Origin of the sequence: Paenibacillus sp. FSL R7-0210 (assembly GCF_038009085.1) — a bacterium.
Classification (GTDB): domain Bacteria; phylum Bacillota; class Bacilli; order Paenibacillales; family Paenibacillaceae; genus Paenibacillus_AQ; species Paenibacillus_AQ silagei.
Window position 1 is genome coordinate 3,574,775 of the sequence record NZ_JBBPAR010000001.1, and the last position, 57,671, is coordinate 3,632,445.

The following is a 57,671-nucleotide window of genomic DNA, read 5'->3' on the forward strand; positions in this document are numbered from 1 at the left end:
AGCCCTTGAAGCGAATCCAGGAACGTACCGGAGAACTCTGCAAGCTGCGCATATTTCTCTTCGGATTTGTTCTTCGTTTGCAGTCCCACCAAAATCATAAACAGCGGGATGAACGGTGCCGTAAACAGCAGAATGAAGCCGGTATTCGCATGTAAAACAAACGTAACCGCCAGAATCAGAACCGGGATGATCGCTGCTTCGGCCATCCGCGGCATGTAGTGACTGAAATAGCTGTCCGCCTCGTCCACTGCATCCAGAGCCACACTGACCTTCCCCCCTGTCTGCCCCCGCAGCGTTGAAGGCATGGAGGCACGGGTAAGCTTCTGCAGCACGGATGAACGCATATTTGCCTTAGCGGCGGCTGCCATAGCCAAGCCTATTCTTCCATTTCCGTATAACAGCAAAGTGCGGATCGCCATCACTGACAGCAGAAGAGCGAGCAGCAGAGCAACCGAGGATAAGGAAGCCTTCTCCACGAACACCCGCTGGACCGCTTCCGCCAGCAGCCCGGCCTGACTTACAATCGCAATGCCGAGCATGAGCGACAGGAGGGTCAGCATAACCAGCCGTTTTCGTTGCCCCGACATTTGCTCAGCGATCAGACTTGTTTTGCTCTTCATTTATTTCTTTCCTTTCACATAGTCTGCGTCAAAGAGGAACAGCTTGAACACCAGAATCAGGGAAGGAATGAGCAAGCACATACCCCCGATGAACACAATGACCAGCGCCAGACCCATAGCCGGTGAAGTGATGCTGTTCTCAAGCGTAATGAACGGGTCCAGAATATAAGGATATTGCCCGATTCCGTAAGCGAAGAAGGCGCATAGGAATTGCAGCATGATGCTTATGAACGCCAACCCGTAACGGCGTCCGCTGTACAGCAGCCACATGGCAAGCATGAAGAAAGCAACAGACAGCGCAAGCAGCCACCATAAATCCATCATATTTTGAAAATGCCGCTCATTGTGCTGGCCCAGATAAATAAAGGCCGTCAGCGCGATAACAATGGTCGGCGTGCTCCAGAACAGCGCATAAGTACGCATAAGCTTCAGCGCGGGTTGATCCTCTGCCCGGGAAGCATAAAAGGCCAAAAAGGAGGCGCTGATGAACAACACAGATACAATCGCCAAGCCTACAATGCTCCATGATAAGGGGTTAGTGAACAAGGCCCAGTAATCCAGAGACACGGTCTCTCCCCGCTTAAAGATAAAGCCGCCTTCCGACAGGGTAAGTGCCACTGACAAGGACGCGGGAATCAGCAGGCCCGAAGCGCCGTACAGGAACAGATATACGATGTTATTTTTGGAGCCGTAATTCTCGAACGCATAGAACGAACCGCGGATCGCGATCAGGATAAGCGCAATGCTTCCCGGAACAAGCAGCGCCGAGCCGTAATAATAAGCGGTATCCGGGAAGAAGCCGACAAGTCCAATGTAAAAAAAGACGAAAAAGACATTCGTAATCTCCCAGACAGGCGATAAGTAGCGGGAGATCAAACGGTTAATCAGATGATCCTGCTTCGTCAGCCGGGCATAAAAGGCAAAGAACCCGGCTCCAAAATCAATAGAGGCCACAATTAAATAGCCGAATAAAAACAGCCAGAGCACTGAAATTCCAATCAGCTCATAACTCATTTTGCATGCTCACCCCTTACTGTTGATTTGCCGCCGGGATGCTGATTCCACTTCTCCATCTCGGTTTCCGCCGGATTGTCCTTGAACATGCGCCGCAGCACAATCACACATACCGTGCCTAACAGGATGTACAGCAACAGGAATACGAAAAACAGGATTCTTACGCTCGGTGATGTCGTAGCCCCCTCTTCTACACGCATGTATCCCCTTAAGATCCAGGGCTGCCGCCCAATTTCAGCGTAGAACCAGCCTAGCTCGACTCCCACAAAAGCAAGCGGTGCGCCTAACGCGATCACGCGAAGCAGCCATTTGTTATGCTCATTGCGTTTTTTCCAGAAGACAAACAGGAAGTACAGGAATGAAATGCCTAATAGGGCAAACCCGACACCGACCATCAGATCGAATAAATAGTGAACCAGGAGCGGCGGCTGCTCATCCGCAGGGAATTCATTCAGACCGGTCACCTCTGCATTGAAATCGCCAAAGGCGAGGAAGCTGAGAAATTTGGGAATATGCAGTGCGCCCAGCACCTCGTGCTCGGCGTTAAGCCACCCCAGCAGAATCAGATCGGCTCCGCTTTCCGTTTCAAAATGCCACTCTGCCGCAGCCAGCTTCTCCGGCTGATGCTCAGCCAAAAATTTCGCCGACGTATCTCCAGCCAGAGCGTTCAGCAATCCAAACACCATCACCACAGCCATCATCAGCTTCAGCGCTTTTTTATGGTATTCCGAGACTCCCTTTCTGAGGAGTGCAAACGCGGCGATACCCGCCAGCAGTGCGGCTCCGGTCAGATAGGCAGAGCTTAAGACATGGAACACCTTGGAGAACGTCGCTGTATTCAGCATCGCCTCCACCGGATTCACCGCTGTGAATTGCCCTCCGGCCATAGCAAAGCCCTCAGGCTGATTCATGAACCCGTTTACGGTCGTGATAAAAACAGCGGACATCCCGGCACCGGCAACAATCGGGATCGTAAGAAGCCAGTGGATATACGGCTTCTTGAACCGGTCCCAGGTGTAGAGGTAAATGCCCAGGAAGATCGCCTCAAAAAAGAAAGCAAACACTTCCATAAATAACGGGAGCGCAATCACGTTACCGGCCAGCTTCATGAAATTAGGCCAGATCAAGGCCAGCTGCAACGAAATCGCCGTACCGGTCACCACGCCCACGGCCACAGAAATGACAAACCCGCGGGCCCATCTCTTGGCCATCAGTGTATAGTGAGGGTCTTTTTTGCGTATGCCCATGAATTCAGCAATGGCGATCATCAGCGGAACCCCAACGCCAATTGTTGCGAAAATAACGTGGAATCCCAGTGTCAAGCCTGTCACCAGTCTGCTCCACAGCACGGTATCGATGCCCATTACGTTAGTGCCTCCTTATAAAAATCGTAGATATTTTGAATTATTATATCTTTAATTTTAACTAAATCGGCTCCGGTCACCTTTTTGCCTTCAAACGTTCATGAAAGCATCAACTCTTTATTACATCTTGGTGAATACAGCCGAAACTACTCTATCGGGCTATTGTTTGATAGAGAATAACATGCTACGGGACTGTCCAGTAATAAAAACAGCGGCAATCTAAGACTCAATAAATAAAGTCTTAAACTGCCGCTGATCCTATCAAGAGCAGAATCCCCTCAGACCGGACTGCCAGTCTTCTTGAAGTACTGCTGCACCAGAAAATTCATGATCTCGCCGGGTTGTTCTCTGGAGAACTCCGCCTTGTCAGCGAACAGCATCCCGTAAGGCACTTCCGGGGTATACGGCTCCCAGCGCGGCAATTCTTCGCCGGTGGAATCCGCGCCGTTCGGATCTCCGGTACGGATGAAATGCGCGGTATAATTGCACATCTGGCGGGCCAGATCATAATGCTTGCCGACAAACGGCCGCCAGCACTTGGCCAGCGTCTCGAAGAAGAACCACAGATCCACCGAGTGGAAGGTGCCCGGGTTATCCCATCCCGGAATCTCCGCATCGAAATTATAGTAATAGAGCGGGGTTTCGCTTCTGGTATCCGCATTCGCCTGCCCGGCGATCCGGATGGCGTATTCGATCCCGCTTACCGCTGCCCGCTCCACCGCTTCCTGAACAGCATCCGGCCTTGCGCCGCTAAGCTTCAGGAAGGTCTCCGCATCCTCCCCGAACATGTCCGCCGCAAGCTGCTTGAGCTCCCCGTAGGACTGCACCTTCGGAGTGCTGAAGAACTCCGAGGAGGTATGGCCGAGCATAACCGGCACCTTCAAGCGTCTATTCTGCACGAACAGATCGAACGGATTCCCCACCTGGAACTTCTGGTCCGCAACGGTGCCCCAGAACCCGCCAAGCGCCACTGCCTTGTCCCGCAGATAGACCGCATCCAGCTTCCGCGCTTCCGCAAGTGTGGATACACCCAGGTACTTGAAGAACTCGATGCCATTCTGCTCTGCCTCCTGCAGTGTCCCCCGGAGCGGCGGCAGCAGGGTTCCCGGATACAGGTCCGTGAAGATTCCGCTTTCAACAATCGCCCGCTGAAACAATCCTTCGTTCTGCGGAGAGGTAAGCTGGCTCATGACACTGCCGCCGCCCGCTGACTGCCCGCCGATGGTGATGTTGTCGGGGTCACCGCCGAACGCAGCAATGTTGCGCTTCACCCAGCGGGTAGCGGCCTGCTGGTCAAGGTTGCCGAAGTTGGCAGGCGCCTCCGGTGATTCCGCGGTAATCTCGGGATGGCAGAGGAAGCCGAAGATATTCAGCCGGTAGTTAATCGTCACCACCACAATCCCTCTGCGGGCAATCCGTTCTCCGTCGAACTCCATCTCTGCCGGATGGCCCACCTGCAGCCCGCCGCCGAAATACCATACATAGACGGGTAGCTTCTCGTCCGTCTGTTTGGCCGGGGTCCATACGTTCAGGTACAGGCAATCCTCGCTCATCGCAATGTCAGGCTCCACCGCCCACTCACGGGTATAGATATTGTTATCATCCAGCTCCTGTCTGACCTGCATGGAGACCGGTGCGAACTCGTGGGCCTGAAGTACACCCTCCCAGTCTTCGGCAGGCTGCGGTGCCCGCCAGCGGTTCTCCCCTACAGGCGGTGCTGCAAACGGTATTCCCTTGAAGCTCGTAATCCGGGGATCGGCTGCGGGTAAGCCTTTTACCGTGCCATTCTCCACATTGACCATTCTAAGCATATTACCGTCTCCTTTACATCCACATCGTTGCTTACCCCCAAATTCTAATAGACCCCTTGCCCCAAAACAATGATCTAAGCAGGGCCATAATTGATCTATTCTAACATGCTTGTGCTCCACACCGCCGAGAACGAGCCCATAATTATAATATAAAAAAAGGATTGAGAGTAATGCTTACCCGGTCATAGATTAACTGCGACATCTAATTCTGATACAATTTTTTTATACTCGCGTCCATCCTCCTTACCTTGAATCGGGTTCCACACTTGGGCAAAGAACGGTTCCCGCTTCGCACGCTCTTTGTAATTCCAGCTCTCCTGTTCGCACTGCGGGCAGAAATGTCCGCCCTCTAGGACCAGCTTGGGACTGGCGCTGAAGGTATGTCCAAACGCACATTTGAAATCAAGCTGCCCCGTCCAATCTCCCGTTGTCATGTCCGTAGAGAGACATTCACCACCGCGGAATTCCGCTGCCCCCCTCATATCTTCAATATTTAATTGCGAAGCCGGCTGATCCTCATCGTAACCATGGTCAAGCTTGATGGCTTGGTCCCACTGGGAGAAGCCCTTCATTTCAGACAGCTTGGCAGGGATAGCCTCCCAGTTCTGTTTGCTGCCCCAAAAAGCGTCAATTTCCTCAATGGCATTGTCTTCAATAAAACGCAGAGTTCCGCGCTTCTTCAAAGCCTGCTTTTTCATCGTCCGCTTAATCATTGCCCCCATGAATTTTTGCCCTCCGGGCAGCTTTGTGATGACCTTCGCAACGGGTACAAGTGCGCCAAGATTATCGAGGTAGCATTGATAGAAATACTCCATGGAGTCACGGCGGAAGTGCAAATAATTCTCCAGCTTATCGGAGTCCAGATAGTATTGTCCGTGAAAGTTCCTCGTTGCATACCATTTAGGGTCGATCACATGATCGAGATTCGTTATACCAAGCTTGCCATAGAGCACCCGGTACATGTCCAGTGTACTGACCCGGCAACTTTCACCCCCGCCAATGTTGTAAATATGCTGCCAGAAGCCTTGAGCCAATTCTCCGTCAATATCCTGAATGCACAGATTCCGCATTAAGCGTCCTGAATCCCGGTCAGACACGTATTCCAGTACATTGTCCAGACAATTATGGAACATAATCGGATCTTGAATCTTGCTCATCTTCGGACCCATAATCCCTGTCTGCCGGAGACTCACCCAATAGCTTAGTCCTGATTCAATGACCATACGCTCGGCAGCAATCTTCGATACCGCATAGTAATCATAGACACTTGGCTTAAGCGGGTCTCCCACACGCCCCCAATGAATTGGCGGCATACGGTCACCTGTTTGTGCAACTGTACCTATACTTACCAAGCGGGTGATCCCGGCACGGCCGCTTTGCTTAATGGCATCGATGATGTTTCTCGTTGAACCATAATTTATCCGCATAGCCCGTTCGGGGAATTCGTCAGCCGCTGGAGATACAAAAGCAGCAATGTGGAGTACAATATCTGCTTCCTTTACACATTCGTAGACCAGGTCCCTATCGAGTAAATCACCGTAGACAACCTTAACACCTTGTATTCCCTCATATGCTTTCAGGTTCTGACGGCTGTTAGGATGATCTAAATCGAAGAGTATTAACTCGCATTTTCCCAAATCGTTTATCAGCAGCTTCAGCGTTTCATTCCCCATGTTACCCGCTGCACCTGTGATCATGACCCGTTTTTTCTCCATCCTCATTCACCTTCATCATCATTGTATTGACAATTCATTCGTCTACCTTCAGAATACAGACACAGTGTCTATTTAACAACCATCAGTCTATCGTCAATTTGCTGTAATCTGGACACTTGCGTGGATTGTGTCTATTGTCATAAATAAATTTTTCATGGAGGCGATACCGCAATGAATCAACGGGAACGATTAACCAAGTTGCTCTTGAAGCAAAGTCTGATTCGCCTGCTACAAGACAAAGAGATAAGTCAGATCAGTGTGAAGGAATTATGCACTTCTGCGGGCATCAATCGGTCCACCTTCTATTTGCATTATGCTAATGCATACGAGTTGCTTGATAATCTAGAGCAAGAGATTATTGACAACACTAATGAGTACCTGATCAAAATAGAAGCCAGTGAAAGTGCAGTCACATATATTTTAGCTTTTCTAGATTACATCAAAAGAAATGAAGAACTCTTCACCGTTATGCTGTTCAAAACAAATGATGATGTGTTCTTCCCAAAGCGTTTGCTTAATGAAATACTTATGAGCATTGACAATCACCTTCAGCTTAAGATTCCTGAAGATATGAAGCCTTTTACTTACGCTTATTTAGTGAATGGAAGCTTAGCCATCATTAAGGAATGGATACGGACAAAATTCACAGTATCAAGCCATGAGCTGGCTCAGCTCATTTGCGCTTTGGATGATCATGCTTTAATGGCCTTTAAGGCTTCTGATAAGAAGTGATGATTGGGAAGCTTCCAACACAGCTCTTGCAGCCGCGCCTTAGCCGTTATATTTAACGCGGCATCCTTCTGTATACGCCGTGCTTCCATCCTTGGCCGCTGAAAACAGGCTGTCAGGATTCAGTTCCCCTTTCAAGTCCAGATAAACTGTATACACCTCTTCCTCGATACGATATAACGGGATGAATTTTACCGGATGGCCAAGTAGGTCAACCACCTCAAATTCCAGCAGCTCACTTGGAAGTCTGGTGAATTTACTATTCATAGTAACCGCTGAAAGGTCCTGCAAATGCGCAGCTTGACCCATCTGAGCGAGCAAGATGCTGCCATACATCACTGCCGCACGATTCTCAGAGCCTTTTAGCGGAACTAAATGCAGGGAGGCATTGATGTCAATTTCAATCGTATCCTGATCATAGAATACACGCTCAATAATGAAGTAGTTATTCTCCTTCTTAGGGGAGCAGAGAACCGAGTTGATTTTAACAGCTTTGACTGCATGCTCCTTGAATATCATCCGAAATTCAACAGGTTCGGCAACTTGAATGGTAATTGTCGAGGTTGACCCATCAGGGAAAGCAGTTTGCTGAGTAATTGCAGCATTCTTTTCCTTCCAGATTACACTTGAAGAGATAAAAGCATTCAGCAGCAAGGCATCCCCGTTTTTAAACCAAATATTTCTTTGGAGCTCACTCATAGCTTCAATTCCAGATGCCGTACAGCACCAGAAGGAATCGTACGGCGTGCTGAAATTTTTGACGGCGGAGCTCCCCATTGGCTGATGATACTGGGATAACCCGGTTTGGCTGCTCGAGCTGTTTAGGATCGCGTTATATTTCAGCGATTCCAGATGATCCAGATATTCTATGGAAGCAGACCACTTCAACAACTGTTCCAGGATCCTTTCGGTATTGTGTGCACAGCAGCTCTCGCTTTCGCCGCCGGTCAACGCATCTTCCAGCTTGTTATATTCCCCCCAGTGTTCTGACTTCTCCGATACTTTATCTTTGATAAAAGCCGTAGCTTTCGAGCTGTTATTGCCATTCGCAAATGTTCTTCCCTTCAAAAAATCATAGAAATTCAAAGAAGCCGACTTGTACTTCTCCTCCCCCATAAGGTTATAACGGTGCATCGCAGCAAGAACCATGGGTAAGTGAGTGTTGGCATGCAGGTTATCAAGTACATCCTCACCGGCTGCCAGGGGCTCCAGGAAATAATCCCGGTCGAACAGCTTGGCCAGCTCAAGGAGCTGGGGATCTCCTGTGATCTCATGCAGGGTGTACAAGGCGTCGCCAATCCCCCCGAATTCGTTCACCGGATTCAGCTTCGTACAACGGAGTATCCCGTCAATTTTCCAGAAGGATAACTTCTCGAATCGTCTGCGTATATAATGCGCCAGGTTCAGGGCCAGGGTCATGGCTTTGGAGCTGCCGAGACAGATGTGACAGTCCACCAGTCCCTGTATGATTTTGTGCAGAGTATAATAGGGCGCCCATACATTCCTGTTCTCTTCGAACTCCAGAATATCGAGTGTATCTTCTTCGAAGGCACTCAAATACCCGTTTGGCTTCGCACATAACTCCATAATATCAATAATCTCAAGTGCTTTTGCCTTCAAAACCTCATCCCGGTCCCCAAATCCGAATTTGGCACAAGCCGACAGAAAATGTCCGGCTAAATGTCCCCGGAGGCCAACCTCCACGGCTTCCCATCCGCCCAGGGGCTCTGCAGAAGACCCCATTCCCGCATTGATTCTAAATGTGTGCATAAGCCGGTTCGTATCAAACTCAGTAATATACTTTTTAACAAGCGCTCTGCGGCACGCAAAATCCCCGTCAGTCAGCCTTACTTCATCCAGACCAAAGTTAGCATACAAGCTCGGACACCTCAGTTTCTATAAAATAATAGTGCAGCGTAGAACTCCTGCATCTATATTTTATAATGCCGGACATCTATAATTGAATTCATCACCTTTGGTTAACCTATACTATTTTCAGATTTTGTATCTGTTTATGTAAGGAGGATAAGGCATGCACAACAACGTGATATTACACTTCGATAAAGTATTGAACGTACAAGATTTGGGTTCCCATAGGACTGAAAGCTTATATACGCATCCTGACAGGAGGCTGGAGTGGGAAGTTTTCCTCTATTTGGCCGATGGGCAAATGGAGGTCTGGGAGGAAGAAACGGAGTATCTCATCCGCAAGGGAGAATTTCTGTTCCTGAAAAGCGGTCTGCATCACTGGGGAGAACCCCGCACACCTGCGGGCACTTCATGGTACTGGATTCATTTCTTCTGTAATTCCGAGGGAGAAGCGGAGCAGAACGGTAATCCATTAAAAGGAAAACCATTATTAGAAGAATTCCGTAAGTGCATTACACTTCCCAAGCACGGAAGGATCTCACACCCCGAGAAGCTGGAGAAGCAGCTGAAAGCCGCCGTTCAACTGTACAATACAACAGATCCGCTCCGCACCATCACGCTATGCCTGCAAACGATGGAGCTGTTCATCACTCTCTTCAGGCAGTCTCTTCACCAGTCCCCGCTGAGCAAGTCGGACCGGACGGTAAGCAGAATTATCGGATTTCTTGAACAAAAGGACAGCTACACCCTCAATTCACAGGAGCTTTCCGCTTCTCTGGAGATGAATTACAGTTACTTGTGTGAAGTCTTCAAACATAAAACAGGGAGCACCATCCAAATGTACAATGCCCAATTCTTCATGGACAAAGCAGCAGGAATGATGCGCAACACAAATCTGAATGTCTCCGAGATCAGCGAGCGGCTCGGCTTCAACTCCCCCTTTTACTTTAGCCGGGTATTCCGCAAAGTGAAGGGCTGCTCCCCCTCAGAGTATATGAGCAGGATTTATTGAGAAATTGTATGGAGGGCTTGTTGTGTCTATTACACGCGGCTTTTCGAACGAACCCTGGAAATTGAACTCCGCGTCCTCCTTAGAGATACAGCCGGGAAGCCCCGGCTGTATCTCTGTCTTATTCACCTGTATAGCGAATTGCTTGATGCGCTCGCCCACTTGATCACGAACCCGCACCATTCTTTATCCTTTAACAATCCCATAATTGTAAGTCTGGTTTTGTCACCCAGTACCTTTAATTTCTCTGCCATTTCGATGTTGAACATATGCACTGTCCTCTTAGAATTCTTAAATACGTGGTACATAATTATGTACTTATATATTAGATACCATGTCTCAAAAGCAAATATTAATTCCTGCTTCCTTCCAATCGGACCCTGCATTTTATACAATACTTGCAAAATGCAATCAAATTATTTATAACTAGGTTATGAGATAAAAACATCTTCAACCCAATAAACAAAAGAAGATAGCACAATAACGTTGAAAATCATTAGAATTAGCGCAGCTCAGTAAACTTTACCCGATAAGCAGCTTATCCTCCGGATACCGATATTTTTGCTTCACATTTTTTTGTGCCAGTGCTAAAGCTAAAGTCAAAGGCCCTAGTCTCCCGATGTACATTGTAATTATGATGATGCATTTTCCCAGTGGCGAAAGTTCTGATGTTATTCCCATAGACATTCCTACAGTTCCAAATGCAGAGGTTGCTTCAAAGAGAAGCGCCAGGAAATCTTTAGGATGAGCATATTCTGTAATGGATAGAAGAAAGGTGGCTGTAAGAACTACACCCAGGGATATGGTCATTACTGCCAGTGCCCTGAATATGATATCCTGGGAGATGCGTTTTTTAAGCAGTTGCACATCTGTTTTCCCCTTAATCGTTGAGACGATACTTAACATAAGTACAGCAAATGTGGTCGTTTTTATACCTCCTCCAGTCGATCCGGACGAAGCCCCAACAAACATCAGGAAAATCATAAAAAATTGTGAGGCCGGGAGCATTGCTCCAATATCGATGGAATTAAAGCCGGCTGTCCGGGTAACAACACCCTGAAAATATGCCGCCCAAGTTCTTTCACTCCAAGAGAGAGTACTGAATGTTTTTGTGTTAAAAAGTTCAATCGCAAAAATCACCAAAAACCCTGCCATACAAAGGAGTCCAGAAGTAATTAAAACTATTTTTGTATGAAAGGAAAGATCTCTCCATCTTCTTTTCCGGTACAGATCCAGAATCACCGTGAACCCAATCCCGCCGATGATAAACAAAAAAGAGATAACAATATTAACTAACGGGTCACCCACATAGCGGCTCAGACTGTCTGGCCATAATCCAAATCCGGCGTTATTGAAGGCAGACACTGAATGGAATATTCCATAATAAATGGACCTTGTTGTTCCTAGTTCATTTGCCCATCGAAGGGCCAACACTATAGCTCCAGTTGTCTCCACGATAAATGAAATGAGAAAGATACTGAGTGATAACCGCACGACTCCTTGTGTTGTTACAGAATTAGATGATTGCTGGATAAGCAGACGTTCTTTTAATCCAATCTTTTTCCCCAAGATCACGGCGATCAAAACACTGAATGTCATAAATCCCAAACCGCCAATTTGAATCAGAAGTAGGATAATGACCTGTCCAAAATGAGAAAAATCGGTACCGGTATCAAGTACAACGAGGCCCGTTACACATACGGCTGAAGTCGAAGTAAACAGTGCTGCCAGCCACCCTATACTAAGTCCGCTGGACGAAGATATCGGCAAGGCCAGCAGCACTGTACCAAGAAATATAGGGACTGCAAAACCGAGTAAAATGATTCTGGATGAGGTCAGTCTGAGATTTGTGATGAAGGATGAGATTTTGTTAAAGAACATATCATTGGCTCCCATTATAATTCAAGTTAGTTGCCAGCTGCCGCCCGCTGAAAACTATGCTGTTCCCTAAGATAATCCAGTAATATACGGTTGAAGAGCTGGGGCTGACACAGATGAGTCGGATACATCGCATCCTCAAGGATCGCCAGACGGGCAGACGGATACTTGCTGGCTGTTCTTTTCACCTGCTCCAGCGCCCATTCATTCTGATTCCCGGATACAACAAGAACAGGAATCTGCAGCCGTAATGCGAACCCGTAGCTGTCCGTTTGTCTAAGTGCCAGCCGCTGCTTAATTAATTCCGTTGTCCGTTCATGCACAAGCTCTTTCCTGAGAATATGATAAGCCGAGAGCCACTTATTGTAGGTGATGCGCAAGGAACGGACGAACATTTCGGCAGGAAGATAATGGGCCGCCCATGCGCAGACCTCAAAGATTCCTTTCATTTTACTGCCTCTCGCCGTGTAATCCTCCTGAAAATAACTGTCCACCAATACCATATTTATTATCCGTTCAGGGTACAGATAGGCGAATTTCTGGGCGAGCACAGCACCACTGGAACAAGCTACGATAACAGCCTTCTCTACAGATAAAGCGTCCAATAACAGCTTCAAATCTTCACATTGTGTGTCTACGATCCGGCTGATCTCCACATCCATTTTACCCGATTGCCCGTTCCCTCTCAAATCGAATACGATCACTTTGGCACGCTTGCTGAAATAATCCGCTTGCGGCTCAAACAGATGATGAGAGGTCGAATAATCATGAATAAAAACAATAGGCAGACCGCTGCCCGACATCTCATAATACAGCGACGTTCCATTCACTTCAATATGCGGCATATACAGTGCATCCTCTCATGAACGCTTGCGGGGTTAGCTGCCGGATTCGGGCCTGAAAGTAGCCCTACTCGTTTTTCCCGAGATTCACCCCATGTAACCTGGTTCCCCCGCTTCCTATAAGGAATTCAGCGATTAACTATTATTTTACAGACGTTTCCTTGCTTTCTTCCCCCAGCACCTTCAGGTCATCCTGAACGCTTCCCTTCCATAAGGGCACTCCGGAACGGTAGGCAGCCCGGCCATTTAAGTGACCTGCTACCGGTGAAGTGATGAATACAAATACAATCGCCAGCAGAAGCTTGACATTAACCGTTCCGTCTTTGAACCAAAAGTACAGGAAACCTCCTGTCAGCAAACACAATACCCCGAAGGTTGCACTTTTGGTAGCCGCATGTGAACGCAGATAGACATCGGGCAGCCGGACTAAGCCGAAGGCACTTAAGCCGCAGAAGACTGCACCCATTACCACAAGAATAGAGCTAATCAGTTCACCTGTCATTGGGGTTCCCTCCATCCTCTATAACGGCTCCCCGTTCAATATATCTGGCCAGTGCCGTAGTACCAATAAACGTCAGAATCCCGATAACCAGAATGACTTCTATAAAATCCTGGGTATCCAGCAGCATACTGAAGACGGTTATCATAGCGAGTACATGAATGCCGATCGTATCGAGTGCGGCAACCCTGTCGGAGCGGGTTGGCCCTTTCAGGAGACGGAACAGGCAGGCCAGCATCGCCAGAGCCAGAATGATCATGGCCACGGTTAGCATAACTGGGATCATTAACGGGTCACCTCCCTGATCGCTCGTTCGAAAGTGCCTCTAATCTGCGTGACCATCAGCTGTGCATCTTTAATATCAATAGCATGAATGTACAGCGTCTTGCCATCCTTGGACACATCAAGAGTCAGGGTTCCCGGTGTCAGACAAATCAGGCACGAGAGCAGTGTGACCTCCCAGGGTGTGGCCAAGGCAGTCTCATAAGCAAAGATACCGGGACGTATAGCCAGTTTTGGACGGATGATATGGCCAATGACCACGAAATTCGAGACCGTAAGTTCACGGGCAAAGATCAGCAGAAGCTTCAGTACAGCCCATATACGTATGAGATAGAAGGTCCGGGGCTGGGACCTGGATTTCCTAAATAACAGTAAAAGTCCGATGCCCAGCAGATAACCTACTAAGAAGCTTGAGCCAGAGCCATTGTTATTTATCGCCATCCACAGAAAGGCAATCAACAGATTAAACAGGAATTGTAAGGCCATATTCACTACTCCTTCATTATGGCTTCAATATATAGCGCAGGTGAAGCCAGAACCTCGCCAGCCTGCGATACATAAGTATACACATACTCCGCTCCGATCCCCATTGCAATCACAAGCAGCAGCAGGCCGGCAGCCACAGCCGAAGCAACCTTCAAGCTCACCTTAGGCTGCTCTTCCTTGGGTTCATTTCCCCAGAAGGCCAGCCTGAACACCTTCATCAGGGAGAACAGCACCAGAAAGCTTGATCCCAGACCAATGAGGGACAGCGTCAGCATCCCCTCGGACAACGCTCCACGGAGGATCATAATTTTGCCGGCAAAACCGCTAAGCGGCGGAATCCCCACCAGGGCGAGCGCCAGAATAAAAAACATCCAGCCGAGGAGCGGATACTTTCTGATCATCCCGCCCATACTGCCTAGCCGGTCAGTTCCGGCTGCGGATATAATCATCCCGCCCAGAATAAACATAAGTCCCTTGGCCAGCATATCGTGCAGCAGATAGAAGACTGCCCCATTCATTGAATCTGCAGTCCCTGCAGCAAGCCCAAAGGCTACAAATCCAACGCTGATAATGACGTTATAATTCAGAATCCGCGGGATATCCCTATAAGCCACTGCCCCCAGGCTGCCCAGGATCATGGTAGCAGCAGCCATCCAGGCGATCCAGTCATGAGTGAAGCCGGGATCGTTCACGAACAACAACGTGAAGGTGCGGATGATTGCATAGAGTCCTACTTTGGTCAGCAGGGCACCGAACAACGCTCTGACAGCCGCCGGAGGTGCACTGTAGGACCCTGGAAGCCAGAAGAACAGGAATAGTCCTGCCTTCAGGGAGAATACAATCAAGAACAAAACAGCAATCACATTAAGCACGCCGCCTTGTCCCGCTTCAGCGATACGCTGGGACAGGTGCGCCATGTTGAGCGTTCCTACCGCTGCATAGAGATAAGCTACCGCAGCTACGAACAGTGTCGAGGATACGATATTAATAAGCAGGTATTTCGACGTTTCTCTTAGCTGAAGCTTGGTCCCACCGAGTGAGATGAGCGCATAAGAAGAAATCAGCATGACCTCAAAAAAGACAAACAGGTTGAAAATATCCCCCGTAAGAAACGAGCCGTATACCCCGACCAGCAAAAACTGAAAGAACGTATAGTAATAGAACCGCTCCCGCTGCTCTCCAATACTGCTGAAGGAGTAGCACAGAATCGCAAAACTGACGATCGAAGCCATCGTTACCAGCAATACAGCAAACATATCACCTACAAATACAATGCCATACGGAGGAGCCCAGCCCCCCATCTGCAGGGTCAGTATGCCCTCGGAGTGGACACGTGTAACCAGCAGCACCGCAATCAGAATGTTAAGCAGACCGCTGAGCGCACTAATCACGCGCTGAAGCCGGATCTTCTCTTTGAGAAAAATCAGGATGACAGCCGTAGCCAGCGGAATGAGAATCGGGAGCACCAATAGATTACTCATTCGTTGTCCTCCTTAATGCTGTCCATTTCATCAGTACCCCGCGTCTGATAAGACCGGTATGCGAGTACGAAAAAGAAAGCTGTGACCCCAAAGCTGATGACAATGGAGGTTAGAATCAGCGCCTGCGGCAGCGGATCAACATAGGTATCCGCCTTGCCTAGTACAGGGGCTGCCCCCCTTTTGAGCCCGGCCATCGTGAGCAGCAGCAGATGGACTCCATGCGTCAGCAAGGAGGTTCCCAGCACAATGCGCAGCAGGCTTTTGGAGAGAATCAGGTAAACACCGATCATGAACAGAATTCCGACCGCTACCGCCATTACGAGTTCCATTTCTTCTCCCCTCCGATCGATAAAATGATGGTCATCGTCACGCCGACTACAGCCAGGAATACACCAAGGTCAAACAGGACGGCAGTCGCCAGCTCCGTATCGCCAAGTACTGGCAGATGGAAGTGGCCGAACGTGTGACTTAGAAAAGGAGCGTCAAACAGGAATGAACCTGACGCTGTCAGAATAGCCAGCATGAGCCCGGAAGCTGTAAGCAGCCGGTAATTCACAGGGAGCACCTTACGTACCTGATCCATTCCAAATGCGATTGCAATGAGCATAAGCGCAGCAGAAGCCATCAAAGCCCCGATAAAACCTCCCCCGGGATGATTATGCCCGGCAAAGAACAGATACAGGGAGAATATCAGAATGACAAGGACAATCCCCTTGGAGATCGTCTGTAGAATCACATCATTGCTGCGCAGCGGCAATAGTTCTGTCTTGGAGGGCTCCAGCGGCGGCAATTCCGTCTCCATTCTCAGATGAATCAGACCATAAATGGCCAGTGAGGCGATGCCAAGCACCATGATTTCAAACAAAGTATCAAACCCGCGGAAATCTACCAGGATGACGTTGACCACATTCTTGCCGCCAGCCCGGTTGTAGCTTTCCTTCAAGAAAAACTCGGAGATCGGTTCAAAAGGACTGGTACCCATAGCCGCCAGAGCAATCAACGTCATCGTGATACCAGCTCCAGCCGCAATAATCAGATTGGGCAGCTTAAAGCGCAGAGGCTCCTTCTGCTTCTTCAGCTTCGGTAAATACCGGAAACAAAGAAGGAACAGAATGACCGATACGGTCTCTATAATCATCTGTGTGAGTGCAAGATCCGGTGCCCGGAAAAGAACGAAGAGCAGCGTCACCATATACCCCACACCACCGGTGAAAAGAATCGCGTTGACACGTGACTTGGCAAATGGAACTGCAAAGGCAGCCAGCAGCATGGCTGCTACAACAGCCAATTCATAAAAAGACAATGAGGCATACTGATCCATACCAAAGCTAATGCCCTGCTGCCGTAGCAGAACTGTGAGTAAGGAAATGATGAAAAAGCTGAAAATATAGAGCAGGTAATGGCGACCCGAACCAGTCATATAAACATCGGTTAAGCGTCTTGAACCATTCTCGAGCAGTCTTAACGAGAAGTCATACATACGGCTCAGTGCATTGGTTCCGCCGGCTTCACGGTCTAGAACACGTAACCGGGTATAGATTCTAAACAACAGCGTACCTGCTGCTATAACACCGAGGGTCATGAAGATTTCTGGTGTCCATCCATGCCAGAAATGAATAGAAACCTCAAAGGCTTCTTCCGGTGCGAGCAGCCCCGTATGAATGGAAGACATTGCCGGTTCAATCAGCGTGGCAGAGACCAGATCAGGGAAGAAAGCGAACACTACTGCAAGTGAAATCAGAATCACGGGTGACAGTAAGAGACCCAGTGGAGCTTCATGCGGAACTTTATCCAGTTTGTCCTCCCTCAGCTTGCCGCGGAAGGTCTTGAAGACAAAGATCATGCTGTATACAAAGGTAAATACACTGGCAATCCAGGCAATCACCGGAAAGAGCTGTGTCCAGTATCCTGAACTCAGGATGTCAAACTCCCGGATATTGAGTACAGAAGTGAAGAACATTTCTTTACTAAGGAATCCGCTGAATGGCGGCAATCCAGCCATAGAGAATGTCCCGATCAATGCGATAGAGAAGGTGACCGGCATGAGAGACATAAGCCCTCCAAGCTTGCGCAGATCACGGGTACCCGTCTCATGGTCAATGATGCCCACAACCATAAACAGACTGCCTTTAAATACAGCATGGTTAATGAGATGAAAGAGCGCAGCTGTAGTAGCCATCGTATAGAAAACCGCATCCCCCGTACCGGTAAAGAAGGCTGCCGCCGACCCGAGTCCAAGCAAAGACATGATCAAGCCGAGTTGACTGATCGTGGAGTATGCAAGTAAGGCCTTGAGATCGGTTTGCCGGATGGCTTTGAACGACCCATAGATCAGAGTTACCAGTCCTGTGACAGAAACCAGCCAGAACCACTCGGATTGTCCGGCATACAGCGGGGTGAGCCGCGCTACCAGATAGATCCCCGCCTTAACCATGGTCGCCGAGTGAAGATACGCACTGACCGGAGTCGGCGCTTCCATGGCATCAGGCAGCCAGATATGGAACGGAAATTGGGCGGACTTCGTAAAGGCTCCCAGGAGAATAAGCAGTATGGACGGGATAAACATTCCACTTTCTGTTAAGGTCCCTGCCTGTGCAATAATCTCGCGGATACTATAGGTGCCGGTCATTACATATAGCAGATTGAATCCGGCAAGCATCGCCAGACCGCCGAACACCGTGATCAGCATGGACTTCATTGCTCCATAGGAGGATCTTTCCCGGCGGTGCCAGAAGGCAATAAGCAGGAACGAAGATATGCTCGTCAGTTCCCAGAACCCATACAGCACCATCAGATTATCTGACAGCACCACTCCTAACATGGCTCCCATAAACAGGAGCAGGTATATATAAAACTGGCGGATCCCCTCCATGAGCTTATCCAGATAATAAATCGAATAAAGCACAACCAGGGCACCCATTCCGGTAATCAGCAGGACAAAGAGCAAGCTGAGCCCATCCAGCACGAGCGAAATATTTACCCCAAAGGACGGCATCCAGGTGATACTGTTCACAATAGGCTCTCCTGCCCGGATGGCTGGAATTCTCGTCAGGAAATAAATAAAGAGAGCTGCGGGAAGGGGCAGAGCGATCCAGCCCAAGTGAAACCGTTTATTTTGCTTCAGCAGCAGCATTAGCGCAGCAAGCAAAAACGGAAGCAGGATAATCATATGCAGCAAGGCTTAAGCCCCCTTTCTAGTTTTGGTATAATCCTCTTAACGGGGCTTCACCCATTCGTTCTGTACAATTCTCAAATATTGCGCTTCACCGTTGCTGACGATTTTGAACAGGCCGGTATTGAAATCTGTATCAAGCTCACGAAAGAAAACCCCCTTCATGGCATCATTCCCATCCGGTTCATCCATAAGGATATGGCGGTCGCCCTCTTTGACCAGATAAGCAGAGAACCCTTGCTCATGGGACTGCTCGAGCAGCTCCGGATACCGCTGGACCGCAACGATATGAAGATCAATCGGACCCATCCGCTCCAGCAGCTCATTAATGAAGCTTCCCCGTGTAATCTCCTGCCACAGCGTTTGGCTTGACTGTCCGAGTACAATTTGTGTAATTTTGTTATCCTTTGCAGTCTCCACAATCACATCAACCGTTTTTTTGCCGTTACATTTGCGGATCACAAATTGTCCGCCAGCCTCCTTGGTCTGATTCTCCCAGCCAGACAAGTACTGCTGCTTCTCCCTGTTATATTCATTGTCCCCGGATGCATCTACAGTGAGTACCATCAGCGGGGCATTGAGCAATCTGGCCAATTGTCCTCCCCGCTGTATCAACCGCTGCCCGTGCGGCCCATAATGCACACACACCATGATGCTCTCATTGTTCATTTCCATTTCCATTTCAAACCCTCCACATCAGTAAATTTATTCCAGGTAAAAAACACAAAAAGAGCCCGCTTTTGGCAGGCTCCTCCGGTAACTCCGTATACAATTATTGCAATTATATAGTCACCCAAGGAGAAAGTAAAGGCAATTTGCGGTGAATAATCATGGAAGCCTCAGGGGAGCCTGTGTAAAAAGGAGGAATTCCCCATTAGCTACTGCTTCATTTTTATTTCTTCCCTTTGATTATCCCCGGTATAAATTCGCAATATGCACCCCCTAGCACGAATGGGTGCAGCACATAAGGAAATAACTATGAAAAGGGGATCTTTTCGGTTCAAGAATTTGATCGAGGGGGACTTATGATTATAAATATTTACTTTTATATTTTGATTGCATTCATATTACCTTGGATTATTAGCATCCATTATCTAAAAAGAAAACCTTCGCCTTTTATCACTTATGTACCCGTTGTATCTAGCATTGCGATGTTAATGAATATAATCGGTTTTCACTTCGATTTTTGGAAAATCGAACCTTACGATATCGCTTCCCTTCCGTTTGATTTTGGAATTTATCCTGTATTGAGCTGTTTTATGATAAATAGTATCGATTCAAAAAAGTATTCAACACTAACTTTTTTAGTCTTCTATAGCCTATTGACCACAATAATGGAGTACGGGGCTTTTTCAGTAGGGATAGTCGATTATGGAAACGGATGGAACATTGGTTGGAGTCTAGTTTCTTATTTGGTGGCTTATACAATAGTAATCATCTATAGAAAATTGATAAGCGCATTTGTTTAAATGATGTTCCGAGCTGATAACGAAAACTCATAAAAATAAAAACAGTCCCGATGAAAATAAAAGTCTCATCGGAACTGAACATTAATTACTCAGAACTTAAATAAGTTGTATAAATATACAGATTGTGATTTTTCATTTTAAATGAGAATTCACAGTTAAAAAACCCTTATATCACAAGGGGAACTGTTTCATTTCAGATGAGAAAAGTCAGTCCAACTAGCCGGGCCCTCTCTAATATTTCATTTTAAACGAGAAAACGCACTTTTATGGTTTATGCATCATTTATGAATATTATGCATCATTCTAAATACAAAACAACTTAGGTCGATTTGAGACTTATAATTAATCATCATTTTTGAAATTCGAGTGCAAATAAATTAAAATGTAACAGAATTTATTATAAAATTTTTTTCGACAGTTTGTATGAATATACATTTTTTAAAATATTGATTCATTGATAATTGTTAGTAATTTAAACTGCTTAATACCGGATAAAAAACTTCTTGAATGTCTGTAATAAACGCCGTAATTACGAAAAAAAAACTACGTCTGCCCAATTAACGAACAGATGCGTTTTTTCAAGTCGGCTTAAATAAAGATGGGGATCTCGGCGAAAGCGAAGGCGGTTTGTGCCTTCCTGCAGCCGGGATTCCCATCCCTTCCGTTCATGGAGGTAATCTTCATACTTCACACCACTGAGCCGGTTTAGCAGGTTCTTTTGCTTCAAGGCATCGTCTACCCAAACCACAAATTCGCCACCACGCCAATTATAGCGATTCCAACTCCTCAGACCCGTCATTCGACGGTGACGGGTCTTGGTCTGGCGGAAGAAGCGCTCGTGGTCATTATTTGTTCTGGGTAGGTAGGAGGTATCGTAATAAGCAAACAATCCTGCCCAAAATCCATGGCTGTAGCGCTCAAAATTTTCGACCATTTCACGGTCTTCTTTGCGAGTATTTGTGCGTTTCAATTCGGTACGGAGCCACCGCATCTGTAGGCGAATGCATTCTGCAGTTTGCGGTTTCGGCGCACTCAGAATATGGGCGGCATCGGCCTACTGGTCAAACATCAGAGAGGATGATTGTTATGAAAGGATTTGGGAGGAGATTTTTAATTTTTGGCGTTACCTTAATTTTAATGGTAACCTCAATGGACTACCCGGTGCCACCACCACTGAAGCAGCAAATGCTCCAAGAACAATGGAAAATTTGGGTAGAGGTGTAGTTGCTGTTCGCAACGGGAATAGTGTCTTTGTTAGTTGGCGTTTCCTGGCACTTGATTCTGCAAATATTGGGTTTAACGTTTACCGCATCACAACAGATAGTACAGCCTCTGCACCTTCTACGGCTACTGACGTTGGATACACTCCCATCAAACTTAACAGCACAGTTCTAACAGAAGGAACCAATTTTACAGATAAAACCGCTGATAAGACCAAGAATAATACATACTATGTAAAACCAGTTATCAGCGATCAAGAACAAGAAGCCAGTGCAGTATATACACTGACCGCTAACTCTGCTAATCAACCCGCATTCGTTATTCCACTACAAGGAAATAGTGAAGTCCGTGCCGTCTGGGTAGGAGACTTTGACGGTGATCATGAGTATGATTTCCTTCTTTCTAGAAACACCTCAACAACTCAACAACTAGAGGCAGGTTTGGAATCTTTACATATCTGGTTTCCCCACCCTCCTTCCATCTATAGGTAATATCCCTTATATTGTATTTTCTGTGATGAGTCTTAATTATGTAAGACTCCTTATTTCTAGTCAATTATACTTTTTTTCAAATCATTCCCTTTAAAAAACAAGAACTTTACATGCAAAAAAGTATAAACATAAACATTTAATTTATAAAAAACTAAATATGCCATGTACATGAGGAAATTTTGAAAGGGAGGTAGCCTGCTTTCCATGGTCTGGATCCTGTTAGCTCCTAAAGTTATAGCTTAACTACAAGAAGATATCATTCTATCTATAAGCCAAGCAGCAGATTGAGGACCCTTCATCTAAGTGGCATTTGTAAAGAGCCCCCTTTGTAAAAGCATTACATGATCTGGCTTTTACTCAAGATTATTTGGGAATGATATTTACCATCATATATCGATCCGCCTTCTCCTCAAGCTTAACGTACATCATTTCCATTTCCTCTCGACGCTTCCCATTTCTTCGTTGTAGTAATCGCTGATCTTGGTGGAATACGCTAATTATGGGATATTCTGGCCGATCATAGATATCTTGATAATTTGGATTAACTCCACTCTGCCGGAAGTATTTAAGTGCTTGTGTTTCCCAAGTTGTTGGACGAGCACTGGGGAACCTTATTAGGTGTCGGAGAATACGATCCCAATCAAGACCAGTTCCGCTATCACGGTTTTCATTAATTTCGGTTAGCAAAAGACGGACCACTGCGAGTGAAGCAAACTTTCCTAAAACCTCGGAATCTTCATGTAAAGGTTGGCTTTTGGGGGTATCTTTTGAGAGAAGAGTATGCGTTCCTACAGCTTCACCAGAAGCACCATTGTCTGAACGTTCATCAAGCACATTCCCCTCGTTCGGTGTCCCATTATGTTCAGAGTCTTTACGAATGGATTCTCGTCGACTGTCATTTAACTCACCTTGTGCTTCAGCAAGAAATTGAATCAAGAATCCGCTACATCCTGGTGTTTGACTGTGCAACGACTCTACCCCTTTGTCAAGGGTAACCGCCTTGCTAAATGAGTTAGCTGCCTGCTGGTTCAGGAATCCCAATTTATGAAAGTACTCTATATTTTTCTCATATATATTAGAGTTCAGTTGTTCAACGTGCCGGACAATTTGGCTTTTTAGATAGTCAGGGTCATTATCCAATCTTGTACGCTCTTCTTTGTTAAACAAGGTCCGAATAAGCACAAGTTCACTTTCTCGGAGACTCCCGGATGTTGAAAGTCCGAGACTAGAACGAAACGCGGCTGGCACTTCGCTCCCCAATTTATCAAATCCCGCTAATAGTGCTTCCATACTCTCGAGGGCCCCAGCCATAGTATGAAACATATCTTTGCTTTCAAAACCACCCGGATAAATTAGATTTAAACTTGATAGGGATTCGGAAGTACTCAAGCGATTCTGGGAGTCATACACGGGATATCGTAGACGTCGCATAAGTTTGCGGCGCCAGCGTGTCTGATTCCCTACATCAGAGTCAATAGCAGAATTCTCAGTACCATACTCATTGTAGCCTCGATAATTTCGATATGCCTTTAATGCATCCTTGGAAAAACGAGCCTTAAATATTTCTTCGGGCTCTACTGAGGAATATTGGCGACGTTTAGTATTCCATAAGTGTAACTCGACAAAGTTTGTATGAAAGAAATAATCTTCCACAGTATGAAGAGCTTTCCCAAAGCCAACAAGGATATCATGCCGCTCCGGACTTTTTTTGGTTAGATTCCGCTTTTCCTTCCAATCTAATTCAAGTTTACTTAACTCTTCAGACAATAGTTGAATGTATTCTTCAACGAATTGGATTATCCCTCTACTACCTCGCTGGTACATCTTGTTAAGAATACGCTGTTCCCCAGACAAGACGTAAGGCGGGTAATCACAATGTTCATGAGGATAGTACTGAGTGAAGAAGTTCCGATAAATTCTGTCAATCTCGGCGGCTGGTATTGGATCAAGTTGCTGAAACTGAGCTGGAAGCATGGATATTAACGCTTCCTTCTTAGGGATATCATCTGAAAAGATCATATGGGTAATACCTAACATGATGTGCTCGAAATATTCGGCCAGTTTCCCATACCTAGAATTAACAGGTGCGTACTTACCCATTAGTTGATCAAGCCATTGATCCGCATCTACAACATCAAGAATGGTATCGGTCAATATGCCGAGAATTGGAATTGATGACAAAATGTCTAAAAAACGGTTTGAACGTTTTGCTTTATTCCAAATGGTGCGCTTGGCTAACATGTGAGCGAATGGATCACGGAACTGAGAAATATCAGTTAAAAAGTTTCCAAGTTCGACGTAGGTGTATTCTTCATCAGGACGTAACAAACCAATTTTCTCCAGAGTATTGTGAAATATCTCAGCATGTCGTAATATTTCTCCCATAGCTCCTCCTTAAGCAGTATCAGTGTTGACGATAGTCAGGTAGTTCTGGGCCAGCTTGTAACCATACCAGTGTTGTTGGTAAAACAACTGTCCATGGATCGCCCTCAGGAACAGCATTTTCAAGATCATCTTGTTTTGCTCTTAACTCTTCACAGAGCCCGATGTAGAGAGGATCGTCAATGACTGGAGCATCACCACCATTCCACAACTCACCAGTCTGTAGGTAGTAAAGTATTGCTTCGTTGTATGCTGGATGTACGGGAATCACAATTCGAGCTGATCCGGCCTGAAGAAATTTTGTAAACAATGGATCATTATCATAGGTATTTGATACCGTCGCCCAATTATCCTTACGTCCCCAAAAATACGGATAAAATAGGTACGTCATCTGTTCCCATTCAAAAGCTTGTTCAAAAAACTGAATAAATCTTCCTTCTGATGCTGCTTCTACAAGGTCAAATTCAGGTGGATTTCCACTCACAGCATTAAATTCTGTATAACGTTGTCCAGTCAACATACTAATTGAATGTTTTTTCAATTCTGTACGCTCGATATCCCGGTTGGTGTTTGGGTTATAGCCGGTTATAACAACTCCACGACGTGCTTCGGCAGCACGTAATTTTTCTTCATATTGAGCCATTGCGGTTGTATAGGCAGATTGAATTAGTTCAAATGTCTTAATCTGCCACTGTCTGAAATGTTCTAAAGATATGTGGCAAATAACAGAAACAACAATCGTGTAGCTATCTATATTCATGGTATTAACAGTAATAGGTAAAAAATTTTCCTCTTTGTTAAGAAACCCACCCATCACTGGCTGATCGAAATATCCTTGAACAAGCCTGCCAATAGTAACAATATAATACTGATCCTTTAGAATCTCAGGATTCATGTATTTAATTACACTCGACGCGACAAAACCAGTCTCTGCATAATATCCCTCAGGTAGCTTTAAATCATTTACGGATTGACTGAACCCTTCTTTCATTTGTAACCCATGCTTATCTAAAGCGTAGCTAACAACTCGCTCGCTAGGAGGTGGTGGTGTTATTCCTTGAACATTGTAATTTCGGCTAAGTATCAGATAGTTCGATTCATTAATATCCGAGGCAGTAATTTCACCTAGTGGAATGGGTTTCGTAACATTTATTGCATTACCCGAGTTATTTGCTTGGGCATATTTAAAGAACGCAGCAGGCTCTGGCACGACAAATTCAAACATCATGCGCTTACCATAGTTGAAAATTTGTGCTTTGTAGTGTTTATCAACCCAACGATACACACCTGTAATGTGTCCTTCCGTACCTATATTGTTGATACTGTGTGTGTTTATTTCTTCAACCTCTTGTATTGTTTTTGTAATTCTCTCTTCGCGAGATTTCTTTTGGATCTTAGCTATGGAACGGTCAAGCACTTCCTTCGAGAAATTCGAGGATACTCGAGCACTATCTCTTGTTGATTGATTATATGCAAAATTAGCATGTGCTCCAAACTTAACAGGACCATAACTGGAACTTACAGTAATACCTGTATCAACCTTCATGTCTGTTTGAATGGTATTCTCAACCTCTTTCTTCAACTCAAAACGATCTGTAGACTGCGTGTCTCTTTCGGTTTCTTCCGTACTCTCCAATTCGATAGTAAGCGATTCTTCTGTCCGATCGTATCGTCGGTGCTTTCGTTCTTTCGACTCCCCTTGCATGACATTTTCAATATGAGCAACTTCGCCGGCTACGTAACGTTCCAGCGTCTGTTTTACAACTTTGAGATCACCAATACCGAGAGGTCTTATCTGTGATCTGATTGACCATGGAAAAGGGAAGTCAGAGGGGGAGGGAATAGATTTCAGTGATTCTAAATTAAAATTTCTATTCATAAAAATCATGGTGCCTGGGATTTTTTTTGCAGCATCCGGAATTTCCTTCTCTATTAAGCGAGGTTCGTAATATAATTGTTCAGTCACAGCAGCTAGTTCTTCATGAATTCGTTTAAGAACCTGAGGCTTATTAAATTGATCAGAGTTTTTACTATTTTCGATCATGACCCGAGCAGTTTGACTTAGAGCTTCAAGGTCTGCTGGGTCAAAAGTAAATGAGGAGCGGTATAATATTTTTTTCAGGTTAGACTTCTCAGTTGTATTTTTAGCTACATGAAATTCATCGAGTTTCTCTTGATCGAGTTCCTGTTCTTCTTGCTTCAGTTCAATTATTGGCTGAAGCATTTGAATCTCTTCGGCTGCCTCATGTAACTCAACATACTTGTCCCAAAGGGCAGAGATATGCTTTTGAATAGTATGATTACGTGTGTTTTTTTCATTGCTACGTAACTGTCCTTCAACTTTTTCAGGTGCAATTCGAACAAACTCTTCAGGAAGAACGACTACTCCCCTATACGCTGCTTGTAGATCTTCTAAGGTCACCATTTCATCATCTTTTGCTAACTTACCCAAGATATGGAATGATTTAAGGCCTTCCATAAGACCTTCCAAGTTTACAGGAGTAACACGGTTAATGAGGTAGAATGCATGTAATCGATCCCATAAATTACACTGTAAATTAAATGCGTAATCGCTTTGGATAAATATTTTAGGACAATCTCCAATCGCATTCTCAATTTGTCTATGGAATTTTTCCGATTCAAAAATCCGTACTTGATTTTCTATGATACGACTTACAGCCACAATTACTTTAAATTTTTTATCCCCTTGGATTTCACTTCCCCAGTTATTTTTATTAACTAGTTCCATTACATGAGGAAGAACTTGTCCAATGTGTGAATTCGGCTCAAGTTCATTAATTAACTTGCCGACTGGAGTTTCATTTAAATGCCTTGAGTCAACGATACGGCTAGAATTTCCATTCTTTTGCTTCGGCTCAGTTGGTGGACGTAATGCCACGAACTTGAAAACGTCATTTTGATTTTTTATTTTATCCAATGCTGAGTGCACCTCCAAATGGTTTAAGATTTTCTCACATAATATAGTCTCCATAATTGGGGGCATTATTCGATAATTGGAATTAATCAAATGAATAAGGAGCCATTCCTGTAATGAATTAATTCGAGGTTTGAAAGAAAAAAGCGCCAACTGTATACTGGGAAACGTTCCGACCAAAGAACAAATTCCAGCACAGGAGGCACTCAACATGAAGTATAAACAATCAAAGAAACAGAATCAACGGATTACACGAATTTCTGACAAGACCCTTGTCGTAGGCGCAGACATCGCTAAAGAAACCCACGTGGCCCGTGCCATCGACTTTCGGGGGATCGAACTGGGAGGGCTGAGTGTTCTCCAATACCCGTACCGGGCTGGAACAACTGGTTCAATGGATGAAGGAGCTTCAACAAGAGCATGCCAAGAGTGACTTCCTCTTTGGCATTGAGCCCACCGGACACTACTGGTTTAACCTAGCTGAATACTTGGGACAGCAAGGAATTCCACTCGTCATAGTCAATCCGCATCATGTTCACAAAAGTAAAGAACTGGAAGACAACTCACAGACGAAAAATGACTATAAAGATGCTAAGGTCATCGCCGATTTAGTGCGTAACGGGAAGCTGTATACCCACATGGAAACCAGCCTGGTTCTGGACGCCTTACAGGCCGCTTATGCTATTACTTCTAAAGAATACGTCCACCAGTTGGAGACGTACCAGATGGAAACCAGCATGATTCGCTAAGGAAACTGTTACGATAACGCCTGTATTGAGTCCTGGCATAGTATTTTAAAGAAGGAACTCATATTTACTATAACCCTCGTTTTAAAACTACTGAGCAAGCCTACAATGCAATTTACCAGGACATTGAGTTTTACTATAAACCGTAAGCGAATGCACGGAGCTCTGGGCTACCTTTCCCCTCCCCTTTTGCAAACAATTTACTACACTATCCGTTGCGTGACTGTCTACTCTCTTGACAGAGGGCCAGTCTCATACCATGAACTAAACAAAATGTCTAGTGCTAAGTCGTAAGAAACATCATCATCTTTTAAAAGATATTTCTTTACCTTCATCTATCATTCGATGGAACTCCGGAAACAAGCTACCGTAATAATAGGAAAGTCGTTGGAGGTAGAGCTATGAATAAGAAGACAAAAAAGAAAAAGACTAAAGCATATCAATCCCCCTCAATAAAGATCCCTTCAGCAGCAATACAAATACTTTGGGCAAGAAATAAAATGGCCCGATTTCAAGATCGGATGTTGATTACTGCTCAGTGGGATAGAAGGCTTTTTCTACCACTCGCTCGAAAAATCCTTTCTCCAATCATTGCTTTCTCTGGAATCATCTCGATTTTAAATGCGATCCTCAGTTTCATTACCGGAGAACCAGATGCATTACAATCTAATTTCCCTATTATAAATCAGATATTCAGACTTGATCTGATTTGTTTGCTCATTTTGAAAGCCAGCGGTCTTCTTCCTATTGTCCCTCTCATTCTATTAATGGGATTATTTCAACTGCTCCAAAAAGACGTAAGCATAGGATCAGAGATTCGAAATAGATTTACCCGTAATCAAGGAATAGCATTATTATGGAATTACTACGTCATGTACAGCACTACAAAGTATTTCCCTGTATTCCTTCAGACCTCCTTAAGAGTGGTCTTACTTTTTAGCGCAGCAATAACAGTCTTGTGGATATTGGGAATGAACCGATTTCAGAAGTCATATGGTTCATTTGAGCCAGAACGAATACTGAAAACGAATGAAAGAAGATTACGGAAAGTGAAAAAACGCAGGGGAAAAAGATGAGGCTAATAAACCCAATATTCGTACCTAGTTGCTTTAGCTTTATGAAAACGTTCAGCTATTCTCATTCTTACTTAATAAATTTTTCAACCGAGAATTCTCAATTGACAACGAAAATACTTAAGTTTTTGAAATCGTTCTCTGCTCAATATGTTCCTAGATATTACTCTTTACCCGCCTAGATGTATGTACAACTGATAAGGATGGGATTAGAATTGAAAGTAGACGACAGTTAACGGACGGAGGGATAATAAGGGCAACGGAGGTGCATCCCTATGGGAGAAAAACGACAACGGTATAACGAAGAATATAAGAAGCAAACGGTAAAGTTCATTCAAGAGCAGACGAAGAGCATAGGGGACATCGCGCAAGAGCTGGACATTCCGAAAAGTACGCTGCACCAGTGGATGGGGCAATACCGGGAGCTAAAGAATGAACCGGTGGCCAGTATGGATCGGGTACGGGAACTCGAAGCCGAGCTCCAAGAGATGCGCCGTCAGCTCCAAGAGAAAGACAGTCGACTTGCCGATACAGAGGAAGAATTGGCAATCGTAAAAAAAGCAGTGCACATCTTCAGCAAACCAAGGAACTAAGATTCCAGTTCATGAAGGACCATCGCTCCGCGTTTCGCTTGGAGAAGATGTGCAGTACCCTACAGGTATCCAGGAGCGGATATTACAAGTGGCTGAACGCCAAAGCCAGTGTGCAAGCCCTCCGCAAGGCTGCCGTTATGGAGCGAATCCGGTACCATTTTGACGACCATCAAAAACGGTATGGAAGTCCGAAGATCACCCGCCTGCTGCATCAGGAAGGCTATACGGTCACGGAACGCACAGTGAGTGTGTACATGCGAGAAATGAAGCTCCGCTCTATTGTATCTAAGCCATACCGAGTGCAGACGACCGATTCCAAGCATAATAATCCCATTGCACCAAACACACTGAACCAAGAGTTTAAGGTGCTTAAGCCCAATACCGTATGGGTCACCGACATCACGTATATCCCTTGTCGTGGAGGTCGCTTATACCCAGCTAGCGTCATGGATCTATGCACGCGAGAAATTGTAGGGTGGCGGCTGTATAACCATATGGAGACGAGCCTGGTCTTAGACGCGCTGCAGGCGGCGTACACGGCGAAGCGACCCGGCGAGGGCCTACTGCACCACTCTGACCGAGGGTCTCAATATACCTCAAAAGAATATGTCGACCAACTAAAGACATACCACATGAAATCCAGCATGAGCCGTAAAGGAAACTGTTACGATAACGCCTGCATTGAGTCTTGGCACAGTATTTTAAAGAAAGAGCTCATCTACTGTAATCCGCGCTTCAAAAACCCGGAACAGGCATATGATGCTATTTTCCAATACATTGAGTTCTATTACAATCGCAAGCGAATGCACAGCTCACTGGGGTATCTTTCCCCCGCCCGCTTTGCTAAGCAATTCACTAAAAAATCCGTTGCGTAACAGTCTACTTTCTTGACAGAAGTCCAGGAAGTATAAAATTAAACTCTACCCGTATGGCATAGCTCCTTTAATACTTTCAACAGGATTAGATCTTGATCTTCTTGAGAGCAGTTCTTTAATCGCAATAAACATCTCATTATAATATAATTACCCATTCAATCTAAACAAACACATTTATACTTTATACTTTAAAATTTTCACACAAAAAAAAGCACTTCCCCTGAAGATGTGGAGAAATGCTTTTTTTATTAAGAGAATAAAAAGAGATCTAAATTGTTTTTGGATCTTTATAACCAATATTTATAGTAGGTTTGTAACCAGCTACAATAACATTACGCTTCCATTCTACTAATTTCATAAGAAATATAAGAGATCTGAGATCTGACAATCTCTTCAATGTTGTTTTCCTCTCAAAGATAAGCCAAAGACACATATTTTCAGGTTCAATCTTCATTTGATTTATAATGATATCATCCACATTATTTTGAAGTATTTTTACAGTATTTAAAGATTGGTCAATTACATAACTTAGATTTTGAGGCTCACCCATTTTCACAAAATACAGTGTCTTATCTTTGTAGAGATCCATTTTCTCTATTTTGTATTTTTCAATATAAGAAAAGTCTTTATCAAAATTCAAATAACCATCACATACCTTACCCTTGTTAAAATCATCTTCATTTATATTTGATGAAAGGAACGTTGTATTATGCTGTAGTATTGGTATTTTATTTACCTCTTTTTGAAGAAAGTTAATATAAGATTGGTTAAATCGATGCCATTTTCCGTTCACTAAGCAATATCTTTCATCATCAACATAATCTAAGACTTTTTTTAAAGATTCGCTTCTAGTTCTACTATTTTCACTTTTTATCTGAATACGAATATCATTGATTGAATTAATCAAATCAATCCCATTTTCAGTTACGAAATGGGTGAGACGCTCTAAAGACAAGTCATCAAATTTCAGTTCGCTTTGTTTTGAATTTCCTTTCAAGAAGAATGCGTATTGATTATTTTCACTGAAGACAAAGTCGACTCCTGAAACAGAAAACTCCTCAGCTAGCGTACCTGTTGTAGTGTTCGATAATAACGATATAGCAAGCTCTCTATCCAAGCGCCGCTTAGTCTCTACATCTTTTACCTCCTCTACTCTTGGTAGTGTAAGAATAGGTGTTTGACTAAGTTTCTGCTCTATAGAATCTAGAAATCTATCAAGTTCTGAAGGAGATATTTTTACATCAAATAAAACTGAGGAACCAAAGCTTACTACGCTTCCCCAATCCTCTGCATTAATTGTTTTAGCTTTTATATATTGGAATGATTCTCCACTATCATATTCAATCGGGCTCCTGTCTTGATAAGAGATAATATTTTTAGATCGCCTTCCTCCAAACAATTTGGAGTTTTTTATTCTAAGATTGTTTTCGTCAACAATTCTTTCGGCCAAATTTAAACCAAATTCCCCATCACAATATTCACGAAGGTAAAAATGCGCTTTACCAAAGCTGATTGCATAACAGATTTCTTTATTGACTAATAATAGTATTCCGAAGTATAACTCATTATTAGGAAGTTCGTTTACGTCTATGAAATCTTTATATAAATCAACCCACCAAATTTTGACTAAATCAGGTTTATCAGAAAAATAAAATTTGGCCGTATAATCCCCAATTTGTTTTTCATTTTTTGCAATTAAACCTACTGTGCTAAGTTTTCTTTGTAAAGCTTCTCGGTTGCCATCCTTAATTTTATAGATATTATATTTAGGCATTCTAAACCACCCTCATCGTTTTTTTATGTTCATTAAACCTTTACATTAAATAGAGACAAACAAAAAGAACACAGCAACATAATAAAGCATGCTGCCGTGTTCTAGATGTGGTTTCAATGTATTTTTATTCAATTAAGTGTACATTTTAATTTTATCATTCTAAATGAAACGTTTTTCTCGCATGAAATGAAACAATTCTCATTTAAAATGAAAAATCACACAGATCTAATTAATTTTGGAACTCAAGTCCATCCTCACCCACACCGACTATACCCGCAATTCCCGCAAGTCTTACAGCCCTCAATATTAATCAGCGAGGCGCTGCCGCAGGAAGGGCAAAGATCCCTCGAAGCGGTAGCGTGGCTATGTGCGTCATGACCGCCGTGGCTATCATTGGTAGCCGCCGCAGGAACCGTGGATTTCAGCTCGGCGTTCAGCTCGGCGTTGAAATCAAGCTCCAGCGTGGCTGCGATTGGCGCAGGAATGTGATCGTCATGGGCGTTGTTCAGCACATGGGTCTCCAGGGCTTTGGCTACGGCGTCGGCGATGGACTCGACGCGGTTCGCACCGAAGCCGATGGCGCCGGAGCCGCCGATGCCCTTGAGGTGCTTGATCAACAGGCCGACCTTCTCGCCGTGATCGCCGTAGCGCAGGAACAGCGAGCAGACGCGGCCCAGGGCTTCTGCCATGGCGAAGACGTCAGAGCCAGCCTTGCCGACATTCAGGAAAATTTCTGCCGGGATACCATCAAGATCGTTGATCGTGATATACGCCATGCCGAACGGCGTATTGATCTTATAGGTCGCGCCGCGCAGCACCTGCGGACGCTTCTTGTATTGCTTGTCTACTCCGCTGGCCGCTTCCTGGTGAGCAGGCGCTGCGGCTACAGTTGTCGGTGCTGACGGAGCGGCTTCCGTTTCCTTAATCACCTCAGGCTTGGCAGCCGTTGCCGGTTCGTCCTTCTTGTCTTCCTTCTTCTTCGTCTCCAGCACCTGTACATCACGGCTGCCATCACGGTAGATGGTTACGCCTTTGCAGCCCAGATCGAAGGCCATTTCATACAGCTCGGCGGTCTCTTCCACTGTGAAGTCAGACGGGCAGTTCGCAGTCTTGGAGATAGAACTGTCCACCCAGCGTTGAATAGCTGCCTGCGCGCGGATATGATCCTTAGCGGACAAATCCATTGATGTGACGAAGTAGTCCGGCAGCTCTTCTCCCGGATGAGCTTCCAGCCATTCCTGGGCGATAGGCACGAACTGCTCATCGTATCCAAGACGGCTCTGGCGGAAATATTTGAAGGCGAAATACGGTTCGATCCCTGTGGAGGTGCCGACCATAGTTCCCGTGCTTCCGGTAGGGGCCTGGGTAATCACAGTTACGTTACGCATACCATGTTTACGGATCGACTCGCTCACTTCGGGATAGACCTCGGTGATATTCCGCATGAAGCCGCTCTGCAGATATTTATCGGTGTCGAAGGCCTGGAACGAGCCCTTCTCTCCGGCAATCTCAGCCGAAGCCAGATAGGCCTCGCGGGCCATGAAGCCGTAGAGCTTGTCCAGGAACTCCAGGGATTCGGGACTGCCATAACGGATATTCAGCTTGATCATCAGCTCAGCCAGACCCATGGTGCCGAGACCTACGCGGCGTTCGAGCTTCTGGTTGGCTTCATTTTCCGGGAAATGATATGGTGTCTTGTCGATGACATTATCCAGGAAACGCACGGAATAACGGGTCGTTGTCGCCAGATCTGCCCAGTCCACATCATGCTTCTCGGCATCGTAGAACTTGGAGAGATTGACGGCGGACAGGTTGCACACGCCCCAGCCGGGAAGGCCTTGTTCCCCGCAGTTATGGGCAACAACACCACCAGCGATCAGCGAGTGTGTAACAGGCTCAGTAATATCGTATACCGTCACAACCTCGCCTGCTTCGATACCAACGACTTTGGAGATAAACTTTTCATTTTTGCGGGAAGGCCGGGCAATCCGCCCCAGTGCTTCTTGTTTTCTGGTAATCAGCTTGAAGCCGATCTTATTCTTGAACTCCAGGATGTTATTGCCGCTTAAGATCAGCTCATAGAATCCGCTGCCTTCATAGCTCCGTTCCTCGCCGGCTATGGTCGTATACGTAAATATAGCTTGATTCTTCTTCTGACGGTTATAGATGGAACTGTTAATTCCGAAATTAAGCAGCAGCAATTGAACGCCTTGAAGAAGTTTTTTGGAAGCTGAGGTCAATCTGACCGTACGGTGCATCTCATCATTCTCATATACCGTTCCGTCCGCAGAGAATAATCCTTGCAGGAATGCCACAACCGTCGCACGTGAAGCGGTATACAGCGCAGCCGGAACCTCTTTTTCTGCGGCTCTAACTGCCTTCACTCCGAGTTCTTCAAGCTGTTCATTGACCCACCCCTCACCAAGTGTATCCTTAGCCGCAAACCCTCCCTCACCAGACTGCAAATAAACGCAATCGTCTGCACTCAGAGTCTGAGCCTCTTTCCAGCCGGAGTCAGTAAATAAGCGGTGCTCAGGCGTTACGGACAGCTCAACTCCATTTTGCAGCGAGATCTTCAAGGTTTCTCTGGTGCCGGTTGGGAATACTGTCGCCCGTCTCATCTGTAGACCTGGAACTTCATAGCTTCTTCCGCCAACCACTTTGGCCTGCTCCACCAGTCTCGAATCGGTTCCCACCAGGAAGGATTCCGTTCCGACCTTCTTATACAGCTCTTCAATGGTTAAGAGACCATATTCCGTTGCAATGCGGGTGTTCGGGTGGAAGCACGGATTAGTACAAATGATTGGATTGAAATACCAGCTATTCGACATCTGATTATAATACTCCATGAAAACAACGCCCGGTTCTGCGGACTTCCAGGCCGATTCGATAATCGTATGCCAGATATCGCGTGCTCTGACGGTGCGGTAAGGGATGACGCGGCGGTTGTCGGACTTCCATTTATCCAGATCGCCGTCCCAGAGGGCGTCGTAATCCGGGTCAGTGGTATCCGGGAAGACCAGCTCCCAGTCCAGATCCTCCTTGACGGCCTTCATGAAGCCATTGCTGACGCAGACCGACAGATTGGCATTGGTAACCTGGCCCATCGTCTGCTTCACGGTAATGAAATCCAGCACATCCGGGTGCCAGTCGTTGATCATTAGCATCAGCGCGCCGCGGCGGCTCCCGCCTTGTTCAATCAGTCCGGTGGTATAGCTGAACAGGCCGCCCCAGGACACGGAGCCGCTGGAGGAACCGTTCACCCCTCTGACAATGGCACGGCGCGGACGCAGCGAGGACAAATTGATGCCTACCCCGCCGCCGCGGGCCATAATCTCGGTCATCTCGGAGAGTGTCTCCATGATGCCGCCCCGGCTGTCTTTGGGAGATGGAATCACATAGCAGTTGAAAAGTGTAAGCTCCTCGCTGGCTCCGGCCCCAGCCGCAATCCGTCCGCCGGGAACCAGCTTCCAGTCATCCAGAATCGAGCGGAATTTGCCTGTCCATTCTTCCTGAAGCCCGGGAGTCTTCTCCACGGAAGCCATCGCTGCCGCAAGACGGTCCCACATCTCCTCCGGCGTCTTCTCGATGTTCAGCGTCAGCTTTTCCACATCCGACTGCACCAGCTCGCCGCTGCGGGTTTTTACCGTAACCATCCGGCCTGTACGCTCTACAATCTCGCCAACCTCCTTGGTTGGGAACTTCGGATCATCCTTCGTCAGGACAAGTACTACATCGCCTACCTTGGCATTATTGCTGTCCGCGTCCTTCCAGGCATAACGGTCCAGGAATATTTTCTCGCTCAGACCCTCTAGACGCTTGTTGTGTTCCACTGTACTCAATAGTAAAACCTCCCAGGATATAATAGGTCATGCTTCCGGCGGCCGGGCAGCCGCAGCCTGCTTGTCCGGCGGAAGCTCCTCTTGTCAATAACAAACAGCCGAAAAAATCCGCATACCAGCTAAATTTCATGCTTTTGTAACAATATATGGTGTGCGTTAACTTTTAAACTATACCACATGTTGTGGATAGAGGTCTTTTTTGAAAAAGCAGCCCCAGGCAGGAATAACGGAAAAACAGGAAAAGAAAGGCTCATTTCCTCCCTCTTTCTCGCTTTTTTGCAGGCACTGGAACTGAAAGCTTTCAAGGCGGATTACAGCGTTCCTCTGTCAATTCCATGCCCCTCTGGTTATGAAATCTCTCTGAAACGAGCATACTACTGCTACGCATTTCGATATGAAACTGCGACGGAGGAGGCTGCAACATGACGCAATTATTCCGCAATTCCCTGCCCCAAGAGAAGGTAACTTCTGCGCCGCTGCTGCCTGTTCCTCTATCTTTTGAGCGTAACTGGCTGCATGATCTGGAATCGAGACTGGATAAAGGGGGACCGTGGGGCGAATGGCGGTTATCCCGCCTTGCCGTGCAGGGAGAGCAGTCGGGCCTGGTTACCAGCTTCGATGAGCTGCAGTGTATGAAGCATCTGTCCGGGCTGTCTCCGCTACCCCATCAGCTGGATACGGCGCACAAGGTGCTGTTCGAGATGTCGGGACGGGCGATTCTGGCCGATGAAGTCGGACTTGGCAAGACAATCGAAGCCGGGCTGGTGCTGAAGGAGTATCTGGTGCGCGGGCTGGTGAGCAAGGTTCTGATTCTGGTGCCGGCCTCGCTTGTCCTGCAATGGGTGCGGGAGCTGAATACGAAGTTCGGAATCTCTGCCGTAGCGCAAAAGAAAGCCTATTCCTGGGGCAATGACATTGTCGTCGCCTCGATGGATACGGCCAAGCGTGACCCGCATAAGGAAATGCTGCTGAGCCAGGAGTACGACATGCTGATTATCGACGAAGCCCATAAGCTGAAGAATAAGAAATCGACGAATTATCTGTTCGTCCAGCAGCTCCGCAAAAAGTACTGTCTGCTGCTCACCGCCACCCCCGTGCAGAATGATCTCGGCGAGCTGTTCAATCTGATCACGCTGCTGAAGCCGGGCCAGCTGGGGAATCAGGGCGATTTTGCTACCAATTTCGTAGTGGATAAGCGCCAGCCCAAGAACGAGGTCCAGCTCCGGGGGGAGCTGTCCAAGGTTATGATCCGCAACCGCCGGGGCGAAGGCCCGGTGAATTTCACCAAGCGCAAGGTGCGCAATATCCCCCTCACCCTCTCCGCTGAGGAGAAGGCGCTGTATGACGGCGTGACCGCTTTTGTCAAAGAACAGTATCAGGAGGCAGGCGGCAATCTCAGCAGTATGCTCTCCCTGGTCACGCTTCAACGTGAGGTGTGCAGCAGCCGGGATGCGGTGTTCGTAACGCTGGTGAATCTGATCAAGAAGCTGCCGGCCGATTCGCCGAAGCGCGAGCGGATGATGGGGCTGCTCCAGACGATCCGTACGGTCAAGACGAATACCAAGGCGGAGAAGACGATGGAGTTAATCCGTGAAATGAACGAGAAGGTAATCGTCTTCACGGAGTACCGGGCCACGCAGGAGTATCTGCTTCAGTATTTCCGTGACCATGGACTGCAATGTGTGACGTACTCGGGCGGGATGAACCGCGGCAAAAAGGACTGGATGATGGACCTCTTCCGCGGACGCGCCCAGGTGATGATTGCCACCGAAGCCGGCGGAGAAGGGATTAACCTGCAGTTCTGCCACCATATGATCAATTTCGATCTGCCCTGGAATCCTATGCGGGTCGAGCAGCGGATCGGCCGGGTCCACCGGCTGGGTCAGGAGAATGATGTGGTCATCTATAACCTCTCCACCGAAGGGACAATTGAAGAGCATATCCTTCACCTGCTACATGAGAAAATCAACATGTTCGAGATGGTCATCGGCGGGCTGGATGTCATTCTGGAGCGCTTCGAGCAGAAGGGCTCGCTTGAGAAAAGCCTGTACAAAATCGTTCTCGAAGCGGGCAGCGACGAGGAGCTGCGCAGCGGGCTGGATACTATCGGCGATTCGCTCAGTGAATTGACCCACGCCAAGCTGGATGATAGCGGGGTGCCTAAGTGATGCTGACGCCTACAGAAGTGCGCAAACAGGTCATGGATTATCTGGAAGCGACTGAATGCACCATATTGGAATCCTCGCCGCTGCATGTGACGGTGAAGCTCTCCCCCCGCGCGGACCGGATGCTGACGGACCGCCCTTATTATTGGGGCTTCGTGGAGCGCACCGGCGTAGATCCCGAGACCTTGTCCTTCAGCTTCGTCTTCGACCCGCAGAGGTACGATGAACTGGCCGCGCAGGCTGCTGCGCCTCCGGCCCGCCCGCGCGGCGGGGCCAGCCGCCCGGCAGGGGCGGGAGCGCCGCCGGGTCTGGCCGGGGCGGCGGATGCCGAAGCTGCTGCGGAGCCGCTCGGCGCAGCGCAGGCGCCGGGAGCTGCGCTGCCGCCCGGGGTATCTGCTGCGCCGGAGGACAGCATCCTCGCGCGGTACTTCGGCATCGTTCCGGCGCTGCCGCGCCTCGGACCGGGCATGATCCGCCGCGAGGATGTGACCTACGGCAGCAAGCGCCTGCGGCAGATCTGGTCGGCGGCACGGGACGAAGGCCGGTGCCTCCAGCTGTTCGAGGACCCTGGCCTCAGACAGCGGACCACGCTGTTCTCGGCCGCCTACGAGCCATGGCTGGCGGTCTGCTACAAGGTCGAAATGACCTGTGACCTGAAGCGGGAGGAGCTGCATTTCATCGCGGTGTCGTTAACCTCCGGGCTGATCGTCCCGGACTTCGAGGCCCGGCTGGCCGGCAAGGAGCTGACGCCACGGCTGCCGGAGAACATTCATGTCCAGCCGTTCGAGCTGGGGATTACGGACGGGGCCGACCGGCTGGAGGGATACCTGACCTCGAAGCTGGCGCTGCTGGATTACACCTGGGCGGAAGAAGCGCGCGAACGATTGGAGCTGGAGCTTAGCATCGTGGACATCTACTACGCGGAGCTGCTGAAGGAACCGGAAGAAGAGAAGCGCCTCGCCATCCTGGAGCAGTACAACCGCCGCCGCCAGGAGACCTCGTGGCAGTATGAGCCGCAGATTGCAGTTTCTGCCGTAACGTACGGATTGTTTCATCTGCGCAGCACATAGAATGCGACCTGGTCCGCTAAAAGCAGGCAAAAAAACAGCGAAACTCCCGCAGCCTGGCGCGACAGCAAGTAACAGCCTTTTCAGGGCTTGTCCCCTACAATGAACAGTAAGAAGCGTAAATTCCCTCAATAACAGGAAAGGTGACTGAACCTATGAATATCACTACGAGGCAAAAGAGCTCCCGGCGGCGTGGCCGCCTGCTCCTCTGTCTGATTCTTGGACTGACTTTGCTGGCTGCCAGCGCCTCCTCTCCCCAGGCGCTAGCATCACAAGCCAGCCGGACGACCGTGATGCAGGCCGTCACGCAGGAGGTTCTTCCGGGACTTGAGATGAAGCCGATTCCAGCGCCGGAAACGCTGCAGGCCTTCACCCGTCAGACGATTAGCCAGCTCTCAGCGGATGCTCCTTTTAAGGAATGGAAGGATGCCGGCACGGAGGTTTACCCTCTTGGTCCGGGAACGCGGAGCTGGCTGGTCAATGTGATGCACAGCGGTCAGCGGATCGGCTATCTCATTATCTCGGCTGCGGATCAGGGCGGCTATCTGCTTAGCGAATACGGAGCCGGAACCGATGGTCTCCCTTATAGTATGACTGAACTGCGCCAGTATCTGGCGCAGCAAGGACTGATACCCTCTAATTCTTCAGGTGCCATCGGGGTTACGGCACTCTATGCTCCAATGCTGCCTGTCTGGAAAATCACTACGGAGAACAGAACGTTGTATCTGAATGCTACCGTTCTGGAGACGCTGCCCTGGAATCAGAGCCAGGCTGAGCATATTCTTAATGCCGCACCGGAAGCTTCAGCCATGCTGTCCTCCGGTCCGGGCCAGGCGCGCGCTCCCCAGCCCGCTCTTCGGAGCGGCGGAGAGGATGACCCGTATGCCGATCTGCTGTGGCTGACCGCACCCGGGCTGAAGACGTTGAACGGAGCAAGCCTGAGCGCTCTGCTTCAGGAGCGGGGCAGTCTCGCCTTCCAGTCCCCGGGGCACAACGACACGCTCGGCGCGCCATTCATGATTACAGGCAGCCAGAGCTGGCTGAAGCCCGGTGCTTCCCGGGACCAAGGCAGCACAGAAGCTGCCGTAGTCTATGCCGCTGCCGGTCCCGGTGGCATCCGTTATCTCCCGCTTAACGCCCTTCAGAAGGCGGGCACCTTCCACAAGCTGCCGGTGCCGCTGCCCGGGGGAGCCACGCTGGGCTCCGCTGCTCTACCCGGTTCAAGCCGGTAGACTGGCACTGGCAGTTCCTGCTCGATATTGAAACAGCCTTCCCGGGTGCCGCCTGCACGACGCCACTTGGGAAGGCTGTTTGCTTATACACCTGATTCACACTTAGGGCCCGATTTCCTCTAATTCAGGTGCATTTATGCACCTCATGCCCACACAGCGACCGATTTCCGCTGAAGTGCTACTCCTACTCCTTACTATCCCCGCCCCTGCTCCATTTGCTGCGCCACACGGACCAGGCGAGCGGCAGCGTGCCGAACCATTTTTCCGCCCACGGCTGCTTCTCTGCCTTCCGCCGGGCATGGACAGCGCGAGGGTTCTCAATGTAGACGACTACCTTCTCCGTAATATACTTCACCAGATCATCTCCGCCGGATGCCATCTCATACACCTCCCAGGTGAGTGCCGGGGCGGGTTCCCGCCCCTTGACCTTATGCCTATAGTGTGCTCCAATCCTCCGATCTCTAAACCGGAATCCGAAGCTTCGTATAGGTTAGGCCGTTAAGGCACAATCTAACAAGACTACACCTGTATAAACCGTCATTAAGTACAAGTAGCTGTTGATTATTCCGGCAGGGAGGTTATTCACTTGAGACAGTCAGAAGCATTAGAGCCCCATACGGCTACACATTCCCATCATTCAAAAGAGCAGTCTGAGCTGAGATCCAGGCGGCGGCTTAAGCGGATCATAGCCGCAGCAAGCGTTCTGCTCATGCTTACGGCAGGAGAAACCGCAGTGATTCACGCGGCGGCTGCACCCCGCACTAATCCGCAGGCAGAGCAGCCCGGACAGCGCCAGCATATGCTCGGCCATGACCAGCGGATCATTCTGATTGATGCCGGGCATGGAGGGATTGACGGCGGAACCTCCTACGGCAGCATTCTGGAAAAGGACATCACCCTTGCCATCTCCCGCCGCCTCTTTCTCCTGCTGCGTGCAGATGGCTTCGATACGATTCTGAACCGGACTGGCGATTATGCGCCCAGCGATGAGAATCTGTGGCTGAGGAACAGATCCCGGCATTTACGCGATCTGGCCCAGCGCAAGGAACTGGCAGAGACGCTTCCGGCCAATGTTGTGGTCAGCATCCACATTAACTGGGCGAAATCCCCGTCCAAGCATGGTCCGCTCGTTCTGTACCGCCAGGAAGGGCGCAGCTTCCTGCTGGCCCGGACCATTCAGGATCAGCTCAACCAGCTCTACGGGATGAAGAATGATCCTGTCCGGGGCAAGCCCTTCTACCTGCTCAACAAAATAACCGCCACAACGGTGATCGTTGAGGCGGGATTTGTCAGCAGTCCGGCTGATCGGGAGAAGCTCTGTACACCAAAGGGCCAGGAAGAGATCGCCGAAGCCATTGCGAACGGGATCGCTGCCTACCTTATGGAAGTGTAAGCCGGGAATTCCACTTCCATTCCTCACGGACCAGATCGGAGATGCCGACGAATTGCACCTTGTCCTTCATTTCGGCAATGCCGCTGCGGATGCCCGCGGCGGTCTCTTTGCCCTGGATGCCGACATGACCGATGGTGACGCAGAACTTTTGACTCAAAGCCCGCTCCTGCACTAGCTTCATCTGTTTCGCCACATGGCTTGCCGAATGCACATCATCCAGGAAAATATGATTCTCCACCGGCGGCATTCCCAGCTCCCGGGCCATCCGTCCCGCGACTGAACGGTAATTGGTATGGCTGTCTACGAAGAAAAGACCGCGCTCCTTGCAGACCTCCAGCACAATACCCATTACCCTTTCATCACCTGTCACCTTGGAGCCCATGTGATTGTTGATTCCAATCGCATAAGGGACATTATCCAGCGCTGCCTCCACCCGCTGGCGGACCTCGGCGTCATTCATGCTGGTCAGCACAGCCCCCGGTCCCAGCCATTCCGGCTTGCCCTGGCGCGGCTCCATCGGCAGATGGACCAGCACATCGAAGCCCAGCTCATGGGCGCGCCGGGCATCCTGCTCGCTGGAGCGCAGGAACGGCATGACTGCGACGGTGATTTTGACGGGCAGCTTGAACATTTCCTCTGTCCCGCGCATGCTGTTGCCGAAATCATCGATAATGACCGCCACACGGCTGAGCGCCTGCTGCTGCTGATTCCCAGCTGTCCGGTTGCCCGATACGCTGCTCCCTCTGCTATACGCAGGTGCGGGTGCTGAAAGTGCCGTGTCTGCCTGTGCAGCAGACACGGCAAGCGGGGCTGACGGGATTAGCGCCGCTGACATAATCACAGCTGCGGCCAAGGGATATAGAAGGACACGCTTTACTCTGTGGTTGCTTGTATTCATACTGGAACACCTCCTTCGTGATTGAACAATTGTACTCATTGTTTGGCTCACGAAGGGTAAATATGTACGGAGCGCTTACGCAATTATTAACAATGGGATGCGGATACGGCACGGGCGGCCTGTCAGCTAAGCGATTCCTCTAGCTCCCCGTCTGTCAGCGTCAAGCATAGCCTTCAGCACCTGAATCCCCTCGTGCTTCGCATTAACCCTCACCCTTTAGCTTTGGCTTTACGTCCTCTTGGCATCTGCTTACGGTCTCCGGTCAGCTCGCAGGTCTGCGGGCCCAGATTTCCCTGCTCTATTTTGACGTCAATGAAATCAACAATCTGCTGCAGCGATGCGATCTGCTCGATAATCTTCTGCCGGTGATTCAGAATCATCACGTGGAGCTCAGGATACTGAGACAGGTCTGCATCCAGAGACAAGTCCAGATAGGGCCGCATGTCGTCCAGCGACATTCCTGTTTTTTTGAGGCATGTCACCAGCAACATCCGGTTCAGGTCCGAATCGCTATAGATGCGGTGGCTGTTCCCTTTGCGCTTCGCCCGGGGCAGCAGCCCGATCTTCTCGTAATACCTTATCGTATCCTCAGACATACCCGTCCGCTCCGCCGTTTCCTTAATCGAATATCCCTGCTGGAGATCTGCTTCCGCCAGACTCATAGAATCACTCCGTTTCACTGGTCTAATGGTGCCTTCGTTCTATTATATAACTTGGAGCTGGCTCCAAGTCAATGACACATTTTATCGCTTGACTTGGACTTGGCTCCAAGTTATACAATGAGCACCATTCACCACTTTCCATGTAGAGGAGTAACCAATATGAGACGATCACATCCCCCGCGCACCGCGCTGATTACCGGAGCCAATCACGGCATCGGGCTGGCCCTGACCCATAGACTTCTGAACGAAGGCTGGGAGGTTATTTCGCTGATCCGCTCAGCTTTTGCTGAAGATGACCCACTCATCCATAAGGCGCTCGGCAGCAGGCAGCTACGAATCTATAAGGCAGATTTAAGCGATTTTGGCCAATTGCGAAGTGCCCTGCAGGACATTAACCGCCACGAATCACATATTGACATCCTGTTCAATAATGCCGGCGGCAGCTTCCCCGAGTTACTCTTGTCTAAGCAAGGGCGTGAGCTGCATTATGAGCTGCAGACGGTGGTTCCGTATATCCTTACGATGGAGCTGAAGCCGCTCTTGCTGAAAGGCACGCTCCGCACGGTCGTGAATACGTCCTCCAACGCTTTTATGATGAAGCGCAGCTTCGACCCGGCTTCGCTGGAGCGCCCGGCGAAATTTCAGATGCTGACTGGACCTTATGCCGACACCAAGCGGGCCATGTCCTTGTGGACGGAGGCGGTGGCCTCTGAGCTTGCAGCCGAAGGCATCCTTATCCGCAGCGCGGATCCCGGAGGCAACAACACCCTTCGCAGCGGCAAAAAATCAGGCATCCCCTTCTGGCTGCGGCCGATTACGCGCATGTTTTTCCCGGCGCCAGCCCACGGCGCAGGCTTACTGTATCAGGCGGCTCTTGGCGAACATAGCGGCAGGTCCGGGGTGTTCCTGCACAAGAACCAGGTCACGCCGCTCAAATTCTCTGAGCACGGTAGCACCATTTTGAAGAACGTGCAGGCCATATATCAGCGGGAATTCATTCAGACGAACAGCGCACTATAACAGATACTGTCTGCTGCCATTGCAAGCATCCGGTGCGAAATTAAGCCACAGCCCCTCCATCCGGAGAGCTGTGGCTTAACATGCGTTGCATTATTTTGTAACTGTAAACTATTGTTCCTATGGCAGCTCCGCCATCCGTCCGAATTCCCGCAGCAGCCGCAAATTCTCAATGACAATATGCGCCTTCCACCAGTTCTCACTGACGGCAAATTCCCGTTCATACCCCGCCCAGCCCCAGGTCAGGTCCCAGATTCCTTCGGAGTTCCGGGTCTCCAGCAGATAATCCAGCTCCTGATGCAGCAGCCCGCCAAGCTCTGCATATTCAGGGCTATGCGGCGAATGGATGAACACAGACGGCCTGCAGCTATACCCGTTCCATCCACCCGCATCCCGGCTGATTAACTGCACACTCTGCACCTTGAGCGCTTCTCTTAGTGCAGCGTAAGGGAACTCCTCCTGCAATTCTGCCCAAGCGATACATTCCAGCAGGGTGGCCACGCATTTCAACGGATGCATCTCAATCACAGGGTCATGCAGGAAAAGCTCCGTCAGCTCACGGGCAATCCCTAGTCCGTTGGCATACAGCCCGCTATCCTTGGGAGCAGCCTTCAGAATGAATCCGTCCAGAATTGCTGTCGGGTTATACATACTGTGGGAAGTACTGTCCGAGCTTGTATGCCACCAGGGGGCATGAGGATAATCGTTATTGGAAGCTACGACATTCTTCCATGTGCGGCCATCCATATCCACACCGCTGTCCAGGTATTTCAGAATTCCCTGCACCAGCGGATGCCCGTTATCTGCAAATTCCAGCTCCAGCAGCCTTTCTACCGCCGTAGCGGTCTGGATGGGCGTGGAATTCGGATTCCACGCGTCCGCTTCCAGGGCATGGCCGAAGCCGCCATCCTCATTTTGATAGGCGGACAGCGCTTCCAGTACCGGCGCAGCCCCGCCGCCCTCAAAGTGAAATCTCCATCTCGCCAGGTCCAGCGGACGGGCATTGCGGTACATCCAGCGTCTGATTCCCTCGTAATCCTCAAGCAGCAGCTTCATGGGCAATCTCCTTATATTCTTATATTGTTATCTTTCCTACTATTCTAAGAGTTTTCCAGTATAATACAAGGGGATTTCCTGCTTGAATTTTCACTGCCCCAGATCCAACTAATCCAGGTATGTTACAATAAAAACTACCCCGGCGGACTAAAGGATATTATAACGGGTATACATATATATGGAACGATTTGGCTACCATGTCAGTCTATCCGGGAATTCTTGAAGGAGGGTCTTATGAACAGCACTTCCGGCAGTAGAAGAGGCACTTTCAAGTTCATCAAGCAGCTATGGGTAAAAATCAACGACGATGATGTCCAGGGCATCGCTGCGCAACTGACCTATTATTTAATCCTGTCTTTGTTTCCTTTTCTGATCTTCATCATGACCCTGATCGGGTATGCGAATATCTCCCTGGAGAAAAATATAGGGCAGCTGGAGCAGATCATGCCCGCCGAAGCCATCTCTATTATAGAAGAGATTCTGCAGGATGTGTCCGCCGGACGCAGCCAGACGCTGTTGTCCTTCGGGATGCTGGCTACCCTGTGGGCCGCCTCCAAAGGGATCAATGCCATCATCAAGGGGCTGAACCGTGCCTACGAGATTGACGAGAGCAGAGTGTTCTGGAAAATCCGGGGGATCGCCCTGCTTGCTACCTTGACGATCGGGTTCGTTGTACTGCTCAGCATTCTGCTTCTGGTCCTCGGCAGCTGGCTTAAGACGCAGGTCTTCCTGCTGGTTGATCTTCCCTATGGATTCCAAAAGCTCTGGGATCTGCTCCAATACGCGATTCCGCTGCTCGTGATGTTCATCGTCTTCACCCTGCTGTACTGGATCGCTCCCAGCCGGAGACTGGCGCTGCGGGAGGTAATGCCTGGGGCGTTGTTCACCACCATCGGCTGGATTACGACCTCGATCCTGTTCTCCGTATACGTCAATCAATTCAGTGATTTCTCCAAAACCTACGGCAGTCTCGGAGGCGTAACCGTGCTGCTAATCTGGCTATATATCAGCTCTTTTATCATCCTGGCCGGAGGCGAGATCAATGCGGTCCTGCTGAACCGCAAGGTGAAGAGTATGCCCCTCAGCACCTTCAAAGGGCAGAAGCTCCCATGAACACCTCCCTGATTGACGCCATTACCAAAAGCCCGCTCCGCACCTCCTTCTATCATTTCACCCGGGCAGTGAATCTGCCCTCCATGGCTGCCTTTGACACCATCTATTCCTCTGCCGTGCTGAGTCCCGCCCATGCAGCCGGAGAGCGGCGGACTGCGGCGCACCGGGTAAGCTACGCCGGGCAAGCCGCGATTCTGAATGCCCATCTGCGAATTACCCCCGAAGCCATGGCCCCAGGCACAACGGCGGAGGAATTCCGCCGCTGCCTGGACCGTCATGTGTTCCTGTGGCCGACCTGGCGCGATTGCCTCGCAATGGCTGCAATGTATTCGCGCAGAGAGCCGGGCGAGGTCTTCGCTGTGCTGAAGCTTGATGCCCGCAGAGTCCTGGCTGATCACTACGCCCGCATCAGACTATCCAAATACGATTCCGGCAGCTCCCCCAGGTTCCCGCACCGGATGGCGTACCGCAAAAGCTGCAGGATGCTGTTGCCCCTTGCAGAGTTCATGTCCGCATCCGGGCGGGATATTCCCGTCAAGCCGTCCGAGATCAAGGAGGTGCTGGCCCAGGACAAGCTGGCCCCACTCAGCCAGTATCTACAGGCAGTCTACTGTTCACAGCCCCAGCTTGTACCTGAGCTCTGGCAGCCATTGTGCCGGCCCCTGCTTCTTTCGCCAATATAACTCTGCTACCTCATCTCGCTCACCTCAAGTTGATTTATATGTCGCACCGTGATATAGTCATGATATGACATAGTCACAGCATGACATATTCTTTTATAGCCATGACTTGGCACAACGAATTGACGAAGCAGGTGAACGCGATGTCCGCAGCACAAAAGGTTCTAAAAAAATACGTCCCCATGACCGAAACGGCCTTCTATATTCTGTTATCCTTAACCAAGCCGCGCCACGGATACGGAATCATCAAGCATGTGGATGATCTGTCGGAAGGACGGCTACGGCTGGGCTCCGGTACGGTGTATGGAACCTTGACCAAGATGAATAAGGATGGGCTAATTACCGTATTTGCCGATGAAGAGAGAAAGACGGTGTACGAGGTGTCTGAGCTGGGGAAGGAAGTCATGCGCGCAGAAATCGGCAGATTAAAGGAACTTCACCGCAACGCCGTCACCAGTGAGGAGGAATTTCAATGAGAACTGTATTTCGGCCCTTTTGGAGCTACGATCTGCCGGGGACAGAAGCCTGGTTAGCCGATATGGCCGGCAGGGGATGGCGTCTGGAGGAATGGAGCTTACTGCTGCGGCGCTTTACCTTCCGGAAGGGTGAACCCGCCTTGCTAACTTATCAGCTGGCTTATCATTCATCCAAGCATTCATCCATGTCTCCTTATCTGTCCGCAGAGGGATGGAGCAGGCGGCTACAGCAAGGGAAGTGGAGCCTGTACGAGAATGATCGGTCCCCGTCACAGATTAGCGCCTATCCTTCACGTAAGGATGTCCTGAGGCGTAACCGCATCATCTCCTATGTTTTCACGGGAATTCTAGTGTATCTGCTGCTCATTGCACTGATTCCCCTGCTTGCTCTAGGCTTAACCTACTCCAACGATGCTCCTATCCGCATTCAGCCCAGCCCAATGTGGGCGGCAACCTGGACGGCCGCTGCCTTGGCAGTACTCCTGCTGGTACTTGCCATTTATTCGCTTATCAAGCTCCGGGCAGCCAACAGGGAACTTCTTCAAGGGCACACGGACATGAAGAAGCCTCCCGCAACGCCTAAGCCTGCCGGCACTACGATGGCACGGATGAAGTTAGGCTGGATGTATGCCCCTGACCGGCTGGAGCAATGGCTGGAGGACAAGGAGCTGGACGGCTGGAATCTCTATAAAGTAGGCTTCGGAGGAACGTTGTTCCATTTCAGCAAGGGCCGTCCGCGCCGTATGAAATATCACGCTGACTATCAGGTCGTTGCGGGTGAAGGGTATTTCGAGCTGCATCAGGAGGCAGGCTGGACCAGACTCTACAGTTCTCCCTTCTCTCTGCAGAAATGGACCCTGTGGAGCCGGGAGAACCCGGAGCATGCCGAATACCCGGAGCTCTACAGCGATCCGTTACACCGCCTGAAGCACGCACGTAAAATCGCCATCAGCTATACCCTGCTGTTCCTGCCCATGATTCTGCTCTACAGCCTGAATGTGTCGGCCTTCATAGATAGCATCCTGCGGGATGAATTTACCGCTTCCCAGGCGTGGAACACTTCAATTATGTTCCTTTCCATTCTGCTCTTCGGCTCGTTCGCGGGCCGAACCTGGCTATATTACCGGCGGCTCAAGCAGCAATAGCTATTGTTGCAAAGGCCCTGCACAAGTAGAGACAGCTTAGTGCTTTCGCAACAAAAGGCGTATACCGGAAGTTCTGCTCCATGCGGAGAAGACTTCAGTATACGCCTTTAAGCTTGTCATTTGTATGATCAGAAGAATTGCGGGTATTGCTTGGACATGCTCTGGACCCGGTCCAGCAGTGTATTGGAATGCTCCATCACGACCTTGCGCATCCCTTCCACATCCCGCTTGCGGGTAGCCGCTACCATCTTCACATGCTTATCGATATCGGACGGCTGCACCCCCTCCATCTTCCCGTAGAGCAGACGGATACGGTTATAATGGGACGCTACCTCTTCAATGGTGAACCAGGACAATTCTTCCCCGGCCGTCTGGAAGATCAGCTGATGGAACCTGTTGTCCTTAATATAGAATTCTCTGAAGTATTTCTTGTCCATATATTTCTTCTGCTTATTAATCAGTTCCTGCATCGTATCTGCTACCAGCTCGCTGCACTTGCGGATGAACTCATCGATCACCGCAGATTCAAGCGAGGTGCGGATGAACCACTCCTCACGGACCCGTTGCAGATCGATCTTGGAGACTACCGTTTTGCGCTGAGGATATATTTCCACCAGTCCTGACTGTTGAAGACGGACCACTGCTTCCCGCACTGGTGTGCGGCTGACGCCATAGCGTTCAGACAGCTTCTGCACACTGACATCCATTCCTGGCTCGAGCGTCATATTCATGATGTCTTCTTTTATTCTATTGTAAGTTACATCATTCAGTGAATTGCTGTTATTCATAATCTTCAACGGCTTCCCTACACCTTCCCTGAACTCACTCCTAGTACATCACGGGTTATTGTCTCCGCACTGGCTGAATCGTAGCTGTAATACAACAGAACATCCAGAATAAACGGCGAGTATCGCAGTCTGTTCAGCTCCTGTGTAAAAGCCATGGCTCCAACTTCACTTAAGGTGCGTATTGTAGAATAATTCTTCAGGCCCAGCAGCTTCCACAGCAGAATACGCTCGGTTCGGGTGTATATTTCCTGTGCAAACCGGTCTTCTACAAAATGATAAATTTCGTGGCCAAGGATAGTATTCATTATACCAGCTTGCGGAAAAAGTTCAACTAGACCTGGCCCCGCCTCCCGCACCTGTTCTGCCGCTCTGTGCAAGGGTTCTTCCATGATTTCGATCCGGTCGGGAGGGGTATAGGAGGCGAACAGCACACGCTTGCCGGTCATGAGCGCATCCTTGAATTCCAGCTTCAGGTTCATACGTTCAGCAAGCACCCGGACATCACAGGTCTCATATTCAAGCATCATCCGCTGTGCATATTCGGTGCCGCAGGCTCTGGCCTGCTTCAGCATTTCCCGCTTCGTCTCCGGCGGAATACGCCGGTTCAGGATGTCTCTCCTGAAGGCATACATTCCCCAAGCCTCATCGTCAACCTCCAGCAATGGATTCAACAGCTCTCCCACCTTCGTCTGTACTTGCATACGTCCTCCTGTCTACACGTTCTTCCGCGCGGCTCTTAGCTCTGCTTGATATTGGCCGCCACAACAATAACCTCCGTGTCCGGCTCGAACGTGGATATCTCAATGTCCATCAGCAGCTCCAGCTGCTCGAAGTCTGAGGCGGTAAAGTCCATCACCCGTGCGCCGATACACAGGTAGAAGTCAGGTCTTGCAATCAGCTCAGTCTGGTAGACGGCCATTGCCTCCCACAACTGCTTAACCGCGCTGAGATAGTCCCCGGCTGTTGTCTTCAGCGCCATGGCCCGGCCTCTCTGCACCTTGATGAAGCCCTTGGTGTCCAGGATGCGAACCGCGCCGGCTTCACCGGCTTTATCCATTTTCTCGCCGAAAATACTAACATATCTAGTCTTCTGCAGCAGCTCCGTCCGCTCTACAGGGATGCGCATATCCTGGGCAGCCAGCTCCCGCAGCTCCGCCTCATCACATTCCTTCAGCAGCTCAGTCGTCTTCACCTCGGTGGAACCGGTAGCAATCGCTGTCACCTTGGAAGTCTGCGGATCAATGTCAATATGAATCTCGATGCTCTCCGGGGTCGCTCCGCTCTGGATGGCCTTGTTCAAGGCTTCCATCTTCAGGGCGGCAATCACTTCCTTGGACGGGGACGGAATAATCCGTTCCACCACATCGCGAACCATCGACAAGGCAACTCCGATCGAAGAGATAACCTCGGCATTCTCGGGGATGCTGTATTTCAGGCCCATTTTCTCCGAAAAATAGACGATCAGCGAAGCCGCTCCGCCGCCCACGCCGACGAGGGAGATCTGATCCTTCTCCAGCTTGTATTTCTCGGCCAGCGCCAGAATGATCGGCTCGATCTTGGCATAGGCCTTCTCCATAATCTGCTTGGCGATATCCTCTACCGTCGTTCCGCAGTAATCCGCCAGTGCCTGTATCGCCCTTCTGGCCGCTTCCACATTCCCGTAGGAGAAGTGCTCCGGCTTCACCAGTCCCAGCACATTCGCCGCGCAGGAGTTCGTGATCGTCACCCGCTCCCCGTTCTCCAGCCGGATGGCCACATAATCAGCAGGATCACCCGGCTTCGGAGAAAAGAATTCGACCTGCGCTCCCTTGATCTTATCCGGATCGGTGAATACCGAATAATCCAGACCGCCGATATGCGCCGATCTGGGTCCGACATCGACCACTCCGCTCTTGTTCGCCCGGATCATGGACCCGCCGGCCACGCCGAGCACCCGTACATCCAGGGAATTGACATAGGTCGGATGACCGCCGACGATGGAATAGTCGATGGCCGGGCGGCCGTTTTTGATCACACCGATATTGGTAGTCGTGCCGCCGACCTCGAAGTACACCCCGTTCGACGCTCTCAGATACATCAGTGATCCCATGACCGAGGCCGCCGGTCCCGACAGCATCGTCAGCACAGGCCGTTTCTTCATCTCACTGATCTCCATGACGCCGCCGTCGCCTCTCATAATCATCAGCGGAACATGGACCCCGGCCTCCCGCACAGACTTCTCTGTGGAATTGGCGGTATCCAGCATCTTCGGCAGAATGCTTGCATTAATCGCCGCCGTCCGCGTTCTGCGGGTCAGCCCGTATAATTTTGTGATGTCGGAGGCCATGGTGGTCGGCATGCCTTTTTTCTCTGCTTCTATATAGACCAGTTCCTCGGGCCGCCCGTTATCTACGCCAAAAGCCATCGAAGGCACAATCACCTGTGCCCCCTGCTGCTTCAGTTCATCGATGACCGTCAGCACAGAGGCTTCGGACATTTTTTTAACATTAAGGAAGCTATTGTAGATCTTGATCTCCTTGCCGTTGCCCAGGTCGATATTCTGAAGCCGGGTCTGACGCTTGGCGAGCCAGCCCTCCAGACCGCCCTTCGCCAGGCCAATGATGCCCACCTGGGCAATATCGCCCTCGATCAGCGCATTCGTTGCCTGCGTGGTACTGTGGGCCACGAACACTACATCCTCCGGACGGATATTGTTCTCCTCCAGGCAATTCTGGAAGCATTTCACCACACCTGCGGCTACGCCTGTGGCATGGTCATGCGTCGTCTTCACGGACGATTTGCCGATAATCTCATGTGTCGCGTTGTCAATCGCAACTGCTTTGGTATGGGTTCCCCCCACATCGATCCCCATTCTAACCATTGTACTCATATGATTTCTCCGTTTCTCTTCATTAATAGTAGACCCAAGTGAAATTTGAAGCCTAACCGTCACTGCGGTGAACATTTGGACTTCCGGCCGCTGTTGTCTGCAAATTTCTTGATTTGTACCGCTGTTCGCGGTGGAAATCCGCAGACAAAGGCGGACGCTACCGCTCCTACAGTTCCAAATTTCCCCTTCGTTCCTTATAGCTTCTCGTTATTGACTTGAGTACTACTTATTGATTAATGCTAAGCAGTGCTACACGCTACACCAAATTGCCATACATGAAGAACACAACCGCGCAGAGAATAATCCCGATGATCCAGCCGGTAGGAATCGACATCTTCATGTATTCCTTGGCCGGAACCTTCGTATAGCCGAAGCCCCAGGCCACCCAGGACTGTGTAACGTCCAAATGCTGCGGTGCTACTGTAGTAATGGCGAACAGCGGATAGAGGAATTGTACCGGCCAGGCAGCGGTTGCCACCACGACAGCCAGGATGGCCGAACCGGAGCCGACCAGGTTCATCGGGCCGCGGAAGAAGCCGAGCGGTGTCAGAATGGCGAAGACAATACACAAGAGCAGCGCGGTCTGGGGCATTGCGCCGTCCAGCAGGGTTTTGAAATAAGGGGATGCATAGGTAGCAGCATTATTGAACATCGACAGCGTAAGCAGGAAGCCGATCATCGGCGCTACATCAATGGCTCCGTCCGCGAACTGCTTCGACAGCATTCTGCAAACGCTTGCAAAACCGCCCTTCAGCTTACCACAGGTTAGCAGGGCGAACAGGGCGGCGAAGATAAATCCAAAAATGATGGGAACCTTGAGCACCACCACACCCACTACCGGCAGAATGATCGAGATCCAGGAGATCGCAGGTGCATCTACAGTAGCTCCGCTATCCGGTGTTGCCGCCCAGGCCCGGGAGAGCTTCCGGTTCATCATCACGTTAGATACCACCAGAACCACGATCAGGGATACAGCCATCGCAATCATGCCGAATTTGAAATATGTATTATAGTCATAGCTGGCATAGCTTTCATTGGCTGTTGCAAATATCGCCTGATATTGCTTAAAGTTCACGATGTTCCCGAAGATCCCCGCCATGATTGAGCCCATGAAGGAGAACAAGGCAATCGGGGAAGGAATTCCTAGCGACAGCATGATCGGCAGCACGATGACGGCAATGGAGATTACCGGTCCGATACCGGTCATGGATGTGAAGATTACAGCGGTAACGATACATAGCAGAGACATAGTGATTCTTGGTTTGTCTCCTCCAAGCTCTACAACCTTACGAATCAGAGTAGCGGCAATCCCGGTGTCGATCAGGACTCTTCCGAAGAAGGCGCCGAAGAAAATATTAACCAGTATCGCCTTCCCGTAATTCTCAGGCCCCGTCTGGAACACGTTCGTCAGGACGTCAATGAACGTCTTGCCCTCCATCACGGAGGTAGGATGAATGCTATTTCCGATCAGGGCAATCGAGGTCCACAGCACTGACATGACGAAGAAGCCGACCATAAGGTTATACCCCTTGACGCAATACCACACCAATCCAAAAAACGATAAGACCATAATGAAACCGATTACAACATTAGCCACATCCACAAAATAACCTCCTGAAGTAGGATAAATGAGTTAACATGCTAACATGCTATTTAGGTATACTGACATGTTAGTTTGTCACGTGAAAATATTAACATGCTACTTCATTAGGCGTCAATACCCTTCTGCATGTTATTTCCAAACACTTCAAAACAAAACAGAGGCTGCAGATGTAATCCATCCAGCGCCTCTGTTCATGTCTATATTCTTCAGTTATCCTGGTTAATCACTTGGTCACGATACTTCTGAAATTGCTCCCAGGATTGCTCCGCTGCTTCAGGCTGCTCAAAGTCGATGTAGCCGGAATCCGATGTATCCAGCGCATAAGCCTCCAATGTCTCACATATCAAGCGGAGGGTATCCATCACTGCTCCCCCGCCCCGGACATGCAGCATGATGGAATCCACTAGCTCTTCATCGCCTGTATTGAACTCGATCGAATATCCCTCACCCTCAAGGATGCCCCACGCCTTATCCCGGTAATCCAGCTGCGGAATGGCACGGGTCAGCTTCGCGACGATGTCATCACGTTGTCCCAGCGGTGGCACTGGGGGCTGTTCTTCCTCCGGTGCCTCAAAATCATATTTCGTTTTCATAATAAGTACATCCCAGCTCATCGCCGCTCACTCCTGTCATTATAAACTCCAGTACTTAGACTACTTATTACCCGATTCGTCCACTCTTATCAACTCAAACGTGGCAGCTTCGATCCACAGGATCAGTTTGCTATGATTCACATCCAGGAACCCTAGCGGTATACCCAGCCCCGGCGAAGCTTCCGCTATGTCAATGACTGTCATTTCATCGTTGATTTCGATAATGGGCAGATCCAGTTTGTTCACTCTGTAAAAGGAATCCCTGTTATAATGTCTCTGGGTTATGCTGTAGCGGGGATTGGTTAACTCGTATTGGTACGCTTCATAGCCCTCTAGTCCCTTGGAGGAGAAGTAATCCTGATGAATCACAATCTCATCTCCAATGATGTCCTGCCCTGTCGGATATTCAGATGCGTCATTATAGGAATTCGCGAATCCCAGCAGCTTGTCCACCTTCCAGGTTCCATAGATGAATTCCTCCGTCGCCTGATCCAGCTCCATTCGCCCGATAAAAGGTTCGGAGGTATTGAGCGGAATCAGATTCTCCTCTTGCTTAGCATGTTCTGATGGTGGCGCTGGAGTGACCGGAACATGCTGCGCACCTGCCGGTTCTGCCGCCTGACTGCATCCAGCCAGGCAGACCGCCAATATGGATATTTTCAGTATCATCCCTAATCTTGTGAGCATGGTAAGCCTCCCGCCTGCTTCAGTCCTTCAACCTTACCATCCGCTGGAAGCAAAGAATAAACAGACAGGTTACAATACCGGAACAATCGATTCATCAGCCGTTCTGCATAGATAAAAATTTCGTTAGATCCTTCTCCAGCTGCACAACCTCCTGGTTCGCAGCATTCGCATAATCCGGCAGCAGCATATCTTTAACCATTTTCGTGCGTAGCCAAGCAATGAAGAGAACATCCAGTATGAAGCTTGGGAGCTTTGGGACAATTGTGAAAAGTGGCGGATCAACGGCAACACCCGCTTGTTTTATTTTCCTGAGGTACGCTTTGAGAGTAACTGTTATTTGACGTGCCGTCTTTCGGGTTCGGGCCGGGTCTGCGTTTCCGCCGTACAAACTGCCCAGCAGAGCAATGTCGGATACGGAATGGGTGATTAGAAACGCCTGCATCTCCTTTTTGATAACGTAAGGAAGCTTGGCGGCTTGAAATATTTGTGCGAGCTTTAAGACGCGCTGCGTCACTGCGCCGTTCACTTCGCCAAATGAGGTGGCCACTAGAAACTTGGGCATGAACCGGGCGTACAGGACCCCATCTTTAATCTGTCCGCCGAAGCCGGGAAAAGCAGGTAAAAGTCTATCCCCCACAATCCCCCGCCACGAAGAAAATCCAATCGAACTATTGGTCATCGTAACAATATTCGGGCTTTGATTATCCTTTAGTGCTAACAACGCGGATTCGGCCCGGTCATAACGGACGGTAACGAAAATATAATCGTATACATCATCATTTTCGAGTGTATCTATAACCTTCACCGGAATCGATCTGACTGTACCTTTGTCATGGTATTGCAGACCTTTTTCTTGTAAAGATCTGAATCTGTCCGAACGTGCAAACAGGCTAACGTCAAACCCGGCTTCCATAAGCTTCATTGCATAGATGCTTCCGATCACACCTGCACCGAAAATTAAAATTCTTTCTTGCTTTGCTGACATCTTACCACCCCGCCGATTCATATTTCCGTATGATCATCCAACAACATGTTGTATGATGTGATCATAAAGCTTTAGGATTCCTTGATCAATCATCAATTTTTTAATATCTGTCGGATGATATCTTATACACCAGCAGGAGGGACACATGAAAAAAACAACCTCAAATCACAGAGAAAACAAGACAAAGATTTATAGAAGTTTTTTGTGAGCTATACAGGCAAAAGCCGCTTGAGAAAATTTCCATTCAGGAAATCTCCAACCGGTCAGGGTATAACCGCAGTACCTTTTATCAATATTTTACTGATATTTACGAATTGCTGGACGCTGTTGAAAGTAACTTGCTCCTTGACATCAAAACAGAACTTGCCGATAAAGAGCTGTCTATGCATTCGGTTCAGGATGCGCTCTCTTGTCTGGACAAAAAAGAACATCTCCATGGAGCAATACCTGAACCTTCCGCAAAACCATGCCTTAACGCCGTATTTCATTGAGTTCTATCTGACGACGACCCTTTCTTTATTTCGTCTTTGGCTCCAAAGAGATAAGGATGTACCCCCAGAAGAATTCATCAAGTTAGCGGAGAATTTATATTCAAGAGGGGTATCGGCTTATACTGATGAAGGATTCTGATCTTCGAATGAGGACAGGAAGACCTCCATGGATTCACTGATATCAACCTCCATCCGCTCCGCCAGAATAATTAGCCACCAGATACACTCGCTAAGCTTATGTTGCAGCTCAGACCGGGTGTCGCCGCCTTTGGGCCAACGCTTCTGCTCAGACATCGTCAACCGGCCCACTAACCCGGCATCTGTCAAAAAAGCAAGCGCAGCCTCTTCCACACTCCACTGTGTCCCGTGATGCTGCTGCTCCAGTCTGTGATAGCATTCTCTTATAACGAGGGAACGCTCAACAATCTCATTGAAGCTCAGGCTCTTCTTCATTTCTTCCACTTGATCAAGTCCCTCCTTTTCAAATGACTAGAAAACAATAGCATGCCTAACATGACTACATTCTGTCATATTAAAATGAAATAAATGAATTGCTGAACGCAAAAACAGGTTCTTATA

General features: G+C 48.8%; 50 protein-coding genes, 1 pseudogene and 1 riboswitch (1 of these 52 cut by a window edge). Of the genes and pseudogenes, 18 read left to right on the forward strand and 33 right to left on the reverse strand.

Annotated elements, in window-relative coordinates; all coding sequences use genetic code 11:
* The 5 genes from cydD to MKY64_RS15430 form a co-directional block, all read right to left on the reverse strand.
* On the reverse strand, positions 1 to 620 hold the beginning of the coding sequence (cydD, locus tag MKY64_RS15410; protein ID WP_340954044.1) for a thiol reductant ABC exporter subunit CydD. It extends 1,141 nt beyond the left edge of the window; 620 of the gene's 1,761 nt are visible here — the first part of the coding sequence; it begins with the start codon at positions 618 to 620; its stop codon lies beyond the left edge, outside the window.
* Positions 621 to 1,634, reverse strand: a complete 1,014-nt coding sequence (locus MKY64_RS15415; protein WP_340954046.1) for a cytochrome d ubiquinol oxidase subunit II — start codon at positions 1,632 to 1,634, stop codon at positions 621 to 623.
* A complete protein-coding gene (locus MKY64_RS15420) occupies positions 1,631 to 2,998 on the reverse strand; it encodes a cytochrome ubiquinol oxidase subunit I (protein WP_340954048.1) in 1,368 nt (455 codons plus the stop codon). The genes MKY64_RS15415 and MKY64_RS15420 overlap by 4 nt, the downstream gene beginning before the upstream one ends.
* 278 nt (positions 2,999 to 3,276) lie before the next feature.
* Entirely contained in the window at positions 3,277 to 4,809 is a 1,533-nt protein-coding gene (locus MKY64_RS15425) for a carboxylesterase/lipase family protein (RefSeq protein WP_340954050.1), read from the reverse strand.
* A 182-nt stretch (positions 4,810 to 4,991) separates the two neighbouring features.
* Positions 4,992 to 6,524, reverse strand: a complete 1,533-nt coding sequence (locus MKY64_RS15430; protein WP_340954052.1) for an NAD-dependent epimerase/dehydratase family protein — start codon at positions 6,522 to 6,524, stop codon at positions 4,992 to 4,994.
* 171 nt (positions 6,525 to 6,695) lie between these two features.
* Between MKY64_RS15430 and MKY64_RS15435 the strand changes: the two genes are divergently transcribed.
* Complete coding sequence (locus MKY64_RS15435; RefSeq protein WP_340954054.1) at positions 6,696 to 7,256, forward strand: TetR/AcrR family transcriptional regulator; 561 nt, start codon at positions 6,696 to 6,698, stop codon at positions 7,254 to 7,256.
* 39 nt (positions 7,257 to 7,295) lie between these two features.
* Here MKY64_RS15435 and MKY64_RS15440 read toward each other — a convergent pair whose 3' ends face one another.
* A complete protein-coding gene (locus tag MKY64_RS15440; RefSeq protein ID WP_340954056.1) occupies positions 7,296 to 9,131 on the reverse strand; it encodes a beta-L-arabinofuranosidase domain-containing protein in 1,836 nt (611 codons plus the stop codon).
* A gap of 154 nt (positions 9,132 to 9,285) precedes the next feature.
* Here MKY64_RS15440 and MKY64_RS15445 point away from each other — a divergent pair, with 154 nt between their 5' ends.
* The gene (locus MKY64_RS15445) at positions 9,286 to 10,134 is read left to right on the forward strand and encodes an AraC family transcriptional regulator (protein ID WP_081751131.1); all 849 of its coding nucleotides are present in this window, start codon (positions 9,286 to 9,288) and stop codon (positions 10,132 to 10,134) included.
* A 122-nt stretch (positions 10,135 to 10,256) separates the two neighbouring features.
* Here the strand turns inward: MKY64_RS15445 and MKY64_RS15450 are convergent, their stop codons facing one another.
* The 10 genes from MKY64_RS15450 to MKY64_RS15495 form a co-directional block, all read right to left on the reverse strand.
* Positions 10,257 to 10,400, reverse strand: a complete 144-nt coding sequence (locus MKY64_RS15450) for a hypothetical protein (RefSeq protein ID WP_340954061.1) — start codon at positions 10,398 to 10,400, stop codon at positions 10,257 to 10,259.
* Between the two features lie 253 nt (positions 10,401 to 10,653).
* Positions 10,654 to 12,012 (reverse strand): TrkH family potassium uptake protein, encoded by a 1,359-nt coding sequence (locus MKY64_RS15455; RefSeq protein ID WP_340954063.1) that lies wholly within the window; start codon positions 12,010 to 12,012, stop codon positions 10,654 to 10,656.
* Between the two features lie 26 nt (positions 12,013 to 12,038).
* A complete protein-coding gene (locus MKY64_RS15460) occupies positions 12,039 to 12,854 on the reverse strand; it encodes an alpha/beta fold hydrolase (protein WP_340954065.1) in 816 nt (271 codons plus the stop codon).
* A 7-nt stretch (positions 12,855 to 12,861) separates the two neighbouring features.
* A riboswitch (cyclic di-AMP (ydaO/yuaA leader) is annotated at positions 12,862 to 12,995 on the reverse strand.
* Positions 12,994 to 13,353: a monovalent cation/H(+) antiporter subunit G gene (gene mnhG, locus MKY64_RS15465; RefSeq protein WP_081751132.1), complete on the reverse strand. Its 360-nt coding sequence runs from the start codon at positions 13,351 to 13,353 to the stop codon at positions 12,994 to 12,996. It overlaps the preceding riboswitch by 2 nt.
* Positions 13,343 to 13,636, reverse strand: coding sequence for a Na(+)/H(+) antiporter subunit F1 (locus MKY64_RS15470; protein ID WP_036725027.1), 294 nt, complete (start codon positions 13,634 to 13,636; stop codon positions 13,343 to 13,345). The genes mnhG and MKY64_RS15470 overlap by 11 nt, the downstream gene beginning before the upstream one ends.
* Positions 13,636 to 14,118 (reverse strand): Na+/H+ antiporter subunit E, encoded by a 483-nt coding sequence (locus MKY64_RS15475; protein ID WP_340954067.1) that lies wholly within the window; start codon positions 14,116 to 14,118, stop codon positions 13,636 to 13,638. The genes MKY64_RS15470 and MKY64_RS15475 overlap by 1 nt, the downstream gene beginning before the upstream one ends.
* 5 nt (positions 14,119 to 14,123) lie before the next feature.
* Positions 14,124 to 15,599, reverse strand: coding sequence for a Na+/H+ antiporter subunit D (locus tag MKY64_RS15480; RefSeq protein ID WP_340754634.1), 1,476 nt, complete (start codon positions 15,597 to 15,599; stop codon positions 14,124 to 14,126).
* Positions 15,596 to 15,928 carry a Na(+)/H(+) antiporter subunit C gene (locus tag MKY64_RS15485; protein ID WP_036725033.1) on the reverse strand — a complete coding sequence of 111 codons (333 nt, stop codon included), beginning with the start codon at positions 15,926 to 15,928 and terminating at the stop codon, positions 15,596 to 15,598. Before MKY64_RS15485 ends, MKY64_RS15480 begins: the two co-directional genes overlap by 4 nt.
* Complete coding sequence (locus tag MKY64_RS15490; protein ID WP_340958088.1) at positions 15,916 to 18,768, reverse strand: Na+/H+ antiporter subunit A; 2,853 nt, start codon at positions 18,766 to 18,768, stop codon at positions 15,916 to 15,918. Before MKY64_RS15490 ends, MKY64_RS15485 begins: the two co-directional genes overlap by 13 nt.
* 45 nt (positions 18,769 to 18,813) lie before the next feature.
* Positions 18,814 to 19,452, reverse strand: coding sequence for a universal stress protein (locus MKY64_RS15495; protein WP_340954069.1), 639 nt, complete (start codon positions 19,450 to 19,452; stop codon positions 18,814 to 18,816).
* Between the two features lie 344 nt (positions 19,453 to 19,796).
* On the opposite strand from MKY64_RS15495, the gene MKY64_RS33425 reads away from it, so the two are divergent.
* Positions 19,797 to 20,240: a CBO0543 family protein gene (locus MKY64_RS33425; protein WP_051477991.1), complete on the forward strand. Its 444-nt coding sequence runs from the start codon at positions 19,797 to 19,799 to the stop codon at positions 20,238 to 20,240.
* 529 nt (positions 20,241 to 20,769) lie between these two features.
* Here the strand turns inward: MKY64_RS33425 and MKY64_RS15500 are convergent.
* Positions 20,770 to 21,174 carry a hypothetical protein gene (locus MKY64_RS15500; protein ID WP_036725035.1) on the reverse strand — a complete coding sequence of 135 codons (405 nt, stop codon included), beginning with the start codon at positions 21,172 to 21,174 and terminating at the stop codon, positions 20,770 to 20,772.
* Positions 21,175 to 21,241: 67 nt separating this feature from the next.
* On the opposite strand from MKY64_RS15500, the gene MKY64_RS15505 reads away from it, so the two are divergent.
* On the forward strand, positions 21,242 to 21,952 hold the full coding sequence (locus MKY64_RS15505; protein WP_036725038.1) for a rhamnogalacturonan endolyase family protein: 711 nt from the start codon (positions 21,242 to 21,244) through the stop codon (positions 21,950 to 21,952).
* Positions 21,953 to 22,315: 363 nt separating this feature from the next.
* On the opposite strand, the gene MKY64_RS15510 is transcribed toward MKY64_RS15505, so the two are convergent.
* Entirely contained in the window at positions 22,316 to 24,337 is a 2,022-nt protein-coding gene (locus MKY64_RS15510) for a hypothetical protein (protein ID WP_036725040.1), read from the reverse strand.
* 19 nt (positions 24,338 to 24,356) lie between these two features.
* Positions 24,357 to 27,272: a hypothetical protein gene (locus tag MKY64_RS15515; protein WP_051477992.1), complete on the reverse strand. Its 2,916-nt coding sequence runs from the start codon at positions 27,270 to 27,272 to the stop codon at positions 24,357 to 24,359.
* 208 nt (positions 27,273 to 27,480) lie between these two features.
* On the opposite strand from MKY64_RS15515, the pseudogene MKY64_RS15520 reads away from it, so the two are divergent.
* From MKY64_RS15520 to MKY64_RS15535, 4 genes and pseudogenes are all read left to right on the forward strand, one after another.
* Positions 27,481 to 27,895, forward strand: a pseudogene (locus tag MKY64_RS15520) (IS110 family transposase); the annotation flags it as partial.
* 521 nt (positions 27,896 to 28,416) lie between these two features.
* The gene (locus MKY64_RS15525; protein WP_036725044.1) at positions 28,417 to 29,091 is read left to right on the forward strand and encodes a hypothetical protein; all 675 of its coding nucleotides are present in this window, start codon (positions 28,417 to 28,419) and stop codon (positions 29,089 to 29,091) included.
* A 272-nt stretch (positions 29,092 to 29,363) separates the two neighbouring features.
* Positions 29,364 to 29,681: a transposase gene (locus MKY64_RS15530; RefSeq protein WP_036725045.1), complete on the forward strand. Its 318-nt coding sequence runs from the start codon at positions 29,364 to 29,366 to the stop codon at positions 29,679 to 29,681.
* A gap of 11 nt (positions 29,682 to 29,692) precedes the next feature.
* The gene (locus tag MKY64_RS15535; protein WP_081751133.1) at positions 29,693 to 30,556 is read left to right on the forward strand and encodes an IS3 family transposase; all 864 of its coding nucleotides are present in this window, start codon (positions 29,693 to 29,695) and stop codon (positions 30,554 to 30,556) included.
* A 268-nt stretch (positions 30,557 to 30,824) separates the two neighbouring features.
* On the opposite strand, the gene MKY64_RS15540 is transcribed toward MKY64_RS15535, so the two are convergent.
* Positions 30,825 to 32,330 carry a DUF6119 family protein gene (locus MKY64_RS15540; RefSeq protein ID WP_340954077.1) on the reverse strand — a complete coding sequence of 502 codons (1,506 nt, stop codon included), beginning with the start codon at positions 32,328 to 32,330 and terminating at the stop codon, positions 30,825 to 30,827.
* Between the two features lie 254 nt (positions 32,331 to 32,584).
* On the reverse strand, positions 32,585 to 36,172 hold the full coding sequence (locus MKY64_RS15545; RefSeq protein ID WP_063830904.1) for an LAGLIDADG family homing endonuclease: 3,588 nt from the start codon (positions 36,170 to 36,172) through the stop codon (positions 32,585 to 32,587).
* A 422-nt stretch (positions 36,173 to 36,594) separates the two neighbouring features.
* Between MKY64_RS15545 and MKY64_RS15550 the strand changes: the two genes are divergently transcribed.
* From MKY64_RS15550 to MKY64_RS15560, 3 genes are all read left to right on the forward strand, one after another.
* The gene (locus tag MKY64_RS15550; protein WP_340954081.1) at positions 36,595 to 38,340 is read left to right on the forward strand and encodes a DEAD/DEAH box helicase; all 1,746 of its coding nucleotides are present in this window, start codon (positions 36,595 to 36,597) and stop codon (positions 38,338 to 38,340) included.
* Entirely contained in the window at positions 38,340 to 39,407 is a 1,068-nt protein-coding gene (locus tag MKY64_RS15555; protein ID WP_445671703.1) for a YqhG family protein, read from the forward strand. Before MKY64_RS15550 ends, MKY64_RS15555 begins: the two co-directional genes overlap by 1 nt.
* A 152-nt stretch (positions 39,408 to 39,559) precedes the next feature.
* Positions 39,560 to 40,636: a hypothetical protein gene (locus MKY64_RS15560; RefSeq protein WP_340954086.1), complete on the forward strand. Its 1,077-nt coding sequence runs from the start codon at positions 39,560 to 39,562 to the stop codon at positions 40,634 to 40,636.
* Between the two features lie 184 nt (positions 40,637 to 40,820).
* Here the strand turns inward: MKY64_RS15560 and MKY64_RS15565 are convergent, their stop codons facing one another.
* Positions 40,821 to 41,015, reverse strand: a complete 195-nt coding sequence (locus tag MKY64_RS15565) for a YqzE family protein (RefSeq protein WP_339224087.1) — start codon at positions 41,013 to 41,015, stop codon at positions 40,821 to 40,823.
* A 207-nt stretch (positions 41,016 to 41,222) separates the two neighbouring features.
* On the opposite strand from MKY64_RS15565, the gene MKY64_RS15570 reads away from it, so the two are divergent.
* On the forward strand, positions 41,223 to 42,029 hold the full coding sequence (locus MKY64_RS15570) for an N-acetylmuramoyl-L-alanine amidase family protein (protein WP_340954090.1): 807 nt from the start codon (positions 41,223 to 41,225) through the stop codon (positions 42,027 to 42,029).
* On the opposite strand, the gene MKY64_RS15575 is transcribed toward MKY64_RS15570, so the two are convergent.
* Positions 42,016 to 42,927 carry a divergent polysaccharide deacetylase family protein gene (locus tag MKY64_RS15575; protein WP_340954093.1) on the reverse strand — a complete coding sequence of 304 codons (912 nt, stop codon included), beginning with the start codon at positions 42,925 to 42,927 and terminating at the stop codon, positions 42,016 to 42,018. The two genes, MKY64_RS15570 and MKY64_RS15575, sit on opposite strands and share 14 nt — an antisense overlap.
* Positions 42,928 to 43,136: 209 nt before the next feature.
* The gene (locus MKY64_RS15580; RefSeq protein ID WP_340954096.1) at positions 43,137 to 43,589 is read right to left on the reverse strand and encodes a MerR family transcriptional regulator; all 453 of its coding nucleotides are present in this window, start codon (positions 43,587 to 43,589) and stop codon (positions 43,137 to 43,139) included.
* Positions 43,590 to 43,748: 159 nt separating this feature from the next.
* Between MKY64_RS15580 and MKY64_RS15585 the strand changes: the two genes are divergently transcribed.
* Positions 43,749 to 44,609: an SDR family NAD(P)-dependent oxidoreductase gene (locus tag MKY64_RS15585; RefSeq protein WP_340954099.1), complete on the forward strand. Its 861-nt coding sequence runs from the start codon at positions 43,749 to 43,751 to the stop codon at positions 44,607 to 44,609.
* 117 nt (positions 44,610 to 44,726) lie between these two features.
* Here the strand turns inward: MKY64_RS15585 and MKY64_RS15590 are convergent, their stop codons facing one another.
* Positions 44,727 to 45,662, reverse strand: coding sequence for a hypothetical protein (locus tag MKY64_RS15590; protein WP_340954102.1), 936 nt, complete (start codon positions 45,660 to 45,662; stop codon positions 44,727 to 44,729).
* A 234-nt stretch (positions 45,663 to 45,896) separates the two neighbouring features.
* Between MKY64_RS15590 and MKY64_RS15595 the strand changes: the two genes are divergently transcribed.
* The 4 genes from MKY64_RS15595 (at position 45,897) to MKY64_RS15610 (ending at position 49,076) form a co-directional block, all read left to right on the forward strand.
* The gene (locus MKY64_RS15595) at positions 45,897 to 46,775 is read left to right on the forward strand and encodes a YihY/virulence factor BrkB family protein (protein ID WP_340954104.1); all 879 of its coding nucleotides are present in this window, start codon (positions 45,897 to 45,899) and stop codon (positions 46,773 to 46,775) included.
* Positions 46,772 to 47,458, forward strand: a complete 687-nt coding sequence (locus tag MKY64_RS15600) for a DUF7002 family protein (RefSeq protein ID WP_339255423.1) — start codon at positions 46,772 to 46,774, stop codon at positions 47,456 to 47,458. Before MKY64_RS15595 ends, MKY64_RS15600 begins: the two co-directional genes overlap by 4 nt.
* A gap of 140 nt (positions 47,459 to 47,598) precedes the next feature.
* A complete protein-coding gene (locus tag MKY64_RS15605; RefSeq protein ID WP_036725065.1) occupies positions 47,599 to 47,931 on the forward strand; it encodes a PadR family transcriptional regulator in 333 nt (110 codons plus the stop codon).
* On the forward strand, positions 47,928 to 49,076 hold the full coding sequence (locus tag MKY64_RS15610; RefSeq protein ID WP_340954107.1) for a DUF2812 domain-containing protein: 1,149 nt from the start codon (positions 47,928 to 47,930) through the stop codon (positions 49,074 to 49,076). The genes MKY64_RS15605 and MKY64_RS15610 overlap by 4 nt, the downstream gene beginning before the upstream one ends.
* A 128-nt stretch (positions 49,077 to 49,204) precedes the next feature.
* Here MKY64_RS15610 and MKY64_RS15615 read toward each other — a convergent pair whose 3' ends face one another.
* The 7 genes from MKY64_RS15615 to MKY64_RS15645 all read right to left on the reverse strand — a co-directional run bounded on the left by MKY64_RS15615 (position 49,205) and on the right by MKY64_RS15645 (position 56,601).
* Positions 49,205 to 49,864, reverse strand: a complete 660-nt coding sequence (locus MKY64_RS15615; protein ID WP_076157574.1) for a GntR family transcriptional regulator — start codon at positions 49,862 to 49,864, stop codon at positions 49,205 to 49,207.
* 17 nt (positions 49,865 to 49,881) lie between these two features.
* Positions 49,882 to 50,565 (reverse strand): hypothetical protein, encoded by a 684-nt coding sequence (locus tag MKY64_RS15620; protein ID WP_340954110.1) that lies wholly within the window; start codon positions 50,563 to 50,565, stop codon positions 49,882 to 49,884.
* Positions 50,566 to 50,600: 35 nt separating this feature from the next.
* Entirely contained in the window at positions 50,601 to 52,733 is a 2,133-nt protein-coding gene (locus MKY64_RS15625; protein WP_036725071.1) for a hydantoinase/oxoprolinase family protein, read from the reverse strand.
* Positions 52,734 to 52,989: 256 nt separating this feature from the next.
* Positions 52,990 to 54,336 carry a citrate transporter gene (locus tag MKY64_RS15630; protein WP_083684870.1) on the reverse strand — a complete coding sequence of 449 codons (1,347 nt, stop codon included), beginning with the start codon at positions 54,334 to 54,336 and terminating at the stop codon, positions 52,990 to 52,992.
* Positions 54,337 to 54,542: 206 nt separating this feature from the next.
* Entirely contained in the window at positions 54,543 to 54,929 is a 387-nt protein-coding gene (locus MKY64_RS15635; RefSeq protein WP_340954115.1) for a hypothetical protein, read from the reverse strand.
* Positions 54,930 to 54,989: 60 nt separating this feature from the next.
* Positions 54,990 to 55,616, reverse strand: coding sequence for a hypothetical protein (locus tag MKY64_RS15640; RefSeq protein WP_340954118.1), 627 nt, complete (start codon positions 55,614 to 55,616; stop codon positions 54,990 to 54,992).
* A 94-nt stretch (positions 55,617 to 55,710) separates the two neighbouring features.
* The gene (locus MKY64_RS15645) at positions 55,711 to 56,601 is read right to left on the reverse strand and encodes a ketopantoate reductase family protein (protein ID WP_340954121.1); all 891 of its coding nucleotides are present in this window, start codon (positions 56,599 to 56,601) and stop codon (positions 55,711 to 55,713) included.
* Positions 56,602 to 56,852: 251 nt separating this feature from the next.
* On the opposite strand from MKY64_RS15645, the gene MKY64_RS15650 reads away from it, so the two are divergent.
* Positions 56,853 to 57,092 (forward strand): hypothetical protein, encoded by a 240-nt coding sequence (locus tag MKY64_RS15650; RefSeq protein ID WP_340958089.1) that lies wholly within the window; start codon positions 56,853 to 56,855, stop codon positions 57,090 to 57,092.
* Positions 57,093 to 57,209: 117 nt separating this feature from the next.
* On the opposite strand, the gene MKY64_RS15655 is transcribed toward MKY64_RS15650, so the two are convergent.
* Complete coding sequence (locus MKY64_RS15655; RefSeq protein WP_340958091.1) at positions 57,210 to 57,545, reverse strand: MazG-like protein; 336 nt, start codon at positions 57,543 to 57,545, stop codon at positions 57,210 to 57,212.
* Positions 57,546 to 57,671: the final 126 nt, after the last annotated feature.

Excerpts from the sequence above, each read along its gene's own strand:
- MKY64_RS15415 (WP_340954046.1), bottom strand. The coding sequence starts at position 1,634 with ATGAGTTATGAGCTGATTGGAATTTCAGTGCTCTGGCTGTTTTTATTC.
- MKY64_RS15420 (WP_340954048.1), bottom strand. The coding sequence starts at position 2,998 with ATGGGCATCGATACCGTGCTGTGGAGCAGACTGGTGACAGGCTTGACA.
- MKY64_RS15425 (WP_340954050.1), bottom strand. The coding sequence starts at position 4,809 with ATGCTTAGAATGGTCAATGTGGAGAATGGCACGGTAAAAGGCTTACCC.
- MKY64_RS15430 (WP_340954052.1), bottom strand. The coding sequence starts at position 6,524 with ATGGAGAAAAAACGGGTCATGATCACAGGTGCAGCGGGTAACATGGGG.
- MKY64_RS15435 (WP_340954054.1), top strand. The coding sequence starts at position 6,696 with ATGAATCAACGGGAACGATTAACCAAGTTGCTCTTGAAGCAAAGTCTG.
- MKY64_RS15445 (WP_081751131.1), top strand. The coding sequence starts at position 9,286 with ATGCACAACAACGTGATATTACACTTCGATAAAGTATTGAACGTACAA.
- MKY64_RS15450 (WP_340954061.1), bottom strand. The coding sequence starts at position 10,400 with ATGTTCAACATCGAAATGGCAGAGAAATTAAAGGTACTGGGTGACAAA.
- MKY64_RS15455 (WP_340954063.1), bottom strand. The coding sequence starts at position 12,012 with ATGTTCTTTAACAAAATCTCATCCTTCATCACAAATCTCAGACTGACC.
- MKY64_RS15460 (WP_340954065.1), bottom strand. The coding sequence starts at position 12,854 with ATGCCGCATATTGAAGTGAATGGAACGTCGCTGTATTATGAGATGTCG.
- mnhG (WP_081751132.1), bottom strand. The coding sequence starts at position 13,353 with ATGACAGGTGAACTGATTAGCTCTATTCTTGTGGTAATGGGTGCAGTC.
- MKY64_RS15470 (WP_036725027.1), bottom strand. The coding sequence starts at position 13,636 with ATGATCCCAGTTATGCTAACCGTGGCCATGATCATTCTGGCTCTGGCG.
- MKY64_RS15475 (WP_340954067.1), bottom strand. The coding sequence starts at position 14,118 with ATGGCCTTACAATTCCTGTTTAATCTGTTGATTGCCTTTCTGTGGATG.
- MKY64_RS15480 (WP_340754634.1), bottom strand. The coding sequence starts at position 15,599 with ATGAGTAATCTATTGGTGCTCCCGATTCTCATTCCGCTGGCTACGGCT.
- MKY64_RS15485 (WP_036725033.1), bottom strand. The coding sequence starts at position 15,928 with ATGGAACTCGTAATGGCGGTAGCGGTCGGAATTCTGTTCATGATCGGT.
- MKY64_RS15490 (WP_340958088.1), bottom strand. The coding sequence starts at position 18,768 with ATGATTATCCTGCTTCCGTTTTTGCTTGCTGCGCTAATGCTGCTGCTG.
- MKY64_RS15495 (WP_340954069.1), bottom strand. The coding sequence starts at position 19,452 with ATGGAAATGGAAATGAACAATGAGAGCATCATGGTGTGTGTGCATTAT.
- MKY64_RS33425 (WP_051477991.1), top strand. The coding sequence starts at position 19,797 with ATGATTATAAATATTTACTTTTATATTTTGATTGCATTCATATTACCT.
- MKY64_RS15500 (WP_036725035.1), bottom strand. The coding sequence starts at position 21,174 with ATGGTCGAAAATTTTGAGCGCTACAGCCATGGATTTTGGGCAGGATTG.
- MKY64_RS15505 (WP_036725038.1), top strand. The coding sequence starts at position 21,242 with ATGCATTCTGCAGTTTGCGGTTTCGGCGCACTCAGAATATGGGCGGCA.
- MKY64_RS15510 (WP_036725040.1), bottom strand. The coding sequence starts at position 24,337 with ATGGGAGAAATATTACGACATGCTGAGATATTTCACAATACTCTGGAG.
- MKY64_RS15525 (WP_036725044.1), top strand. The coding sequence starts at position 28,417 with ATGAATAAGAAGACAAAAAAGAAAAAGACTAAAGCATATCAATCCCCC.
- MKY64_RS15530 (WP_036725045.1), top strand. The coding sequence starts at position 29,364 with ATGGGAGAAAAACGACAACGGTATAACGAAGAATATAAGAAGCAAACG.
- MKY64_RS15535 (WP_081751133.1), top strand. The coding sequence starts at position 29,693 with ATGAAGGACCATCGCTCCGCGTTTCGCTTGGAGAAGATGTGCAGTACC.
- MKY64_RS15540 (WP_340954077.1), bottom strand. The coding sequence starts at position 32,330 with ATGCCTAAATATAATATCTATAAAATTAAGGATGGCAACCGAGAAGCT.
- MKY64_RS15550 (WP_340954081.1), top strand. The coding sequence starts at position 36,595 with ATGACGCAATTATTCCGCAATTCCCTGCCCCAAGAGAAGGTAACTTCT.
- MKY64_RS15555 (WP_445671703.1), top strand. The coding sequence starts at position 38,340 with ATGCTGACGCCTACAGAAGTGCGCAAACAGGTCATGGATTATCTGGAA.
- MKY64_RS15560 (WP_340954086.1), top strand. The coding sequence starts at position 39,560 with ATGAATATCACTACGAGGCAAAAGAGCTCCCGGCGGCGTGGCCGCCTG.
- MKY64_RS15565 (WP_339224087.1), bottom strand. The coding sequence starts at position 41,015 with ATGGCATCCGGCGGAGATGATCTGGTGAAGTATATTACGGAGAAGGTA.
- MKY64_RS15575 (WP_340954093.1), bottom strand. The coding sequence starts at position 42,927 with ATGAATACAAGCAACCACAGAGTAAAGCGTGTCCTTCTATATCCCTTG.
- MKY64_RS15580 (WP_340954096.1), bottom strand. The coding sequence starts at position 43,589 with ATGAGTCTGGCGGAAGCAGATCTCCAGCAGGGATATTCGATTAAGGAA.
- MKY64_RS15585 (WP_340954099.1), top strand. The coding sequence starts at position 43,749 with ATGAGACGATCACATCCCCCGCGCACCGCGCTGATTACCGGAGCCAAT.
- MKY64_RS15590 (WP_340954102.1), bottom strand. The coding sequence starts at position 45,662 with ATGAAGCTGCTGCTTGAGGATTACGAGGGAATCAGACGCTGGATGTAC.
- MKY64_RS15595 (WP_340954104.1), top strand. The coding sequence starts at position 45,897 with ATGAACAGCACTTCCGGCAGTAGAAGAGGCACTTTCAAGTTCATCAAG.
- MKY64_RS15600 (WP_339255423.1), top strand. The coding sequence starts at position 46,772 with ATGAACACCTCCCTGATTGACGCCATTACCAAAAGCCCGCTCCGCACC.
- MKY64_RS15605 (WP_036725065.1), top strand. The coding sequence starts at position 47,599 with ATGTCCGCAGCACAAAAGGTTCTAAAAAAATACGTCCCCATGACCGAA.
- MKY64_RS15610 (WP_340954107.1), top strand. The coding sequence starts at position 47,928 with ATGAGAACTGTATTTCGGCCCTTTTGGAGCTACGATCTGCCGGGGACA.
- MKY64_RS15615 (WP_076157574.1), bottom strand. The coding sequence starts at position 49,864 with ATGAATAACAGCAATTCACTGAATGATGTAACTTACAATAGAATAAAA.
- MKY64_RS15620 (WP_340954110.1), bottom strand. The coding sequence starts at position 50,565 with ATGCAAGTACAGACGAAGGTGGGAGAGCTGTTGAATCCATTGCTGGAG.
- MKY64_RS15625 (WP_036725071.1), bottom strand. The coding sequence starts at position 52,733 with ATGAGTACAATGGTTAGAATGGGGATCGATGTGGGGGGAACCCATACC.
- MKY64_RS15635 (WP_340954115.1), bottom strand. The coding sequence starts at position 54,929 with ATGAAAACGAAATATGATTTTGAGGCACCGGAGGAAGAACAGCCCCCA.
- MKY64_RS15640 (WP_340954118.1), bottom strand. The coding sequence starts at position 55,616 with ATGCTCACAAGATTAGGGATGATACTGAAAATATCCATATTGGCGGTC.
- MKY64_RS15645 (WP_340954121.1), bottom strand. The coding sequence starts at position 56,601 with ATGTCAGCAAAGCAAGAAAGAATTTTAATTTTCGGTGCAGGTGTGATC.
- MKY64_RS15655 (WP_340958091.1), bottom strand. The coding sequence starts at position 57,545 with ATGAAGAAGAGCCTGAGCTTCAATGAGATTGTTGAGCGTTCCCTCGTT.